Annotated in this window: 48 protein-coding genes (1 of these 48 cut by a window edge); 10 read left to right on the top strand and 38 right to left on the bottom strand. The window is 43.9% G+C overall.

Annotation, left to right across the window (positions count from 1 at the left end):
- Positions 1-84: 84 nt before the first annotated feature.
- The 6 genes from folA to rplU all read right to left on the bottom strand — a co-directional run bounded on the left by folA (position 85) and on the right by rplU (position 4,037).
- Positions 85-564: a type 3 dihydrofolate reductase gene (folA, locus tag AB4407_RS15980; RefSeq protein WP_076645650.1), complete on the bottom strand. Its 480-nt coding sequence runs from the start codon at positions 562-564 to the stop codon at positions 85-87.
- Between the two features lie 40 nt (positions 565-604).
- Positions 605-1,078, bottom strand: a complete 474-nt coding sequence (locus AB4407_RS15985; protein WP_372121255.1) for a threonine/serine exporter family protein — start codon at positions 1,076-1,078, stop codon at positions 605-607.
- Positions 1,078-1,845 (bottom strand): threonine/serine exporter family protein, encoded by a 768-nt coding sequence (locus AB4407_RS15990; RefSeq protein ID WP_372121256.1) that lies wholly within the window; start codon positions 1,843-1,845, stop codon positions 1,078-1,080. Before AB4407_RS15990 ends, AB4407_RS15985 begins: the two co-directional genes overlap by 1 nt.
- Before the next feature lie 169 nt (positions 1,846-2,014).
- Positions 2,015-3,184, bottom strand: a complete 1,170-nt coding sequence (cgtA, locus tag AB4407_RS15995) for an Obg family GTPase CgtA (RefSeq protein WP_372121257.1) — start codon at positions 3,182-3,184, stop codon at positions 2,015-2,017.
- A 264-nt stretch (positions 3,185-3,448) separates the two neighbouring features.
- The gene (rpmA, locus tag AB4407_RS16000; RefSeq protein WP_004735905.1) at positions 3,449-3,706 is read right to left on the bottom strand and encodes a 50S ribosomal protein L27; all 258 of its coding nucleotides are present in this window, start codon (positions 3,704-3,706) and stop codon (positions 3,449-3,451) included.
- Positions 3,707-3,725: 19 nt separating this feature from the next.
- Positions 3,726-4,037, bottom strand: a complete 312-nt coding sequence (gene rplU / locus AB4407_RS16005; RefSeq protein WP_004740823.1) for a 50S ribosomal protein L21 — start codon at positions 4,035-4,037, stop codon at positions 3,726-3,728.
- A 268-nt stretch (positions 4,038-4,305) separates the two neighbouring features.
- Here rplU and ispB point away from each other — a divergent pair, with 268 nt between their 5' ends.
- Positions 4,306-5,277 (top strand): octaprenyl diphosphate synthase, encoded by a 972-nt coding sequence (ispB, locus tag AB4407_RS16010; RefSeq protein ID WP_304567910.1) that lies wholly within the window; start codon positions 4,306-4,308, stop codon positions 5,275-5,277.
- 88 nt (positions 5,278-5,365) lie between these two features.
- Here the strand turns inward: ispB and AB4407_RS16015 are convergent, their stop codons facing one another.
- Positions 5,366-5,557: a hypothetical protein gene (locus AB4407_RS16015; RefSeq protein ID WP_009847833.1), complete on the bottom strand. Its 192-nt coding sequence runs from the start codon at positions 5,555-5,557 to the stop codon at positions 5,366-5,368.
- A 127-nt stretch (positions 5,558-5,684) separates the two neighbouring features.
- A complete protein-coding gene (gene mdh, locus AB4407_RS16020; RefSeq protein ID WP_010434414.1) occupies positions 5,685-6,620 on the bottom strand; it encodes a malate dehydrogenase in 936 nt (311 codons plus the stop codon).
- A 351-nt stretch (positions 6,621-6,971) separates the two neighbouring features.
- On the opposite strand from mdh, the gene argR reads away from it, so the two are divergent.
- The 4 genes from argR to AB4407_RS16040 all read left to right on the top strand — a co-directional run bounded on the left by argR (position 6,972) and on the right by AB4407_RS16040 (position 12,132).
- On the top strand, positions 6,972-7,442 hold the full coding sequence (gene argR / locus AB4407_RS16025; RefSeq protein ID WP_004735909.1) for a transcriptional regulator ArgR: 471 nt from the start codon (positions 6,972-6,974) through the stop codon (positions 7,440-7,442).
- A 343-nt stretch (positions 7,443-7,785) separates the two neighbouring features.
- Positions 7,786-8,754, top strand: a complete 969-nt coding sequence (locus AB4407_RS16030) for a TAXI family TRAP transporter solute-binding subunit (protein ID WP_372121258.1) — start codon at positions 7,786-7,788, stop codon at positions 8,752-8,754.
- Positions 8,755-9,010: 256 nt separating this feature from the next.
- Positions 9,011-11,590, top strand: coding sequence for a TRAP transporter permease (locus AB4407_RS16035; protein ID WP_372121259.1), 2,580 nt, complete (start codon positions 9,011-9,013; stop codon positions 11,588-11,590).
- Positions 11,591-11,694: 104 nt separating this feature from the next.
- Positions 11,695-12,132 carry a universal stress protein gene (locus AB4407_RS16040; RefSeq protein ID WP_029222921.1) on the top strand — a complete coding sequence of 146 codons (438 nt, stop codon included), beginning with the start codon at positions 11,695-11,697 and terminating at the stop codon, positions 12,130-12,132.
- 85 nt (positions 12,133-12,217) lie between these two features.
- Here AB4407_RS16040 and AB4407_RS16045 read toward each other — a convergent pair whose 3' ends face one another.
- The 3 genes from AB4407_RS16045 to rapA all read right to left on the bottom strand — a co-directional run bounded on the left by AB4407_RS16045 (position 12,218) and on the right by rapA (position 17,037).
- Positions 12,218-13,180, bottom strand: coding sequence for a D-2-hydroxyacid dehydrogenase (locus AB4407_RS16045; protein WP_372121260.1), 963 nt, complete (start codon positions 13,178-13,180; stop codon positions 12,218-12,220).
- A 34-nt stretch (positions 13,181-13,214) separates the two neighbouring features.
- Complete coding sequence (locus AB4407_RS16050) at positions 13,215-13,949, bottom strand: pseudouridine synthase (RefSeq protein WP_372121261.1); 735 nt, start codon at positions 13,947-13,949, stop codon at positions 13,215-13,217.
- 178 nt (positions 13,950-14,127) lie between these two features.
- Positions 14,128-17,037 (bottom strand): RNA polymerase-associated protein RapA, encoded by a 2,910-nt coding sequence (gene rapA / locus AB4407_RS16055; protein ID WP_372121262.1) that lies wholly within the window; start codon positions 17,035-17,037, stop codon positions 14,128-14,130.
- Positions 17,038-17,456: 419 nt separating this feature from the next.
- Here rapA and AB4407_RS16060 point away from each other — a divergent pair, with 419 nt between their 5' ends.
- Entirely contained in the window at positions 17,457-18,836 is a 1,380-nt protein-coding gene (locus tag AB4407_RS16060) for a PhoH family protein (RefSeq protein WP_372121263.1), read from the top strand.
- Positions 18,837-18,943: 107 nt separating this feature from the next.
- Here the strand turns inward: AB4407_RS16060 and tldD are convergent, their stop codons facing one another.
- The 26 genes from tldD to AB4407_RS16190 form a co-directional block, all read right to left on the bottom strand.
- Positions 18,944-20,389, bottom strand: coding sequence for a metalloprotease TldD (gene tldD / locus AB4407_RS16065; protein ID WP_008220563.1), 1,446 nt, complete (start codon positions 20,387-20,389; stop codon positions 18,944-18,946).
- Between the two features lie 19 nt (positions 20,390-20,408).
- Entirely contained in the window at positions 20,409-21,221 is an 813-nt protein-coding gene (locus AB4407_RS16070) for a carbon-nitrogen hydrolase family protein (protein ID WP_123295137.1), read from the bottom strand.
- Between the two features lie 74 nt (positions 21,222-21,295).
- Positions 21,296-25,168, bottom strand: coding sequence for a YhdP family protein (locus tag AB4407_RS16075; RefSeq protein ID WP_372121264.1), 3,873 nt, complete (start codon positions 25,166-25,168; stop codon positions 21,296-21,298).
- 10 nt (positions 25,169-25,178) lie between these two features.
- Entirely contained in the window at positions 25,179-26,648 is a 1,470-nt protein-coding gene (gene rng, locus AB4407_RS16080) for a ribonuclease G (RefSeq protein ID WP_372121265.1), read from the bottom strand.
- A 20-nt stretch (positions 26,649-26,668) separates the two neighbouring features.
- Positions 26,669-27,334, bottom strand: a complete 666-nt coding sequence (locus tag AB4407_RS16085) for a nucleoside triphosphate pyrophosphatase (RefSeq protein WP_372121266.1) — start codon at positions 27,332-27,334, stop codon at positions 26,669-26,671.
- Between the two features lie 7 nt (positions 27,335-27,341).
- Entirely contained in the window at positions 27,342-27,830 is a 489-nt protein-coding gene (gene mreD, locus AB4407_RS16090) for a rod shape-determining protein MreD (RefSeq protein WP_372121267.1), read from the bottom strand.
- Positions 27,820-28,707: a rod shape-determining protein MreC gene (mreC, locus tag AB4407_RS16095; RefSeq protein ID WP_372121268.1), complete on the bottom strand. Its 888-nt coding sequence runs from the start codon at positions 28,705-28,707 to the stop codon at positions 27,820-27,822. Before mreC ends, mreD begins: the two co-directional genes overlap by 11 nt.
- Positions 28,708-28,801: 94 nt before the next feature.
- Positions 28,802-29,845, bottom strand: a complete 1,044-nt coding sequence (locus AB4407_RS16100) for a rod shape-determining protein (protein WP_004735928.1) — start codon at positions 29,843-29,845, stop codon at positions 28,802-28,804.
- Positions 29,846-29,996: 151 nt separating this feature from the next.
- Positions 29,997-34,361 carry a DUF6701 domain-containing protein gene (locus AB4407_RS16105; RefSeq protein ID WP_372121269.1) on the bottom strand — a complete coding sequence of 1,455 codons (4,365 nt, stop codon included), beginning with the start codon at positions 34,359-34,361 and terminating at the stop codon, positions 29,997-29,999.
- A gap of 5 nt (positions 34,362-34,366) precedes the next feature.
- Positions 34,367-34,798, bottom strand: a complete 432-nt coding sequence (locus AB4407_RS16110) for an MSHA biogenesis protein MshP (protein WP_372121270.1) — start codon at positions 34,796-34,798, stop codon at positions 34,367-34,369.
- Entirely contained in the window at positions 34,788-35,510 is a 723-nt protein-coding gene (locus tag AB4407_RS16115) for a PilW family protein (protein WP_372121271.1), read from the bottom strand. Before AB4407_RS16115 ends, AB4407_RS16110 begins: the two co-directional genes overlap by 11 nt.
- Entirely contained in the window at positions 35,510-36,055 is a 546-nt protein-coding gene (locus AB4407_RS16120; RefSeq protein WP_372121272.1) for a prepilin-type N-terminal cleavage/methylation domain-containing protein, read from the bottom strand. The genes AB4407_RS16115 and AB4407_RS16120 overlap by 1 nt, the downstream gene beginning before the upstream one ends.
- Entirely contained in the window at positions 36,052-36,603 is a 552-nt protein-coding gene (locus AB4407_RS16125) for a prepilin-type N-terminal cleavage/methylation domain-containing protein (RefSeq protein WP_372121273.1), read from the bottom strand. The genes AB4407_RS16120 and AB4407_RS16125 overlap by 4 nt, the downstream gene beginning before the upstream one ends.
- A gap of 134 nt (positions 36,604-36,737) precedes the next feature.
- Entirely contained in the window at positions 36,738-37,289 is a 552-nt protein-coding gene (locus AB4407_RS16130) for a type II secretion system protein (RefSeq protein WP_372121274.1), read from the bottom strand.
- Positions 37,290-37,323: 34 nt separating this feature from the next.
- Positions 37,324-37,899, bottom strand: coding sequence for a prepilin-type N-terminal cleavage/methylation domain-containing protein (locus AB4407_RS16135; RefSeq protein ID WP_065680127.1), 576 nt, complete (start codon positions 37,897-37,899; stop codon positions 37,324-37,326).
- A gap of 79 nt (positions 37,900-37,978) precedes the next feature.
- Entirely contained in the window at positions 37,979-38,434 is a 456-nt protein-coding gene (locus AB4407_RS16140) for an MSHA biogenesis protein MshF (RefSeq protein WP_372121275.1), read from the bottom strand.
- Positions 38,435-38,437: 3 nt separating this feature from the next.
- Positions 38,438-39,661: a type II secretion system F family protein gene (locus tag AB4407_RS16145; protein ID WP_139685678.1), complete on the bottom strand. Its 1,224-nt coding sequence runs from the start codon at positions 39,659-39,661 to the stop codon at positions 38,438-38,440.
- A 12-nt stretch (positions 39,662-39,673) separates the two neighbouring features.
- Positions 39,674-41,398, bottom strand: a complete 1,725-nt coding sequence (locus AB4407_RS16150; protein ID WP_372121276.1) for a GspE/PulE family protein — start codon at positions 41,396-41,398, stop codon at positions 39,674-39,676.
- On the bottom strand, positions 41,388-42,566 hold the full coding sequence (locus tag AB4407_RS16155) for a tetratricopeptide repeat protein (RefSeq protein ID WP_372121277.1): 1,179 nt from the start codon (positions 42,564-42,566) through the stop codon (positions 41,388-41,390). The genes AB4407_RS16150 and AB4407_RS16155 overlap by 11 nt, the downstream gene beginning before the upstream one ends.
- Before the next feature lie 2 nt (positions 42,567-42,568).
- Positions 42,569-43,408, bottom strand: coding sequence for an ExeA family protein (locus tag AB4407_RS16160; protein ID WP_372121278.1), 840 nt, complete (start codon positions 43,406-43,408; stop codon positions 42,569-42,571).
- A 53-nt stretch (positions 43,409-43,461) separates the two neighbouring features.
- Positions 43,462-45,126 carry a pilus (MSHA type) biogenesis protein MshL gene (mshL, locus tag AB4407_RS16165; protein ID WP_372121279.1) on the bottom strand — a complete coding sequence of 555 codons (1,665 nt, stop codon included), beginning with the start codon at positions 45,124-45,126 and terminating at the stop codon, positions 43,462-43,464.
- 15 nt (positions 45,127-45,141) lie between these two features.
- Positions 45,142-45,474: an MSHA biogenesis protein MshK gene (locus tag AB4407_RS16170; protein ID WP_372121280.1), complete on the bottom strand. Its 333-nt coding sequence runs from the start codon at positions 45,472-45,474 to the stop codon at positions 45,142-45,144.
- The gene (pilO, locus tag AB4407_RS16175; RefSeq protein WP_372121281.1) at positions 45,467-46,114 is read right to left on the bottom strand and encodes a type 4a pilus biogenesis protein PilO; all 648 of its coding nucleotides are present in this window, start codon (positions 46,112-46,114) and stop codon (positions 45,467-45,469) included. Before pilO ends, AB4407_RS16170 begins: the two co-directional genes overlap by 8 nt.
- Positions 46,114-47,556 (bottom strand): MSHA biogenesis protein MshI, encoded by a 1,443-nt coding sequence (locus AB4407_RS16180; protein WP_372121282.1) that lies wholly within the window; start codon positions 47,554-47,556, stop codon positions 46,114-46,116. Before AB4407_RS16180 ends, pilO begins: the two co-directional genes overlap by 1 nt.
- A 2-nt stretch (positions 47,557-47,558) precedes the next feature.
- Entirely contained in the window at positions 47,559-49,574 is a 2,016-nt protein-coding gene (gene csrD, locus AB4407_RS16185; RefSeq protein ID WP_372121283.1) for an RNase E specificity factor CsrD, read from the bottom strand.
- A gap of 161 nt (positions 49,575-49,735) precedes the next feature.
- Positions 49,736-50,293: a single-stranded DNA-binding protein gene (locus AB4407_RS16190; RefSeq protein WP_372121284.1), complete on the bottom strand. Its 558-nt coding sequence runs from the start codon at positions 50,291-50,293 to the stop codon at positions 49,736-49,738.
- Positions 50,294-50,571: 278 nt separating this feature from the next.
- On the opposite strand from AB4407_RS16190, the gene AB4407_RS16195 reads away from it, so the two are divergent.
- From AB4407_RS16195 to AB4407_RS16210, 4 genes are all read left to right on the top strand, one after another.
- A complete protein-coding gene (locus tag AB4407_RS16195; protein WP_139685670.1) occupies positions 50,572-51,219 on the top strand; it encodes a LuxR C-terminal-related transcriptional regulator in 648 nt (215 codons plus the stop codon).
- Between the two features lie 154 nt (positions 51,220-51,373).
- Entirely contained in the window at positions 51,374-52,246 is an 873-nt protein-coding gene (galU, locus tag AB4407_RS16200) for a UTP--glucose-1-phosphate uridylyltransferase GalU (RefSeq protein ID WP_372121285.1), read from the top strand.
- A gap of 238 nt (positions 52,247-52,484) precedes the next feature.
- Entirely contained in the window at positions 52,485-55,316 is a 2,832-nt protein-coding gene (gene uvrA, locus AB4407_RS16205) for an excinuclease ABC subunit UvrA (protein ID WP_372121286.1), read from the top strand.
- Between the two features lie 96 nt (positions 55,317-55,412).
- Entirely contained in the window at positions 55,413-57,176 is a 1,764-nt protein-coding gene (locus AB4407_RS16210) for a PglL family O-oligosaccharyltransferase (RefSeq protein WP_372121287.1), read from the top strand.
- 111 nt (positions 57,177-57,287) lie between these two features.
- Here AB4407_RS16210 and AB4407_RS16215 read toward each other — a convergent pair whose 3' ends face one another.
- Positions 57,288-57,671 carry the final stretch of an alanine--glyoxylate aminotransferase family protein gene (locus AB4407_RS16215; RefSeq protein ID WP_372121288.1) on the bottom strand. Its footprint extends 756 nt past the window's final position, so the window shows 384 of its 1,140 coding nt (coding positions 757-1,140); its start codon lies off the right edge, out of view — the gene reads right to left on this strand; it ends in the stop codon at positions 57,288-57,290.

The raw sequence follows: 57,671 nt of genomic DNA on the forward strand, positions 1-57,671 counted from the left end.
ACGAGATACGAGATACGAGAAGCTTGCGCTAGCTGGGCACAGCAACGCAAGCATTTTTCAGAGCCTAACTCTTAATAACCACCGTTAACGCTCGAGAACCACAAACTCCATATCGTGCTTGTTTTTCTCATCTGCTTGATAAGTATCATTAAAGCTCTGCTTCCAACCTTCTCCCCAGTCTGGGAATTGAGTATCACCATCCACATCAAAATCGATATAAGTCAGGTAGAGCTTGTTCGCTTTAGGTAAGCAGCTTTCATAGATCGAACCGCCACCGATGATCATCACTTCATCAACATCGCTTACTAGCTCTAATGCTTTTTCAATCGAAGTTACCGTCGTTACACCTTCGATTTCTAAACTCTCGTCGCGGCTGATTACAACGTTCAGCCTCCCCGGTAAAGGACGTCCAATTGAATCATAAGTCTTACGCCCCATCACGACAGGTTTGCCCATAGTTGAACGTTTAAACCATGCGAAATCTGCAGGTAAATGCCAAGGCATCTGATTGTCTTTACCAATTACACGGTTGTTCGCCATTGCCGCTATCATGCTGATGATCATAAATCGAAAGTCCTGTCCTTACTTGAAAATGAAGTTGAAGCTAGACGATAGGTCTACGACGGTAGAATAACAGCCCAGGCACTGCTAAGCCAACCGCAAGCCCTGCGATAATGAACATCGATTTCAAAAAGTTCTCCATCAACAATGCCAATAGTTCTGGGTTGTATCCGGCTCGGTTAATCTCAACCATGGCAATCATCGCCTTAAAGGCAAACACGCCAGGGACCATCGGAATCAAGGCTGCAACCGTAAATACTTTCGGGTGTGCTAACAATTTATGCGACCAATGAACCCCAATCATCCCGACAATGGTCGCCGCGAAGAACGTCGCCCATTCTATGGGAATGCCGAAATGCATCATTAAGTAACGGCTACCGTGGCCAATTGAGCCTCCAAGCGCACAATAGATCAACGCACGTTGTGGTACGTTAAAAACCAATGCAAAGCCGACGGCAGGTATGGCAGCAAAAAACATATCGTTCAGAAGGCCTACCAATAATTCAAAGATAGTCATTAGTTTGCCCACCCCCACACGTCTGAAAGGCTCATCGCTGCAACAATGCCTAAGCTTGTTGCCAACGTTAATAAACTGGCCATGGTGAAGCGTGCTAGCCCCATATTAATATGGCCTTTAAGCATATCTGCAACAGAGTTAATTAAAGGAAAACCAGGCACTAGCATCAATACTGAAGAAGCCATCACGATGGTGGGTTGACCTCCAATATTGTAGAGCACCGCCTGAGCCGAAATGGTAGTGGTGACAAAAGCGGTAATAGCAAAATTTAATAACGGATTGAAATGACGATGACCGATCTCTTGTCTCACAATCATACCGCAAGCCGAAGCTATAAACGTCATCATGAAGACATGCCAATCTCCGCCAGCAAGACGGCTAAAAGAAGCACATGATAGCCCTATCATTACGACAACTAACCAACGGTTGTAGCGTTCAGGACTGATCCCTTGGATCTTATTATAAGCTAAATCATAATCAAGAATCCCTTTCTCCATCATGATACACACGCGTTGAATCTCGGTTATCACCTGCATATTAATGCCACGATCAGCGCAACTTCGAGTCGTCGTTATGCAATGATCATCCATTACTGTTGTCACAACCAACGCATTGGCTGACAGTGCAACTTCAACCTCATTCACCCCACAAGCAATACCGATGCGGCGCATAATGTCACCGACCAGTGTGCTCTCGGCGCCGTGTGCCAATAACATTTGTCCTGATTGAGCGACTAACCTTGAGATCGCTCTTTGTTTTGATGCCATGATTTCCTTCCCATAGGCGTTAATTATCTAAAGATAAATTTTGCATAAAAAACAGCAAGACGTCATGATTTAGATACAAAAAAACCGCAATTTTCATTGCGGTTTAATAAAACTATCAGCGTATCTTAGAAAAAGCGACCAAAGTGCTTATAAGAAACTACGAGGATTATTAATCACGAACATAGATAACATGACCGTCATCTTCTTCGTCATCCCAATCATCCCAGTCGTCATCTTCAGTAACGACATTCTTACCGGCCATCGCATCTTTATGGTAGTCATCCCACATAAAGTTAACTTTTTCTTCTTCTTCAATTGCTTCAACTTCGCGAGGTAGGTTCTCCATGAACTCACCCAGTTTAAAGCAAAGATCTTTCGTGCCGATCTTGTTTACAGCAGAGATCTTGAAGTACTCGCCTTCCCAACCTAAAGCTTCGACGATTTCTTGAATCTTTTCGTCCGCTTCTTCTTCAGGCATTAGGTCAACTTTGTTGAATACTAACCAGCGAGGTTTCTGTGCTACTTTTTCGCTGTATTGCTCAAGCTCGTCAATGATCGTCAGTGCATTCTGAATAGGATCAGAACCATCAATCGGCAAAATATCGATCATGTGCAGAAGAACACGACAACGCTCAAGGTGCTTCAAGAAACGAATACCAAGACCAGCGCCATCAGCTGCACCTTCGATTAGTCCTGGGATGTCAGCAACAACGAAGCTCTTTTCAGGGACAACACTAACAACACCTAAGCTAGGGATTAGCGTGGTAAACGGGTAATCAGCCACTTTTGGTTTCGCAGCAGATACTGAACGAATAAAAGTAGATTTACCTGCGTTTGGTAAGCCAAGCATACCAACGTCAGCTAATAGAAGAAGCTCTAAACGCAGTTCGCGAACTTCGCCTTTAGTACCCATTGTCTTTTGACGAGGAGCGCGGTTAACAGACGATTTAAAACGCGTGTTACCAAGACCGTGCCAACCACCTTTACCAACCATCACTTTCTTGCCGTGTTCAGCAACTTCAGCAACGATTTCGTTGGTGTGGATATCAACTGCACGAGTACCTACAGGCACTTTCAGTGTAATGTCTTTACCACGTTTACCAGTACAGTTACCACCGCGACCGTTCTCACCACGCTCTGCGTTGTAAAAACGTTGGAAACGATAATCGATCAGTGTGTTTAAGTTCTCATCCGCTTGGATGTAAACATCACCACCATCACCGCCGTCGCCGCCATCAGGGCCACCTTTAGCGACGAATTTTTCGCGCCAAAAGCTAACTGTACCATTACCGCCATCACCGGCTTCTATTTTTACTACCGCTTCATCAACGAATTTCATTTTTTAACTCCGCACTTACGTTGCGTTACCACTCATCAAGGAGTGATATAAATTCTAGCAGATCCGTGTTTAGATCGATCACCTAAGATCTAGGCCGACCTGCAACCAAGGAACAAAGAAGGAGAGGTTCTTTGCTAAGCTTATTAAAGCTAAGGCAAGAGCGTCTGCTTTTTTATTCTCGCTATAAATAAAAAACCCTGCCGAATCGGCAGGGCTTTTGAATTCAGCTTGAAAGCTAATAAGATAATCTAATTAAAGATTAAATTACTCAGCTTCGATGCTTACAAACTTACGGTTTTTAGGACCTTTAACAGCAAATTTCACTTTACCTTCAGTAAGAGCGAAAAGAGTGTGGTCTTTACCGATGCCAACGTTTGTGCCAGCGTGGAACTTAGTACCACGTTGACGAACGATGATGTTACCTGCAAGAACAGATTCACCACCAAAACGCTTAACACCAAGACGTTTGCTTTCTGAATCGCGGCCGTTATTAGTAGAACCGCCAGCTTTTTTATGTGCCATTGTTAAACTCTCCTAATACTTAAGCGTTAATGCCAGTGATTTTCACTTCTGTGAACCACTGACGGTGACCAGCTTGCTTACGCGAGTGCTTACGACGACGGAACTTAACGATTTTTACTTTATCGCCACGACCGTGTTGTACTACTTCTGCAGTAACCTTGCCACCTTCAACAAGAGGTGCACCAACAGCGATTTCTTCGCCGTTAGCAACAAGAAGAACTTTATCAAATTCTACAGTTGCACCAGTTTCAACGTCTAATTTCTCTAAACGAAGAGTTTGACCTTCGCTTACTCGGTGTTGTTTGCCACCAGATTGGAAAACAGCGTACATATTTTACTCCGCTTTTTCCGCACAGCCTATGGTTGTTAATTCTACAACTCGGGTGTGCGCTAAACTAATCAATAGGGCGCAGATTCTACGGGAATCATGCCGCTATGACAAGCCATATTTTTAAAATATTGGCGAAAACATGTTCGCCAAAGAAAAGTGCGGCAATGATGCCTTTAAGTGATGTATTAATCAACGTTTTTTAGTGTATTATTCAACAATTAAATACAACGTATAAGCCTTACAGGGTCTAACTTCAGCCGGATGAACAATGGATTTTAAAGCTATCCAAACGCTTACTGCCAATGATATGGCAAAAGTGAATGAAACAATTCAAGCCCAACTTAATTCTGACGTAAGTTTAATCAACCAGCTTGGTTTTTATATCGTTAGCGGTGGTGGCAAACGCCTACGCCCTTTGCTTGCTCTTTTATCAGCTCGTGCACTTGGTTACCAAGGTGAAGCTCACATCACCTCAGCCGCTTTTATCGAATTTATTCATACAGCGACCCTTCTCCATGATGATGTCGTCGATGAGTCGGACATGAGACGCGGCAAAGCGACAGCCAATGCTGCTTTTGGTAATGCCGCTAGCGTTTTGGTTGGTGATTTTATTTACACCCGCTCATTTCAGATGATGACGACGCTTGGATCTTTAAGGATCCTTGAGCTAATGAGCGAATCAGTAAATGTGATTGCCGAGGGTGAAGTTCAACAATTGATGAACTGTAATAACCCAGACACCACAGAAGAAAGCTACATGCAGGTGATCTATTCAAAGACCGCTCGTTTGTTTGAAGCCGCAACCCAAATCGGCGCAATTCTTACAGAGTCTTCACCTGAGATCGAAACTGCGATGCAAAACTACGGTAAGTACCTAGGAACAGCATTCCAGCTTATTGATGATGTGATGGACTACACCGCTGATGGTAAAGAGATGGGTAAAAATGTTGGTGATGACCTAGCAGAAGGCAAACCGACGTTACCGTTGCTTTACGCAATGCGCAATGGTTCCCCAGACCAAGCAAGCATGATTCGTGAAGCGATTGAAAAAGCTAATGGTATGGAACGTCTCGACGACATTATGTCTGTCATGAAAGAGACTGGCTCGTTAGAGTACACGACCAATAAAGCCTATGAAGAAGCCGATAAAGCCATTGCTGAGCTTTCTATTCTTCCTGAGTCAGAATACAAGCAGGCTTTAACTACGCTAGCTCATCTTGCAGTAAAACGTAGCAAGTAAATAGAAGCTAAGTAGTAAATAGACAGCTATATAATAAAAAAGAGCCTGTTGGCTCTTTTTTTGATCCTGCTAGATAATACACTGGATCTCAATAGCGACTCGATTCCAACGATAGAGGTAGTTGCGCTTCGATCTCTTCAAGTTCTTCCAACGGAACTGCATATTGCTTATGACTATTGTAAGACTCAAATAACGCGAACTGCTCTTGCTCATCGATAACCAATATCTTGCCCAAGCGACCTAGATAGTTAACATTCATCCCTTTTTGTACTCTAGTCATCGTTCAATACCCTAATTCTTCGTGGTTAGAAAAAGATTACGAGTGGGTTGAATACAAGGATCAAAAAAGCCGATCGCAATGATCGACTTTTATTAGCAATTTTAACCTGAGTTAAATGCTGTATCGCTTATTTAGCGAATTCAACACCAATCTCAATATCGCCATTTAGCGTTTCTAGCATGCTGTCTAGTGCATTGCGTTCGAAGTCGCTCAGTTCACCGTAGCTAAGAATCGCTTCAGCGCCTTCTTTGCCAAGTTTAACGGGTTGCGCGAAGAATGGTGCGTGCTCGCCTTCACCTTCAACGTAGGCACATTCAATCACGTTCTCTTCGCCTTGCAGTGCTTTCACTAGTGCAAGACCGAAACGACAAGCCGCTTGACCCATAGATAAAGTCGCACTGCCGCCACCCGCTTTAGCTTCTACTACTTCAGTACCTGCATTTTGGATACGAGTTGTTAGCGCTGCAATTTCTTCGTCAGTAAACTCAACACCTTCAACTTGAGAAAGAAGAGGGAGAATAGTTACACCTGAGTGACCGCCGATAACAGGAACACGAACATCGCCAGGATCTTTATCTTTCAGCTCAGCAACGAACGTTTCAGAACGAATGACATCAAGAGTCGTAATACCGAATAAACGACGCTTGTCGTAAACGCCCGCTTTTTTAAGTACTTCAGCAGCGATTGGCACAGTTGTGTTTACTGGGTTAGTGATGATACCAACACAAGCAGTAGGACAAGTAACGGCAATTTTCTCAGCTAGAGACTTAACAATGCCAGCGTTCACATTGAAAAGGTCCGCACGATCCATACCAGGTTTACGAGCAACACCCGCAGAAATAAGCACAACATCCGCACCTTCAAGTGCTGGAGTTGGATCTTCACCCGCGTAACCTTTGATCGAAACAGGCGTTGGGATATGGCTAAGATCGGCAGCAACCCCCGGGGTTACCGGAGCGATGTCGTAAAGTGCAAGATCTGAACCAGCAGGCAGGCGGTTCTTTAGTAGTAGGGCTAGGGCTTGACCGATGCCACCAGCGGCACCAATAACAGCTACTTTCATTGTTATTCTCCTTGAGAGCTTTCTCTTATAGATTCTTTGTAGGGTAATTCTTGAGCTAAATTAAGGCTAAAAAGCTAAATTATCGTTAAAAAACTATATTAATCACAAAGTGATTACAATCAATTAACGCTAGCTTTGCGACTTCGCGCAAGTCAATAAAACCGTGCTACATAGCAAGTTCGCATTATGGCGGTAATCATTTGAAATGACAAAACAACTCGTCTTAAATAACACATTATCCTATTAAATTTTTACAGTGACATGACTAACAAATTACCGTGATATTTTGGATAAAATTGAATATGTATGCGAGAATATGCAAATATTTTTGTTAATGAATAAGAATGACATATGCGCAATACAGAAAAACAAGACAACTTAGTTCGTGCTTTTAAATCATTACTAAAAGAAGAACGTTTTGGTTCGCAAGGCGAGATTGTCGATGCCCTCAAGCATGAAGGCTTTGAAAGCATCAACCAATCTAAAGTTTCGCGTATGTTAACTAAGTTTGGCGCTGTTCGAACACGCAATGCAAAAATGGAGATGGTTTACTGTCTTCCGGCTGAACTGGGTGTTCCGACAGTTTCTAGCTCTCTAAGAGAGTTAGTGTTAGATATTGACCACAACAATGCGTTGGTTGTTATACATACAGGCCCTGGTGCCGCGCAACTGATTGCCCGCTTATTAGATTCATTAGGTAAGTCAGAAGGCATACTGGGGGTAGTTGCTGGAGATGATACTATCTTCATTACTCCAACCTTATCAGTTACCACTAAGCAACTGTTCGATTCTGTATGCGAACTGTTTGAATACGCAGGATAATTGCTCACAGTTTCATAACTATCAGCCATTACTATTGGATCACAAACACCTATTTAGTTCGTGATCCAAATCACATCCTAAGATATCTATCCCGCCTCTCCCAAAAATCACTAACTCATTGATTTTAAAAAACTCAATAGCAAATCAAACACGAGATCCAGCCGTCATTTGTTAGATTTTTTCGCTATATCTTTTAACATTTGAGTAATTTTCTGCCAATTTTTGATATTATTCAGCCACTTTTTCATCACATGGATTGAAAAAGGTGCCGTTTCCAAATAGGAAACTCCAGAAACGACTACACTTGTTTCAGGGTTAATAATGAATAAAGGAAGGGAAATTCATGGCATTTACCAAACTGATTAAAGTTGGGGCTATTGCAGCTGCTGTAATGGGCGCTGGCGCAGTTAACGCTCAAGAGTTCATCACAATTGGTACTGGTTCAGTAACGGGTGTTTATTACCCGACTGGTGGTGCAATTTGTAAGCTAGTGAACAAAGGCCGTAAAGACCACAACATTCGTTGTTCTGTCGAGTCTACTGGCGGTTCAATCTACAACGTTAATACCATCCGTGCTGGTGAACTAGATTTCGGTGTTGTTCAATCTGACTGGCAATACCACGGCTACAACGGTACAAGCAAGTTCAAAGACCAAGGCGAATACAAGAAACTTCGTGCTATGTTCTCTCTACATACAGAACCGTTCAACATCATCGCTCGCACCGATGCAGGTATTAACAATGTTTCAGACCTAGCTGGTAAGCGTGTCAACATTGGTAACCCGGGTTCTGGCGACCGTGCAACGATGGGTGTTGTAATGGATTCTATGGGCTGGACTAACGATAGCTTCAAGCTTGCTTCTGAACTGAAAGGTTCTGAGCGTTCACAAGCACTTTGTGATAACAAGATTGATGCATTCATCTACATGGTTGGTCACCCGAACGGATCAATTAAAGAAGCGACAACGTCTTGTGATGCAAAACTGGTTTCTGCAACAGGTCCACAGATCGACAAGATCGTAGCTGAAAACCCATACTACGCATACAGCACAGTACCTGCTGGCATGTACCGTGGTACTGACGCTGACGTAAACAGCTTCGGTGTTGCTGCAACTATGGTAACAACTTCAGATGTTTCTGAAGAAGTTGCATACAACGTTGCTAAGGCAGTATTTGAAAACTTTGACACTTTCAAACGCCTACACCCAGCATTTGCTAACCTGAAAAAAGAAGACATGGTTAAAGCGGGTATCTCTATCCCTCTTCACCCAGGCGCAGCAAAATACTACAAAGAAGTGGGCCTTCTAAAGTAATTCTACTTTAAGCCTACTACACCAATAAGGAGGCTAGCCCTCCTTATTGGCTTTTCACGTTTTATAAAAATAACTTAAGTGAAAAGAGCAACCCTTTAAGTTTCTCCAATTTGGCGAACTTACCTTCGTATCAAGCCTAAGACAAAGACGAACAAAGAACGCATTTCCCTATCCATTCACTACACTAGATAGGTAAAGAAATAACGTTTGGTTGTTCGTAAGCAAAGGCAGACCATCAATAATAAGGATAAAGTACATGACGCAGACAACATCACCGTCTCCAGATGTGCAAGAAATGGTGGCACAATCAGACACTGGTGCGCGTAGCCCTCGCGGTATCCAAGGCCGTATTTTATGGTTTGTGCCTCTATGTTGGTCACTGTTCCAACTTTGGTATGCATCTCCGCTGCCGTTCATTTTTAACTTCGCAATTTTAAACGACACTGAAGCTCGAGCAATTCACCTTACATTTGCTATTTTCCTAGCCTTTACCGCTTATCCGGCAATGAAGAATTCGCCTAGGGATCGCATCCCAGCCGTAGACTGGATATTAGCGCTTGTAGGTAGCTTTTCAGCTTCTTATATCTATATTTTCTATACTCAACTCGCTGAGCGCTCGGGCGCACCAACAACATTCGATATTGTTGCGGCCGTATTTGGTATGATTTTACTGCTTGAAGCAACACGACGCGCTTTAGGTCCACCTCTTATGGTTGTGGCAGCAGTATTTCTACTTTACACATTTGGCGGTCCCCACATGCCAGACGTTATTGCACACAAAGGGGCGAGCCTGAATAAGGCAATGTCGCATCTGTGGCTAACAACAGAAGGTGTATTCGGTGTGGCACTTGGCGTATCAACGTCATTCGTATTCTTGTTCGTACTGTTTGGTGCAATGCTAGAGCGTGCCGGTGCCGGTGCTTACTTTATTAAAGTCGCATTCTCACTGCTTGGTCACATGAAAGGCGGCCCAGCAAAAGCAGCCGTTGTAGCATCAGGCTTGTCTGGTTTGGTATCAGGTTCATCTATCGCTAACGTAGTCACCACAGGTACCTTTACGATTCCGCTAATGAAGCGTGTTGGTTTCCCGGGCACAAAAGCTGGTGCAGTAGAAGTAGCAGCTTCAACCAATGGTCAATTAACGCCACCTATCATGGGTGCAGCGGCATTCTTGATGGTTGAGTATGTGGGCATCTCTTACGTAGAAGTAATCAAAGCAGCACTACTGCCCGCTCTGATCTCTTACATCGCCCTGATTTACATTGTTCACTTAGAGGCATGTAAAGCAGGTATGACGGGCTTACCTCGTCGTCACACACCAACTATCGTGCAAAGCCTACTCTCTTTCACTGGTACTATCTTAGGCCTATGTGTCATCAGTGCAGCGGTTTACTACGGTGTCGGCTGGACAAAAGATGTCTTTGGCGCTGCAGCAACACCCATTGTGACGGTTGCTCTATTAGTCTCTTATGTCGCTCTGGTTCGTGTTTCTGCAAAATACGCCGCTGAAGGCGGCATGGAGATCGATGCGGATCTAAAAGAAGTTCCAGATCCAGGCCCAACAATTAAATCTGGTTTGCACTTTCTACTGCCTATCGTAGTACTAGTTTGGTGTTTAACGGTTGAACGTTTCTCTCCAGGCCTATCTGCATTCTGGGCAACCGTATTCATGATCTTCATTTTAATCACTCAGCGTCCTTTGATGACTCTGATTAACAAATCTGACGATCTTGCAGAGCAAACTAAAGCCGGTTTCGTTGACCTAGCAGAGAGCTTGGTTTCAGGCGCACGTAACATGATCGGTATCGGTGTAGCGACAGCGGCTGCAGGTACGGTTGTTGGCGTTGTGACGCTAACGGGTATCGGCCTTGTAATGACTGATTTCGTTGAGTTCATCTCAGGCGGTAGCATCATTCTTATGTTGCTATTCACTGCGGTAATCAGCTTGATCTTAGGTATGGGCTTGCCAACAACGGCGAACTACATCGTTGTTTCAACACTGATGGCGCCGGTAATTGTTACCTTAGGTGCAGCGCACGGCTTGATCATCCCACTGATTGCGGTTCACTTATTCGTGTTCTACTTCGGTATTCTTGCGGATGACACACCTCCGGTAGGTCTTGCAGCATTTGCTGCAGCAGCGATTGCGAAATCCGACCCGATTCGTACGGGTATTCAAGGTTTTACCTACGATATCCGGACCGCAATCTTACCGTTCATGTTTATATTCAATACCCAACTACTATTGATGGGCATTGATTCTTGGTGGCACTTAGCTCTAACGATTTTCTCTTCGGTTACTGCGGTACTTATCTTTGCAGCTGCAACGCAAGGTTGGTGGTTTACTAAGAACAAGTGGTGGGAAACCATACTGCTTATCGTTCTGACTTTCTCTTTCTTCCGCCCAGGTTTCTGGTGGGACATGATTTATCCAGAGAAAGTTCTTTCACCTGGAGTTGAGATCGCTCAAATCACAGAAAATCTATCTGTGGGACAATCACTTGAATTGAGAGTCGGTGGCGAAAACTTAGAAGGTAACTATTCTGAGAAAACAGTTCGCCTTCCGTTTGAAGATTCTGCGACAACAAGTGAAGACCGCATTGCTTCAATGGGCCTAATGCTGACCCAAGCTGACGACAAGATGATTGTTGATATGGTTGAATTTGGTAGCCCTGCTGAAGCAGCTGGCATTGACTTTGATTGGGAAATTAAATCCGTTATCCAAGATGCAGAACGACCAATGAAAGAGTGGGTATTCTTACCTGCCCTATTAATTTTGATTGGTTTAGCGATGAACCAAAGAAGGCGTGCTCGTAAGGATGAGATTAGCGCGTAATGGATAGAGCCAAATAGCGCTCTACTCTATTTGGCTTTACTACATGGAATAGATAATTACAGCGCTTGGTATGTACTCAGCGCTGCTCAAAAAGAGACGAATACATGTATAGACAAATCCTTGTTCCCGTTGATCTGAACGACAAAGGCTTTTCTGATAAAGCGGTCGAGCTAGCGGTATGGCACGCGAAGCACAGTAATGCTGAGATCCACATTCTAAACGTATTACCGGGCATCCACATGTCGATGGTAGCGTCTTACTTCCCGAAAGATGCAGCAAACCAAATGAAGCTTGATGTTAAAAATCAGCTGAAAGAATTTGCTGATAAGCATATCGACGATGATGTGATCTATAAAGTTCACGTTGCCGAAGGCAAGACCTACACAACGATTCTTGATTGCGCAGAGAAACTAGGGGCTGACCTTATCGTGATGCCTAGTCATAAGCGTTCAAAAATCGACAAGGTTGTACTTGGTTCTGTTGCAAGCAAAGTAGTACAGAACTCACCAATCAATGTACTGGTAGTTAAGCCGCAAGGCTAAATCACTTAATCGACACAACGATCTAAAAAGGTTGGCCTAAAAGCCAACCTTTTTTATTTTGTGCTTGCACCATTCAATTCTTCAATCAACTCACTAAGTTCTGCGGATTACCTGCAACAAACCCATCAATATTATCGATTACGATATCAGACAGTTTTTGAATTGAACTGTCGCTGCCCCACGCCACATGTGGTGTTAGCAGTAAATTAGGTAAGTGGCTGTTAGCCAATAGTGGATTCGAATTATCTGCAGGTTCTTGTGTAAACACATCCATGCCCGCACCTGCAATCTCATGATTGTTCAATGCTTCGACCAAGGCCTGCTCATCGACAAGTCCACCACGGCCAGCATTAATTAATACCGCACTTGATTTCATCATGGTTAGCTCTCGCTCTGAAATCAGATTTCGAGTCGCTTCAGTTAATGGACAATGTAAGCTGATCGCATCCGCTTGCTGTAACACCGTATCAAAAGGTAGATACCCTTCTCGACAAGAATCTGCCCCTTTACGCTCAGTAAAGATGACATTCATACCAATCGCTTTTGCTAATATCGCGGTCGCTTGCCCTAAGCTACCACTCCCTATTAAGCCCAATGTACTGCCTGCAACATCTTGAATCGGATGAGTAAAGAAACAGAATTGTTTGTCCTTTTGCCACTCGCCAGTCTCGATATCTTGATGATAGCCAACGAGGTTTCGCTTAAGCGTAAACAGCATCGCGATAACATGTTCAGGTACCGATTGAGTCGCATAGCCCTGTACATTAGCCACTGCGATATTGTTACCCTTGCAGTACTCTACATCGACATTGTTCACACCCGTTGCTGAAACAACTATTAGCTTAAGTTGTTGTGCTTGAGCTAAATTCGATTCGTTGAGCACAACCTTATTGGTAATAACCGCATCAGCGTCTTCAACTCGTTCAGACACTTGCTCCGGCGAAGTGAAGTCATACTCCACCCACTGATGCTCAAAGCTAAGGGGTTTTAAATGTATTTGAGATGGGATGGTCGCTCGGTCGAGAAAGACCACTTTCAACTTCGGCATTGTACGTCCTTGCATTGGTATTGATGGCACCATTCTAAGCTTTTAGCTTACTGTAGTCTGGAAGCTCTGGCGCAATTTCAAAGTGCTGCTCGATTTGTGGCGATGCTTGAGGGTAAAACTCGCATGGCACGAAGGCTTTGAAAAGCTGGTTATTAGCTGGATGATAAAAACTCAGCTCACATGCGTGCAAAGCTAACCTATCGCTATAATTAAACGCATCTGGTATTGCATAAAACTCGTCGCCCACAATTGGATTCCCTAGCTCCATGCAGTGAACACGCAACTGATGAGAGCGGCCAGTGATCGGCAGCAATTTCAATAATGTCGTTTGAGGCTCTTGTTGCTCCACAATATATCGAGTTTGTGATGGTTTACCCTCGTCAAAGCAGACTTTCTGCCTAGGGCGATTTGGCCAGTCGCAAATAAGAGGAAGGTCAATCAAACCTTCCTTGTCTTCCACTGAACCCCATACTCGTGCGTAATAAAGTTTGTGTGTCAGTCGATATTGAAATTGCTTCTTCAAATGCCGTTCAGCTTGTTTGTGTTTAGCGAGCAGCATCAAGCCCGATGTCGACATATCCAACCGATGCACCACCTGAATATCCGCAAATTCGACAACCAACCGACTCCACATACTGTCGTAATGCTCAGGCAGTCTCCCCGGCACCGAAAGTAGGCCAGCAGGCTTGTTCACCACAAGAATATCATCATCTTGATAGACAATATCAGTCCACGGTTCACGTGGTGGTGTGTACTGTTCTAACGCCATTGGAGCCTCTTAACTATTAAGGAAGTTTGATTTTTCACTTCATTTCTCGATGGATCACTAGATAGGAATATAATCGAGCGCTAAGCTTTAACCAAGATACTGTTTAACCAAGCTACAGATACAAATAAGGCCTTCATGGTGAAGGCCTTATTTCGTTGAAGCATTTCGCTAATTCAAACTAGTTGTGAGAAACCACAATCAAGCGTAATGAATCTAGCTGAACCTGAGCTTTGCTGATGTAACCTGTCAGTTCATTGATTTGAGCTTCGATAACCTCAAGCTCTTCATCACGAATATTCGGGTTCACAGCTTTAAGCGCTTGTAGACGCTCTAGTTCACCGTTCAAGTTAGTCTGCATATCTTTCTGAGCTTGCTGACGAACTTCTTCAACCTTCGGCAGTACATGCGTCTCACCCGCTTCGATTAGCTTGTGAATCTCGCCTTGTACCGAGTTCACTAGCTTGCTCGCTAAGTGACGGTTTACAGGGCTTAGCTGACGGTTAAAGCTATCAAATTCAACCTGAGCAGATAGATCGTTACCACGGCCATCCATCATCAAGCGAATCGGAGTCTTAGGTAAGAACTGGCTGATACCGCTGCGTTTCGGTGCTTGCGCATCCACAAGGTAAACCAACTCAAGCAGGATAGTACCTACTGGCAGTGCTTTGTTTTTCAGTAGCGATACCGCAGATGCACCCACACCTTCACTCAGTAGCAGATCAATACCGCCCTGAATCATTGGGTGTTCCCAGCTAATGAAGTTCATGTCTTCACGAGAAAGGGCTGTATCACGATCGAATGTGATGGTTGCGCCTTCGTATGGTAATCCTGGGTAGCTTGGCACCATCATGTGCTCAGATGGTGTCACGACTAGCGCATTTTCACCTTTGTCGTCTTGGTTCAAACCAATCGTATCGAATAGGCTTAATGCAAATGAAACTAGGTTAGTGTCGCCATCCGTTGAAGCAATTTTCTCTGCGATTTCATGCGCTTTATCACCGCCGTTTGAGTGCATTTCTAGTAGGCGGTCTCGGCCTTTTTCTAGATCCGCTTTTAGGCTTTGATTTAGCTTGGCAGACTCTTCAATCACTTCATCAAGTTGCTCAGTGTTACCAGAAGCCAGCATTTCGATTAAAACATCGGAATATTTATCGTAAACCGTGCGACCGGTTGGACAAGTTTCTGCAAATGCATTTAGACCCTCATCAAACCAACGCGCAAGAATCGCCTGTGATGTGCCTTTCAGATAAGGGACATGAATATCGATATCACGCAGTTGACCGATACGGTCCAAACGACCAATACGTTGCTCGAGCAAGTCTGGGTTGAATGGAAGGTCAAACATCACTAATTGGTTAGCAAACTGAAAGTTACGCCCCTCAGAGCCGATTTCACTACAGATAAGAACCTGAGCACCGCCCTCTTCTTGAGCAAAGTAAGCCGCCGCTTTATCACGTTCAAGGATCGACATGCCTTCATGGAATACGGTTGCACGCACACCTTCACGCTCACGCAGTGCTTGCTCTAATTGAAGCGCCGTACTTGCACGTGATGCGATCACTAGGATCTTTTCGCTGCGCTTGTCTTGGATCTTCTCAATCAACCAGTTAACACGTGAATCGAACTGCCACCAGCTTGAGTCTTCACCTTCAAATTCTTGGAAGATCTCTTCTGGATATAACATCTTCATCGCTCGAGCTTCTGGTGCCATCTTGCCACCGATCATGCCCGATACACGCATCGAAGTTGTGTACTGCGTTGGAATCTCCATCGGCAGTAGGTTTACGTTACGCTTAGGGAAGCCTTTGATTGCAGCTCGTGTGTTTCTGAATAGAACACGACCTGTACCGTGGCGATCCATAAGGTTGTCAATCAATTCTTGGCGAGCTAAGGCTTGCTCTTCTTCGTTGCTATCGCCCTCGATAACGCGGAATAGAGGCTCAACATCTTGCTCAGAAAGCAGCTCTGTTATCTGATTCTTCGCGCTGTTTTCAAGCTTCACGCCAGAGAACAATGCTGTTACTGCATCAGCAACAGGAGCGTATTGGTCTTCTTCTTCCACGAACGCTTCGTAATCGTAGAAGCGATCAGGATCAAGCAGACGCAGACGCGCAAAGTGGCTCTCACGACCAAGCTGTTCAGGGGTCGCTGTCAATAGTAGTACACCAGAGGTATTTTCAGCTAATCCTTCAACCACTTGGTATTCGCGGCTTGGCTTATCTTGGCTCCACTCAAGGTGGTGTGCTTCATCGACAACCAATAGATCCCACTCACCTTCAAGTGCTTGCTCGTAGCGCTTGCGGCTCTTACGTAGGAAATCCAGTGAACACAGAACGTATTGTTGAGTATCAAATGGATTATCTGATTCTGCAAAAGACTCAATACAACGCTCTTCATCAAAGATAGAAAAGTGCAGATTGAAACGGCGCATCATCTCTACTAACCATTGGTGTTGTAGAGTTTCAGGAACCACAATCAGAATACGCTCTGCACGGCCAGACAACACTTGTTGGTGGATGATCATGCCCGCTTCGATGGTTTTACCTAGGCCAACTTCATCAGCAAGTAAAACACGTGGAGCATGACGACGACCGACTTCATGAGCAATGTACAATTGATGAGGAATCAAGCCAGCACGCATACCACACAGGCCGCGCATTGGGCTCTTGTGTTGTTGGTACTGGTTACTCAACGCGCGGTAACGCAACACGAAGTTATCCATACGGTCGATTTGACCTGCGTACAGTTTATCTTGTGGCTTGTTAAAGCGGATCTGGTTACTTAAGAAGATTTCACGCAGAGTGACATCTGTTTCTTGGGTATCTTCGCGAGTACCTAAGTAGGTTAGCAGTCCTTTGTCTTCGATAACTTCTTCGACAGACAGAGACCAACCTTCTTGGCATTCGATGACATCGCCTACATTAAACGTTACTCGGGTTACGGGAGCATCAGTACGTGCATAAACACGGTTTTCTTCTGACGCTGCAAACATTAGTGTCACTGTGCGAGCATCCATTGCTACAACGGTACCTAAACCTAAATCGCTCTCCGTATCGCTTATCCAGCGTTGCCCCAAAGCAAATGTCATGAATCGACTACCTCAATCTTATAGTTGGAATTTGGTCTTTTTAACTGCAGTTTCAAACAAGAACGTTCTCGCTCCTGAACTAAAAATATAGCCAAAAATGCCTAGTTTGCAGCCACTTTTTAAGTGCGCTCTAGATAATAAATATCTCAAGAAAATGGTGCAGAAAAAGGTCGCTAATCTTACTCGATGCTGTGATTTAGGTCACGCCTAAAGGAGATGATTTCGTGCTTTTTTTCTGTTTTCGCCAGTGCAATCAAACTGTCAAAAAATCATGGTTATTCTATGGGGAGCAGAATGTAGCTCTCAAATGAAGTTTAGGTGAGTTGTTGACTATCACTAGAATCAGATACTAACCTTTATATGAGCTTAATCTACGTTCAATGAATGCAAGGCAAGCCGCACGTCGGCAAGGAGATGCTATGGGCGAGACCAACCGGAAGCTATTTGTTTTAGACACCAATATTCTACTTCACGAACCCTTCGCTATATTTTCTTTCCAAGAGCACGATGTCGTTATCCCAATGACAGTGCTAGAAGAACTCGACAGAATCAAAGACAGTAAAAGAGACGTTGCTCGAGATGCGAGAATTGCGATTCGAACGCTCGAAGACTTATTCAGGGAAGCCACACCAGACCAAATATCGGAAGGCATCCCTTTTTCTAAAGACATAAACGCATCTGGCAGTATTTCAATACTCGCTGACTACGAACTTCAAGAAAGTATCAAAGCCTTCGCCGATGACAAAGCTGGCGATAACCGAATCCTTAATGCTGTCCTCTATCTTCAAAATAAACGCGCACCACGCGAAGTGGTTCTCATCACCAAAGACATCAACATGCGTTTGCGAGCCAAAGGCGCCGGTGTCCGTTTTGTTGAAGATTATCAAACCGACCAATTGATCGATGATATCCAATACCTCACCAAAGGCTTCCAACAACTAGAAGGCTCATTTTGGGATGGTATCGACGATGTCGAAAGCAGAAGTTTAGGTGGAAAGACACTGCACACCTTAGCTAGAGCGCCTTTTGAGCCGACCTTCCTTAACCAATATGTCATTGATGAAGAGAGTGACTTTGCCGCTCGAGTCGAAGAGATTGAGCCAGAAAGCATTACCCTGAGAGACCTCAGTCGCGAACGACTGATGAATCGCAGAGCATGGGACATCACACCCAAAAACGTCTATCAAGGTATGGCGATCGATGCCCTGCTCGACCCTGATATTGATCTGGTGATCCTAACTGGTGCGGCAGGGAGTGGTAAAACGCTGCTCGCCATGGCTGCTGCACTTGAGCAAACCATTGAGCGTAAACAGTTCGATAAGATCATCGTAACCCGAAACACGCCCGACATTGGTGAGTCGATTGGTTTCCTCCCTGGTACCGAAGAAGAGAAGATGCTGCCTTGGTTGGCTGCTGTGACCGATACACTGGAAGCGCTACACAAAAACGACCACTGCACCGAAGGGTCGATGAAATACATCTGTGACAAAGCTAATATCCAGTTCAAATCGATCAACTTCATGCGCGGCCGTTCCATCCAAAATGCGTTTGTGCTTCTCGATGAGTGTCAGAACCTGACTGCATCACAAATCAAAACCATCATCACCCGTTGTGGCGAAGGTACTAAGATTATCTGTTCTGGAAACCTAGCGCAGATAGATTCTTCTTACCTAACCCCTGTGACCTCTGGCTTAACCTACATGGTCGAGCGTTTTAAAAACTTCGAAGGCAGTGCCAACATCCACCTCAATGGTGTAGTGCGAAGCCGACTGGCTGAGTTTGCAGAAGAGAACATGTAGTGACTCTATACGCTCACTGAATCAGTAATATAAAAACAAAAAGCGCCTCACATTGGAGGCGCTTTTCAATTTATTTTTTTAAACAGACTTGTTGAGGCTAACCTGAGTTACTCAGTACCACCAACAGTTAGCGAGTCTAGCTTCAATGTTGGTTGACCAACACCCACTGGTACACTTTGACCAGCCTTACCACACACACCAACACCACGGTCGATACTTAGGTCGTTACCGACCATAGACACCTGCTGCATTGCTTCAATACCAGAACCGATTAGCGTCGCGCCTTTCACTGGGTGAGTGATCTTGCCGTTTTCAATCATGTACGCTTCAGAAGCTGAGAATACAAACTTACCTGATGTAATATCCACCTGACCGCCACCGAAGTTCGGTGCATAGATACCCTTCTCAACCGTTGCGATGATCTCTTCCGGCGTGTGTTCGCCCGGTAGCATGTATGTATTCGTCATACGTGGCATTGGAAGATGGGCGTAAGACTCACGACGACCATTACCTGTCGGTGCTACACCCATTAGGCGAGCGTTCAGCTTATCTTGCATGTAACCTTTTAAGATGCCGTTTTCGATTAAAGTATTGTACTGACCGTTAACACCTTCATCATCGACGTTCAATGAACCACGAAGATCAGTCAATGTACCGTCATCGACAATCGTACATAGGCTTGAAGTGACTTGCTCGCCAACTTTACCCGAGAATACTGATGACTCTTTACGGTTGAAGTCGCCTTCTAAACCGTGGCCTACCGCTTCATGCAGTAGAACACCCGGCCAACCAGAACCAAGAACCACAGGCATTGCCCCAGCAGGCGCAGCAACCGCTTCAAGGTTAACAAGAGCTTGGCGAATCGCTTCATCAGCAAATTGGTAAGCAACTTGAGTGCCTTTGTCATCGCTTAGGAAGAAGTCGTAACCAAAACGACCACCACCACCAGCGCTACCACGCTCACGGCGATCGCCTTTCTGAGCAAGAACACTGATTGATAGACGAACCAGCGGGCGAATATCGCCAGCGTAAGTGCCATCAGTAGCAGCAACCAGCATCTGCTCATGTACACCGCTTAGGCTTACCGATACTTCAGTCACCATAGGCTCTTTAGTACGAATGTAAGCATCCAATGATTTCAGTAGTTCCGTTTTCTGCTGTTTTTCCCAGCTCGCTAGCGGGTTAACTGCATCATAGTAAGTTTGGTTAGAGTTGCGTTTAAACGCTTGAACCTTGCCGTTTTGACCTTGCTTCGCAATACCACGAGCCGCAATTGCGCTCTGTTTAAGACCATCCAATTGGATTTGGTCAGAGTAAGCAAAACCGGTCTTTTCGCCAGATACCGCACGAACACCCACACCGCAATCGATATTGAAAGAGCCGTCTTTAATAATGCTATCTTCTAGCACCAAAGATTCGTGCCAGCTAGACTGAAAGTAGATATCAGCATAATCAATTTGGCGGGTAGCAATGCTCGCCAATGTATCTGCGATATTTTGCTCCGTAAGCCCTGTTGGGTTCAGTAGCGCTTCTTCAATTTGATTAATGCTCATAGATGGCTCTTGTTTGTAATTAAAATTGATTGGTAAATCGAGAGTGTTGCGCGATGGGCATATTTTGCCTGATTGATTCGCAACTGGACGTATCTATCTCAACCACCATACTTTTAGGATCTTGGTCTAACTGTGCGACCACTCTTCCCCAGGGATCAACCACCATAGAGTGTCCCCATGTTTCTCTTTGACAAGGATGTTTTCCGCCTTGTCCTACCGCAACGATCCAAGATTGTGTTTCGATCGCACGGCATCTTAATAGTGCTTCCCAATGCGCCTGTCCGGTTACTGCAGTAAATGCTGCCGGTACAACCATAATTTGCGCACCTTGTTTCCGTAACTCGGAATATAAATGTGGAAAGCGCACATCATAACAAATACTCAAACCTAAGCGACCAAAAGGCGTTTCCGCTGTCACAACTTGGTCACCCGGTGTGAAAATATCCGACTCTCGATAGCACTTATGGGCATCGGCGACATCTACGTCAAACATGTGTAGCTTGTCGTAATGAGCCACTAAACTGCCAAAATCGTCAATCACCAAGGTTGTGGTAGTCACGCCTTTAGCTGTGCTTATCGGCATACTACCAATAACGATCCAAATTCGGTGAAGCTTTGCTAGCTCAGAGATTTTCTTTTGCAGTGGGCCATCATTTAGAGGCTCTGCATACTGGTGATAGTCGGCTTTACTGCCAAAGACTAACGCATTTTCAGGACACACAACCCACTTAGCCCCCGACTCTTTGCACTTTGCTACCTCTTGAACAAGGTACTCAAAGTTCAGTTCAGGGCTAGGGCCAGATGTCATTTGAATCAACCCAACACAATCCATGTGTATCGCTCCTCCATTCATTATGATTCAGAAATCAGCATTTCACCGTATATTCGCTGACTAGGATATAAGGCCTATTCGGCTAACTTCCTGAGTTTCTCTGGTAGCTGGAACTCACCGGAGCTACGAGAAAGCTCACTCACCGTAGGTGAATCAAGCGGCCCTTTCACTGAGTAGTTAACCTGAGTAAAGACTTCCACAACGGGTGAAATCACTGTAGTCACCGCCAATACGTACAATGCAGTTTGAGGGGTTACCGCAAACGCCGTTAATACTGGAATACCCGAGGTAATATCTGGGGTGAAGTTCACTTCAGCATCGACCTCGCGTGTATTGAGGTTGGCGATACCTTTGATTTTCATCTCACCGGCAACCGCATCCATGTTTAAGTCATTAGTCAGAAAGATACCATTTTGGATCTCGCCTGTTCCTGTGATGCTGTTGAATGCCATGCCATTATCAAATACGTCCGAGAAGTCGAGCTGCATCTTACGGATAATCGAATCTAGGCTAAACAGCCCCAGTAATCGAGCTGCGCCACTCACATCCGAGATAACACCTTTACCAAACTGGGTTTTAACGTTGCCATCAAGGGTATCCATTTTGATCCCCCAAGGCGAACCATCCCAATTCAATTGACCTTCTAACTCAAAGGGCGCTTTTTGAATCCCGGAAGTAATACCGAAGCGTTCCATTAACTCGCTGTTATTTTCACCTTCAACATCAACCGTTAGCGCGGAATGACTCTTGTCACCGTCCAGTTCCCACCAACCGCTTACATCCGCTTTGTTGCCACCGCTTCGAACCTGAATCTTATTCCACTCAATGCGATCTTCCTGCCTAGTCATCTCAACATCGACCTTGCCAACCTTGTACCCTTGCAACCAAAAGTCGTTCAGGGTCAGCGTCAAATTCGGCATCGCATCATGGATCTTTCTATCTAACTCAGAGATCAATGGCGCTTCTTGTGGTATGCGTTGCAGTAATTGCTCTTGCTTGTCTTTGTCGCTCCATTCAGGAACAAACAAGTGCAGGCGATCCAGTGAAACCGTTAAGTCATAAGGAGGCAAGTAATTGATATCCCCTTCTAGCTCTTGACTAGAGACTTCCATTTGCCACGCTTTTTTGTTCTTTCGAGCGCTAAAGTCGACATCATTCCAAGCAATACCACCTAAAATCAGTTCCTTACTTTCGAAGGTGATGCGACTTGGGGCTGGGATAGTTGGGGTGTTCATCTGACTAAGAACAGCATCCGATGCCTGCACTGGCTCCATGACTACTGACAGCCAGTCATCGGCATTGAACTTATCGGTACGAATCAAGGCATGGTGCCCTACCACTGGGCTAATTTTATAGCCACCACGACCAAGGACTAAATTGGTCGCCGTTAATTCAGGAACATCGCCGGAAATATCAATCTCAGCTTGGTATTTAGTGCTCGGCAATTGCAGACGCGCGGTAATCGATTCTTGATTGCCCGAGGCTTGTAGCCTTGCCGAACCACTTTCTAATGACTTTTTGGCTAATGGGTATGGGTAATCACTCGCTAAGTATTTGAGGTCTGACTGTAAGTCGAGTTGGTAAGTAAAACCAATATCATTAAGTTGAATATCGATCTGGCTTTGCCATTGCGCATGACCCGACAAACGGCTTAACCACTGCTCTCCGACATAAGGCTTTAGAGGATTGACGTCCCAATCACCTAACACATCAAGATCCACTGCATAGCCAGGTCCATCATTAAGACCTTTAAAGTCAACCGAGATACCTTGATTAAGCAAATCAGCAGCAAGACCACTTGCTGTCACGACATCATTATCAAATTCAATACGACCAGTGGTGTTCTCTAGTACCATTGGTGGAGCTTCAATCTCAACATGGTTACCACTCAGATCGGCATATCCCCACGCTCTAGGTTCTTGTTCAGAATCAAACGGAATATTAAGCTGGAACTCAGAAGAGACATCACCACTCACTTTAAGCGCGGTTAACGCAGCACCCACAGAATCTACGAGTGGCGAAGCCGTCATGTAATCTCGAACTGCATTACCGGACGCCGTTGCTTTAGCTTCAATTTCGATATGACCGCCTTCCCCTAAATAAGGAATACGACCAGTGATTCGATCTGCCGCCACATCCATCAATTGAGCGGAGCGAGAGTCTAAATACATCGCATCATTTTCAAATAACAGGTCAAGTTGAAGGTCAGTTATCAATGGCCACGCGGTATCGAAGCTGAACTTAGCGTCTTCTAAGCCAACCCAAACTTGGAAAATACCATCATGATTGGTGTACGGATATTGGGCTAATTCACCATGCCAGAGTAATTTAACGGTGTCGGCTTTACCCGCTTGAATTGCCGTTGAAAGGTAATCGGTTAAGTCTTGGCCAAGTGCTAACGTAGGTAAATAGCGCCATGTCTCACCGACATTATAAGCATCGGCTTCGCCGTAGAATGATAGAAATGGACTGGCATCCTTTGGGAAGTCCAAGCGAAATGCGCCTAGTACTTGTAAATCAGGCGTGGCTGCGGTGATTTTGTCCGACCACAGTTTCCAGCCGTTTTCATCTTGCTGCCAAACAATATCAACCTGACCTTGTTTGATATTCAGAGGCGCTTGGAAAACATCGCCATAGGGAAACACATCATCTATAACATGTAGGCTGGCTTTCGCTTCTGATGCAGAGCCAAACACACTACCGGACACTTGGCTAAAGCCTGGGACGAGTTCCCATTGTTCGATCGCCAAATCGGAAAAGTTCGCAGAGTAACGCAAGCTTTCAATTCCAGAGTCCATCGCAACGCGAATGTCTGAAACGATACCGCCCGGTGCCAATGCATTGATCATTTGGGTAGATTGCGAAGAATCTGGCATCAACTTAATCAACGGAGTAATGGTTTCAACATCAAGTTCAGAGACATTCAGCTCCCAAGGACCTTTGTTCCACTTAAATGCCACATCCAGTTCTGGCCAAGGCGTATCGTCAGTTCTCAAATTAAGTGAGTGACCATTTACTTGCCAACCATCATCAATGGGAGACAACTTAAAGACGCCAGATTCAAGCATCAAGTCATGCTTGCCATCTTCGTTCCAAGTCAGTTCTGAAGGTAATACCTCAACATAAGCGCTAACTGGCTTGCTATTTCGTAGCGTTAGCCAGCTATTCAAGCTCACCGTGCCCGTCTCAATTCCGGATTCTGCCTGCATATAACGAGTTAACCAAGGCATTACTGAGATACTATCCGCGCTGACATAAAACTCGCCCGTCATATCAGTTAAAGAACCACCATCAACAAAGTTAGCACTTACTGACAAAGAGTTGAGATTCGCGTCTTTAATACTTACTACACCCTCCGCAAGGTGATGTTTACCTGAGTTTTGCCATTTTAAAGTTTCGATATCAAGCTGACGTTCTTCACCAGAGATAGTGCGATATAAAAGAGAGGAATCTTTAGCGGTCACATCCACCAAAGTTTTTAGAAGTAAATTGTCCAGCTCCTGTATCACTCGCTTGGAAGAGCCGGGGTCTTTAGGTTCATCTTTACCGTTTTGCCCGGCAAATAGATCAATTGAGCGGATATCAAGAGACATTTGATTCATGACTAAGTCGGCCACAACCGGACGCATTTGCACGACCGATTGAATCAAGTCAAACTCAACTTCAACACGCTCAGCAGAGAAAGCCACATTCTCTGCGTTGGGAAGGCTAGCCTTAACACCTTGCAGAGCAATAGAGGGGTGAGTGTTACGCCAAAAACCACCCACATCTTGAATAGAAAACTCAAAATCGGAATGTTGGTTTACCCAAAGCTCAATTTCAGATTGATACTTATTTAAATTGGGTAAGGCTACACGCAGTGTAGTGACAGCAATGGCTAGTGTTACTAAGAGAGTAACCACTAACCATAGACATGTACGAAAAATCAGAGTAACGCTTGAACTCACAAAATATCCATTACATCATAACAACATCAAACTGCTCTTGTATGTACAGAGGCTCAGCCTGGATTTTAACTTGCTTACCAATAAACACTTCAAGCTCAGCAAGCGCATGAGATTCCTCGCCTTCTAACGCCTCGGCAACAGCAGCCGCCGCATAAACAACAAACTTATCGGCGTCATACGCGCGATTCACTCGTGTGATCTCTCGAAGAATTTCATAACAAACGGTTTCAACTGTCTTCACGCTACCGCGACCTTCACAAGCAGGGCAGCTAGAGCACAGAATATGCTCAATACTTTCACGAGTACGTTTACGAGTCATCTCGACCAGACCAAGTTGTGTGAAGCCATTAATGTTGGTTTTCACACGGTCTTTATCGAGCGCCGCTTCTAAAGAAGTTAGTACTCGCTTACGGTGTTCTTCAGACAGCATATCAATAAAATCGATAATGATGATGCCGCCTAAATTACGAAGGCGAAGCTGACGAGCAATAGCTTGTGTCGCTTCGACGTTAGTATTGAAAATCGTCTCTTCTAGATTACGACGACCAACAAAGGCACCAGTATTGATGTCGACGGTTGTCATCGCTTCTGTTTGGTCGATAATCAGATACCCACCAGACTTCAATTCGACTTTACGATCCAATGAACGTTGAATTTCGTTCTCGGTATCGTACATATCAAAGATAGGCTTATCACCTTCATACAACTCAAGCTTGTCTGTTAGCTCTGGCACGTATTCAGAAGTAAACTCTTTTAGGTTTTCATATTCAAGGCGAGAATCGACCTGAATCTTGCTTAGTTCTGTACCGACAAAATCACGTAAGATACGTTGGCTTAAGCACAACTCACCATACAAGCGAGTACGAGCTTTGTGCTTACCACGACGCTCTAACACCTTTAGCCATAATCGCTTCAAAAATGCGGCATCTTGAGCTAACTCATTTGAATCTGCGCCTTCTGCTGCCGTGCGGATAATAAAACCACCGTGCTCATCACAGTAACGAGACACGACTTTTTTAAGGCGGTTACGTTCTGACTCGCTTTCAATACGCTGGGAAACACCTACATGACTTGCTCCCGGCATAAACACCAAGTAACGAGATGGCAAGGTGATATCAGTCGTTAAACGAGCGCCTTTTGTTCCAAGAGGATCTTTAACAACCTGAACCACAATATCCTGACCTTGACGAACAAGCTCAGAAATATCACGTACCTGAAATTGCTTCTTTTCATTCTCAGCAACACATTCAGTGTGGGGGACAATATCAGAGGCGTGCAAAAAAGCTGCTTTATCAAGGCCAATATCCACAAATGCCGCCTGCATTCCAGGCAAAACACGGCTTACACGTCCTTTGTAGATATTTCCTACGATCCCGCGTCGAGCATCTCGTTCGACATGGATCTCTTGAAGAGCTCCCCCTTCAATCATGGCCACACGAGTCTCACTCGGGGTCACGTTCAGCAACAATTCAGCACTCATGGTGCACCTCAGATTAGTAATTATAAGAATTCTTGCAGTAGCTGGTCCGTTTCAAATAAAGGTAAGCCGACAACGGCGTAATAACTACCTTCGATTCGGGTAACAAAGCGTCCGCCCAAACCTTGGATCCCATAGCTACCGGCTTTATCGCATGGCTCCCCTGTTTGCCAGTATTGTTCTATTTCTTTTTCACTGAGGGGTTTAAACCATACGTCGGTAATAATGATTTCTGTCTTTTGTTTTTCTTCCGATACCACAGACACTGCCGTCATCACTTGGTGACGCTCATTCGCTAACTGAGTAAGCATGCGCTTAGAGTCAGCAAGGTCTATTGGCTTCTCGAGCACTTGCCCTTGGCTTACGACGACGGTGTCAGAGCCCAGAACCACTGTTTCAGATTCAAGAGAAATAGCATCAGAGCTAAGAGCTGCAATATCAGAACCAAGATCTACATTATCAGAACTAGGAACGACATGCTGTTTTTCATAAGGGTTATCTTTTAATAAAGACAACGCCGCTAAGGCTTTATCTAAAGATAATCGCTTAACGTACTCTTCGGCGGTTTCTTGGGCGTGTTTACACTCTTCGACATCAGTTACAAGGACAGAAAACTCATAACCGAGTTGAGATAGTAATTCTTTGCGGCGTGGCGAGCCGGATGCCAAAACTAAATTTTTCTTTTCCATCGTCACTCTACCTTACATGCCAATGGCGACGCACGCGTCTCATTAATAAAAACATCCAAGGCCAAAGTATACAGTTTATCAATGCGCTCCATAGCGATAATGGGTTGAAAACGACATCTTGGATCAAATATTCACCACAGAATATCAGCACCTCAAACAACACTGTTAAGGCTGCAATAATTATCGCTTGCTGCCATAGCGCCATATTTCGAATCACGAGGAAGTTCATTGCAATAATGTACATCACTATTGCCATCATCATGCCTCTAATACCGAGAGTCGAACCGATCAACAGGTCCCACAATAAGCCCAGCACTAGAGCACTACCAACGTTAACTCTGTAAGGTAACGCTAAAACCCAATAGCAAGTAACCAGTAGTAACCAAGATGGCCTGAATAGGTCTAAACTTCCCGGCCAAGGGATCGTTTGCAGAATAAGAGCTATCAAAAATGAGCAGCCAATTACGACTTTGCTTCTTAAAACGCTATTGGCCATCTTCGCCCTCTAATAATACTTGTTCGATACTAGATTGTTCTGCTTGCATCTGTTTATTTTCATCAGGCCACACGAGCAGCAAGTATCTGAGCTTATCAAATTCAACTACAGGTTCAGCTTTGATAACAGCGAACTCACGCTTCGGGTCATAATCAACGGCAGTAACATAAGCGACTGGATAACCTTCTGGGTATACACCACCGAGTCCAGATGTCACCAACAGATCTTCTTCTTGAATATCAGTACTGGTTGGAATGTGCTCTAACTGGATCTCATCAATCATGCCATTACCAGAAGCAATCACACGTATATCGTTACGAATAACCTGAACAGGAATTGCGTTGTTTGCATCAGTCAGTAGCAAAACACGACTATTATGAGCAGCAACGAAAGTGACTTGACCAACAATGCCTTTTTCGTTGATCACTGGCTGACCTTCATACACTCCATCAATCTGACCTTTGTCGATCACCACTTGATGTCGGTATGGTGAAGTATCCACCGCCATAACCTCTGTGACGACCTTCTTTTCATCACGGATAAACGGAGAGCCTAACAGCTTACGAAGGCGCTTATTTTCTTCTTGATATTGCTCAAGCAGAATCAACTCGCTCTTCAGTCGCAAGACTTCTCGTTTAATATTATGGTTGGATTCAATGAGCCCTTTGCGAGTACTAAAACGGTCGTATACGCCATCAAACATGGTGCGAGGCAAATTAGCGGCATACTGAATTGGTGCAACCATGCTGTTTAATAGATAGCGGACATTTGAGAATGCATCTAAACGACTATCAGCCAGCATAAGGCTGGCTGATAATGTTACAGCAAAAAACAGGCGCAATTGTAGAGAGGGACCTCTACCAAAAATTGGCTTCATTCTATATTTGGTCCTAGAGCTACATTTGATCCTATAGACAAGGTCCTAGGCTCTTTAGATAAAACGAGATAAGAAAAGAGCCTAACACTAGATACTATTCTTCGCTGAAAAGATCACCACCGTGCATGTCGATCATCTCTAGAGCTTTACCACCGCCTAGAGCAACACACGTTAATGGCTCTTCCGCCACAACAACAGGGATACCCGTTTCTTCAGTTAGTAGACGATCAAGGTCTTTAAGCAGTGCACCACCACCTGTCAGTACCATACCGTTTTCTGAGATATCAGAAGCTAGCTCTGGCGGACACTGTTCAAGTGCAACCATGACTGCAGATACGATGCCAGAGAGAGGCTCTTGAAGCGCTTCAAGGATTTCATTTGAGTTCAGGCTAAAGCTACGAGGAACACCTTCAGCAAGGTTACGACCACGTACTTCAATCTCATCGACTTCATCGCCTGGGTAAGCCGAACCGATTTCGTGTTTGATCTTTTCGGCAGTTGCTTCACCGATCAAGCTGCCGTAGTTACGACGAACGTAGTTGATGATCGCTTCATCAAAACGGTCACCACCGATACGTACAGAAGACGAGTAAACCACACCGTTTAGTGAGATAACGGCAACTTCAGTCGTACCACCACCGATATCAACCACCATTGAACCTGTTGGCTCAGATACACGTAGGCCTGCACCAATCGCAGCAGCCATAGGCTCATCGATTAGGTAAACCTCACGAGCACCAGCACCCAGTGCTGATTCACGGATTGCACGGCGCTCAACTTGCGTTGAACCACAAGGAACACAAACCAATACGCGAGGGCTTGGTTTAAGAACACTGTTGTCATGCACTTGCTTAATGAAGTGCTGAAGCATTTTTTCCGTTACGTAAAAGTCAGCAATTACGCCGTCTTTCATTGGGCGGATTGCTGAGATATTACCAGGCGTACGGCCAAGCATTTGCTTAGCAGCGTGACCAACCGCAGCGACACTCTTTGCAGAACCCGTACGATCTTGGCGGATTGCTACAACTGAAGGCTCATCAAGAACAATGCCTTGGCCTTTTACATATATAAGGGTATTGGCAGTACCTAAATCAATCGATAGGTCGTTTGAAAACATGCCACGAAGTTTTTTAAACATATTCTTCGCTCATCCTGCAAGAATTAGAAGACAAAAATTGCACTAAATGTACCAATGCCTTGCTGTCACGGCAAGGCATTGAAGTATAAACATGGACTGAAACCCACAATTTCTTACAGATTCCTAACTTAACAGCTAAAAAATCATATTATTACTGGCCTATTAAGCCATTTTCACCTCGGTAGATCACACGATCGTTACCGCGATGGATACCAAAGGTAACTACCGTTGAAGGATCTTCTTCACCGGCAACTTCCACCCGGTTCGGGTCTTGCCAGCGATAACGGAGCCAAGGGGCTGCATTTCCACCGCTGCTTAACTCCAACCAAACCTGTGTTTGCTGCCTAACCTCTGAATCTTCTGGAGCTGTTGGCACTTTAGCAACCCGCATAGAGTTAGACACGCCATTAACAACACCACCGCCCCCACTGAGCGCCACGTTAACGGCCGTTGAACCCGGTTCAACCCAGATGTCACGATTAGCACTTTCAATGTTTACACCTCGAATATTCGTTGTGTTATCACCGTCATGAGTGGCAAAATTCGCTCCGGACCAATGTTCAATACGGAATGGTATATTCATACCATCACCAACAACCCCACCAAGACTATCCATAACAGCACGACCAAACCGAACAATAGGTTGAACTGTTAACAATCTAGCATTCCGATTCGGCTGATAATCTATAGGGTCGCTATTACTACCCGCAGCATCAATAGAAATCTTCGAGTCTGTCCCTCCCACGGTATTGAATGGCCCATCCTCATAACCGTCAGCTGATGCTGCTTTTGCCCAACATAACTCGCTAGCACAGTTAGTAGAAGGAGAATCTTCATCTAAATTAAAGGTACCTATACTCTTGCCCGAGATGGAAGCCCAAGACTTACTCGGTGTTCCCGAGTGAAAACGACTGACAAAAGCAGGATTTGCTTCATACAAAGCAAAACTAGCGGTCATTTGGGGGGCAAAATATCCATAGTTCTTCACAGCAGAGGCTTGTGCGTTTAATGCTTCGACATTAAAGGTAACACCATCAAAAGGCTGATTCATGTATGCATAAGATTGATTGCCCGGATAATCCCACACCGCACTGTTCACTACTTGGAAATATTTAGGGTAGAAACGACCAACGGTTGTTTTATAACCCGGTACTGTCATTCCATTCAAATAATTCGGTTTTTCCGCCCAAAGTTTTATACTGCCCACTTCAGACCAAGATAAACTCTTATAGGCTGAGCCACTAAACCACATATCAACAGGGATAGGTTGTGGCGAGGACTCATCCCCACTACTTTTACCACCAACGCTTAATACACCATTATGACCATTACTTGGGCTGTCAAGTGCATAATTCACATATACAGTTTCATCATCAAAGCCTGAAACTGGAAGGTTCCGACATAAATCCCCCGAGAACGAACTGTCAATAAGACCATCATTATTACGATCAGCATTTGCATCCCAAGCAATCGCACTAACGGCTAAATAAGCGATGTCACCTGCGGCGATAAATGAAGCTCCTCCTGTTGAGCTACCGGAAGGGAATGGGGCATTTGGTACACCGGAGTTATCTTGGCAACTCACCAAAGCAAATGGTCTAACATACATATCAGTAGAACTCTGTAAGCCTTTCCAATTGGGAATAGGATTACTCGCGGGTTGCCAATTAGCATCTGCCAGATGGAGCTTTATATGACCAGCAGACCAGTATTGAGAAGTTAGTTTTGCAACACCATTTTGAAAGGCAATATTGTTAACTTTGGTTCCATTTAAAGGTGAACTGCCAACTTTGATGTTATACGAATTAAGAAATAGCTCGTTATTCCAACCACTATTGCCTTGAGTTATCTGCTCATAAGAAGCATGAAGCGATTTAGTTCCATCATAATCCGATATTTTCTGACAGGCCCTTGGGTTAGCCGCTCCTGATGCTACTGCAGTAACCTCGGTCTCAAAGTTTCGGTAAGCAACCTGCCCCTTTCCTCCATCAACTCTTTGTTTGTCTTCAATTTTAAATCCATAAGGTACAAATTGATAAGGTCCACCTGTTGCACTTATGTTACTTTTTCCTCGAATCGAAGCAGAAATTGAAACCGGAGACAGACCAATACTTGACAGTGATTTAGTGTAAGTTGCCGTCTGCCCAGCAACGAAATCATGAGTCAATGAAGTAGAGCAGGAGTTATCAGAATTTAACCAACATGCATCACCCGAACTATTATTTGGAATAGTCACATCAAGAGTACCTGTATAATTATTAACAGGTTGCTTGGTTATTTTATCGACCAACTTAAAGTTTATAGGGATACCAGCGCAAGCTAGCCCCGAGCTAGAGCCAGGAGTAATAACCAGCTCTGGCTCAGAAAAACATTGGCTTTCCCCAGTAATTTGAGATGTTCCACTCATATGAAGCTTACGAGCAGTGACGGATCCATACACATGAGAACTATTCGATAAAAGGACTTCCCCTTCGCTGTAAATCAGAGCTTTTACCTGTGATTGACTCGACAAATCCATTTTGCAGCCGTAAGCAGGGCAGACTTCTCCAGATGAACCTTTAGTAGGGTCATAGCCTACAATGACAAGGTTATCAGCATTACCTGAATTATTAATTCTTGAATTATTGGATAAACTAAAATATCGAGTATGAATAATCACCTTACCTTGAATATTCAAAGAAGAACTGTTGTTGATATCTAAAGAATTAAAATAATAACTCCCTGCAGTCAGCGTCACAGTTGACTGACCAATTGATAAACTCTTTTGCGAGAATGGGGTTAACGTTTTTGTGGTGTTCCAGATATCACTCCCTGAATTTGTTATCAGAAAGTCATCGAGTTTAGATTGCACGATTTGCTTCGCAGGATCGTTAGTACACGATATACCATCACATTTCGCAGCATTACTAAACAGAGCAGAGCCAAAGCCAACTTTTCTTTGCCCCCCTTCAAGTAGAGCATTGGTAATTTTAGAGTTGTTCGACATCTCAATCCTGCTACCTGACGGGTTTTTCCAACCTTGAACTGCAGAAGGAAAAGCCGAACAGTAGTCTTTCCTAAACTTTGGGAGCTTATTCACTTGAAAAGCAAAGTATCCGATCTTTTCGTCAGTATGAGACCGCCATCCCTTTGAACCACTCAAAGACAGGTCTTCATCAACAACAAGCCCTACTTGATAGTCATCATCCCCATCACGTTTCACGCTACAAAGCCTTAACCACCCCCCATGTCCTCCTTTACGTGTAATTTTACTCGCTACAATTCCGGGTAATGACTGATATTCATTTTCAAGATCATGCATATCATTACAAGATTTAAGAAGCGGCGTAGATGAGCCACTATCATCATCGAGAGAGATTCGACCAAATTCGTATTTAATTCCATTTGATGTTCCATCGTGCTCATCTGAAACCAAAAATGCTATTTTTTCAGTTTGGAAAGGTGGGTTGTTTGTATCCACACGAGTTAACTCTAAATAGAATTTAGCATTCGTTTCATTTACCTCATCAACACCGGCTGTTAGCCAGCGGCTTGTCGGGCTATTAACCTGAGCAAATACAACAGGGTCATCACCATCTATTCTATGAGAGCTAAACCTTGAATAAGGGACCAACTCCCATTTCGGGCTACTTCTTTTATCATGTGCTTGATACGCCTTAGTGTCGAGATAACCCGCTATTGCCTTATGTCCATCACTAAATGTTATGGTACCCGGTTCAACAACAAGGTAACTAATCGAGGACATTGGTTTAGAAGCAAGGTTGTAACTCGAGTCTTGAGGGGCTACTTCTTGATGGAATGTCGCTTGTGTTGAACTGATGTTTTTTATAGAAAGCGTCGCAGGCGCATCACTATCGGGATTGACAGGATCAATCGTTGGCATCAGAAACACCAACGGAGTGGTTCTGTAGGTTTTATTAAATGTGATAGTACAATCGGCAGATTTACAGTCGGCAGAATTTAAGCGACCAAACTCAAAGCGAGCGTCATCAAATTTTGTTACGGGTGGAGCAGGTAATGCTCCACAGTTACCACTACTAATACAGTACTTATTACGATCATTAAATTGCCTGCCGATTACATTTAATCTCAGTTTAGGATTCCATTTATTAACACCTGTTTTCTGAGTTAAGCTAATCGCGATAGGCGAGCCTTTAGTTACACCATCGACAGAGTAAGTAATCATACCTTTGATATGATAAGCATTAAGGTTAGAAGTTCGTGTAAATTTAACTTGGAAAGTTCTTTGCTTTCTTTCTGCTACGTAGTCTCTTTCATAAATATTAGAGCCATAGCCTCGGTAAGAAGTATCATCGGTCCAAATAGGGAAATAGTAACTCCCCTCCAAACGAACACGGTTGCTTCCATCTGAATCCATTTGAAAAGTAAAGCAAAACCCATTTCGAGCATCTACTTCTGTTCCTTTCGTTAAACATTGATTCGCCAATGCCTTGGTTTGAAAAAGTACACTGAAAAGAATAAAAAGTACGACGCTAATTCTACTAAGTAGGCGCATTTATATTACTCCCTCACCCACACATCTTGACTACGTTGCATTAAATCCACACCCGTTCCGCATGTTGCGACCGCTCTTACTGTATATAACTGAGAATTATCGACCAGTTGACCGCCTGTTTGTGAGCACGTTATTTGAACATCTGCACATGTAATTGTAGTTGCGAAGTTCATAGTGGATGCGTCCAAGTTTGTACACTCTGCAGCCACATCAAATGGAACCGTTGTGTTGGCTCTAGGTGGATATATCTGCACTAAAGCTTGCTCTATTGCGGAATGAGCTAGAAGGTGGGCTTGAGTACCAATCACATCTTTTGTATGCGCGTCATTATTAGACCACTCTATGCGGCTTAAGGTGGTTGCAAGAAAACCCATCACCACCAAGACAAAGATGACGACAATATACAGACTCCCGACTTGTTTTTTTTTAAGGAACATTGATCACCTGTATGTCTTGTTGGAAATTAGTAAGCTCATCCCCGACTTGGTTTCTAAATTCAAATTCTAGATGGACGACACCATTGCGCTGAACACTTGCAGGCTGGTAGCCTAAAGTCCCAGTCACTCCCGTATCCGAAATTGGGATTAGCGCGCCATTACCTTCACTTCTCCATACTCGGCCATTCACAATGCAATAGGTGACGCGGCCATTAGGATTGTAAATATAGTGTCGATTTGAAACCGAATTACCCACAAGATTTAAAGACTCATTAGCAAGCAAGAACGTATTATTCGTTGCAGTTACAGCGGTCAAGGGGAAATCATTATTGGTCGGTGTCGCTTCTGTAGGATTTATCACTAGAGATAACGGGGCTAGAACAGCAGCCGTTAGTGCATTATTACCTGTGACAAATTGAATATCATCGCCCGATATAGCGTAAATTCCGGAAGTCACTATAGGGAAAAAAGAGATACAGCTCGCTCCCGTAACAACAGCATTCTGACTGAACATATTCGGTACAGCATGACGTACTTCACGGGTGATTTTTTCTATCACAAACTTTGCTTGAGTTTGTAAACGCTGCCTATCTACGGTGTCCGCATAGCCACGCGCACCCAATTCAACAAAACCAGCAATACCTACTACTAAAATACTACCAACAATCATGGTGATAATCATTTCAATAAGAGTGAAACCTTGCCTTCTCATTAGTAATTACCTCGATAGGCATCGAGCACAATAGGAGGCTGATTTAAGGCTGTAATCCTAAGGTTTATTCTTTTGAGTCGATCAACAGTTTGGTACGTCACATCAATATCTAGTCGGTAGTTGCTGTAAGTTGTAGCACCATTCTCGCCCAATAATAAGTTAAGGTCTTGACACCCGTTAGCTGCACCAGGCTCCCAACACCCATCATAGTCATCGACATCATTGTATAGAGCTATATCAGTCTCTTCTGGGCCAAATATCGCTTCAGCAGTACAATTAGTGCCAGACGCCCCCTCACCGCACCTAAGTTCCCCGCCGTCAAAATCGCTATTCTGATCGAACCCTCGAGCAAGAATTATCGACATAACACTTTGCCCTAACGCGGCTGAACGAGTTTGATAGTGAGGGTCGCCAGAGCGGCTAATCTGAGGCGCTAAAAAGTTTATGATGGTCATCATGGCGAGCCCCATAACCACAATTACAATCACACTCTCAATTAATGTGAAACCGCGCTGTTTTGCAGGCAACTGATAAGCAGCGTTCATGAGCACACTCCAGCATCGACGTAACCTTGTGCATTAATCTCCACACGGCAGGTATTCACGTTTGAAGAAATTGTTATTGCCACACCAGCCGCGATGTTCACTTCCACCCCGGCAGGTGTTTCACCTGTCGTCGGGTTACCCAGTAAATCAAAGTTAACCTCAGATAGAGGAATGGCTGGAGTGGTATTGGATGCCGCCGTTAAGGTGACCCCATTGAGCATGACCCAATCACTGCGGGCTTGGCTTCGCGCAGTACAGCTCACTTCGGAGCCGATACAATTGCCAACGATAGCGAGAATGAAATTGCTATCTCCAACGACCGCCCCTAGATCAACATTGGATTGCATGCGATTGACTTGAACCTGACGAACAACAGAAATCACTTGCTCTTGAGCAGCAAAGGCAGAAAAGCTATCCCTTCCGGATAGACGGCTAGCAGCGTAGGCAGAGACAATCGCAATCAACAAGATCACAATGATTAACTCGACTAAAGTGAAGCCTAGTTGCTGAAGCCCATTTTTCCTATATGTTCTATTGAATTGATTCACCGAAATCCAATCCGCTAAATATTTGATAATTTGAAGATTAAGTGTAACTCAGGGAAGGGAGGTTGTCTTTGTTGCTTAGCTGAATTTCAGATAGAAAAAAGGCCAGCAATGCTGGCCTTTAAGATAACTATTAATTAACAACCGTTGGTAACTGCAACAGTGAACGCAGGAGTCGTTGCATCATTCGCCTCAGCGTACAAAACAAAGCAACCCGTACCAGCTTCTGTTGTGAAGTTGTAAGCGAAACCATTCGTCGCAGCATTAGCATCAGTACCTACAAAAGAGTACGCAACAACATCAAATGTAGGGTCTGTTGGTGTTGTTGTTATATTAACCGCAACCCAATCTCCGCCAGGTAACCCCTCAACAGCATCTTCAATACCACTATTGCGAACACCAATATCAGCAGAGGTCGGGTAACCAAAGTTAGTTGCAATATTATCTGTTGTTCGAGGTGTCGTTGCCGCATCGGCTGTTTTTGCACGCAATTCAATACCATCAATTGCAGCTCGGCCGTAAACGATTCCGGTCGCTCCTGCCATTGCGCCACGCAGGCCTTGCAGTGCAGATTGACGCGCATCACCTTGTAAGTTTAAGAAACGAGGTGCTGCAGTAACTGCAAGAATACCTAGAATAACAATTACCACCACTAGTTCTATTAGGGTGAAACCGCTTTGTTTTTTCATAGTTTTTTCTCTCTATGTGTATTTAGACGCAGGTTTACTGCAGTGTTACGGTCACACGACCAGTTCTAATCTCGTAAACGAATTGATGCTGAGTACCACCTTCCAATTGAATGTAAGTGCAGTAGTCATTGCTATTATCCGCTTGCGCTGAATATTTGTAATTCGAACCATTAGCCACATTGGTTAATGTTCCAACTTTAGGTGGGTTCTGAAGTAGATTTTCCATTAAATCGACACACGAAGCATCAGTCACATCATTAGACGGAGCTGAAGCTGAATTTGTGTTGATAGACCATGGGTAGCCGTCTCTAAAATTAGTCCGTCCATTGCTACTTGTTGATCTGGTTAGCCAAAAATCAACACCATCGTAATTTACAGTATTGTATGTTTCAACACCAATTCTTTCTGATGGACGAGCTTCTGCTTCCCATTGCGCTCTTGCTGAAAGTACACCTGTCGCAAAACCACCCGCGACACCTTCAATACTGGCTTTCTTGGCTTCGTCTGTCACATCCAAGAAACGGGGTAAAGCTGCAACAGCTAATAAACCCACAACAACAATTACTATGACTAACTCGACTAGGGAGAAACCCTTTTGATTTTTAAGCACTTTCTACCTACTCATCTAATTGCTAATGCGCATTATACATTTGACCATGCATAAAACCATAAAAACAGCGTCAATACGTTCACAAGGCCAATATATTGACTTTGACACTAAATCTTTCTTTTTTAAGTAATATATCTATCTGATACTTATCACTATAATGATAACGGCAATGAAAGTGCATGTTATCACTTTTGTCTTCAATATTTGGAGATCTGAGACCTAAAATACGCCCCTTAGGATATAATTGCTCCAACCAATAACCGCAATTTCGAGCCGAGTCTTGAATTGGCATAACCCATCCCGTTCTGCTGTAAATCTTTGCAGGTTTCGCATCATTTATTTGCTCTACACCAAATAATAAATACTGCTGCTTGAATAAATTCGCTTGCTCAAGAATTCGCTTACTCGCCACGATTAATGCCGTGTTCGTTGCTTCTTCTTCTACTGTTTTCCATACAGAAAGCAGTCCCATAACGAGAAAAAGAATAACCGCAACCCAAATAACAAAACGAGATCGCTGTAGGTTATTCAGCATCCTCTAACCTTTGATTGCATCCAGCATTCCCCACATTGGCAAGAAAATACCCAGAGCTAAAACCAGCACCATTCCCGCAACGATGGTCAACAGAATAGGTTCAATTCTAGCGGTTAACGTTTTTAGATCGTAATCCACCTCTCGGTCGTAAAAATCCGCGACTTCGAGCAACAATTCATCAATACGACCCGTTTCTTCACCCACAGAAATCATTTGTATCACGAGTGGTGTGAAAATTTCGCTGTTAATCGCGGTAGAAGAAACGGTACTTCCCGCTTCTATTGCCGATTTCATACCTTGAACACGAAGTTCTAAAAAACGATTGTCCAAAGCTTCAGCCGATAGCGATAACGATTGGTTAAGCGGTACACCTGCTTTTAGCATCAAAGCAAAAGTACGTGAGAAGCGCGACAATAGAGCTCGATTGACCACCCCACCAATCACTGGCATTTTTAAACGCAGCTGATCCCACTTCTCCCACCCCTTATCAGTCTTAACCCATGCTTTAAAAGCAAAAACAAGACCAAAGATTACTCCGAGCATTAACCCCCAGTAATTAACAAAGAACTCAGACATCCCCATTAAGATACGGGTTGGTAGCGGCAAGTCGACGCCAAAACGCGCGAACATACTCGAAAACTGAGGAATCACGAATATATTCAAGACAAACATAGCGATGGTAATAAAAGTAATTACGAACGTTGGGTAACGCATTGCCGTTTTGATTCGCTTTCGAGTTTCAACCTCTTGTTCGTAGTATCCAGCCAGTTGTAACAATGCCTGGTCTAAACGACCGGTATTTTCACCAACACTGATCATCGATACAAACAATGAACTAAATACCTTAGGGTGCATTTGCATCGATGCCGCTAACCCACGACCATTTGTAAGTTCAGCGACCACTTCTTCAAGTGCTACTTTCAGTTGCTTATTTTCACAATGTTGAGTTAACCCTTTCATCGATCTTAATAGCGGAACGCCCGCCTTAGTTAAACTATATAGCTGTCGACAAAACAGAACCAATACCTCTAAAGGCACATTCGGAGAGAACAGGCTAGATACATCCATATCCAGGATTGAACCGCCACTTTTTCCAAGTTTAATCGAAGTTGGAATGATCCCTTTACTCATCAAGCTGTCAGCAGCAAGATCTTCGTTATTCGCATCCAACTGACCTGTCACTTGACTGCCATCAGAACTGCGACCTACATAACGATAAGTTGGCATATCACTCTACCCCTACAGATAAATTGGATCAGTGGCACCAGAAGCATCGCCTTCGCCAAGATTCATTACCTCATCAAAACTCACAACACCCTGCATGGCCAATTCCATCGCAGAAGCTAACAGCGGTTTGTAGTTTTCAGACTGCCTTGCCGTTTGAGCAAAACCAACGGCATCATTGGCTCTAAGCGCATCCATCATAGGTTGATCGAGCTCCAACATTTCAAACACACCAATACGCCCACTGTAGCCAGTCAAATTACAATTTTGACAACCACGTCCTTTCATAAATGGCGTACCTAGCTGGTTTGGGAAACGGACACTCAACCATTGCTTACGCGCTTCATCCAGCTCATCATCAACCTTGCAATCAGTACATACCTTACGAACTAACCGCTGCGCGACCACGGCTCGAACAGCACTTGCTACCAGATAACCCGGAGCCCCCATGTCCATCATACGCAATGCGCTATCTACTGCATCGTTGGTATGCAGAGTACTTAACACTAAGTGACCGGTAAGTGCCGCTCTCAAACCAATTTCAACGGTTTCGTGATCTCGCATCTCACCAATAAGAATGATATCCGGGTCCTGACGTAGGAAGGTTCTCAAAATCGTTGAGAAGTTGAGATTAATCTTAGGGTTTACCTGAACCTGATTCACACGAGGAAGACGGTATTCTACAGGGTCTTCAGCGGTAATGATCTTTTTACCCGGTTCGTTTAATTCACTTAACGCACCGTATAGAGTGGTTGTTTTACCTGAGCCCGTAGGCCCGGTGACGAGGATCATGCCATGTGGGCGGCGTAATTGATGACGAAGACGAACGAGCAAATCACTCGGAATGCCTGACAACTCCAATTTACGTAGACCAGCCGATTGATTAAGCAAACGCATAACCACTGACTCACCGTGCTGTACTGGCATAGTCGACATACGAATATCGACCGATTGACCTTTAACGCGAATATTAAAGCGACCATCTTGAGGCAGTCGTTTCTCTGAAATGTCGAGGTTAGCCATCAGCTTCAAACGCAAAACCAATGCAGAAGCAATATTCACTTCATTCAACAACGTTTCATGCAGAACACCATCAATACGCTGACGCAAACGTAATACGTTTGAATCTGGTTCAATATGAATATCAGACGCACCAACTTGAATAGCATCTTCAAACAGCGAGTTTACTAGCTTAACGACCGTAACTTCGTCGCTGTCTTCTTCAGCGATATCAAAATCAAAGGCTTCATTAACTTTATGCTCAGCATGAAGCTGCTCAGCAAATGAGGCAATCTCTTTGGTTCTTCGATAATAGCGATCAAAGCCATCAACTAATTGCCTCTCTTGGGCGACGACAAATTCGAGTGCGTAGTCGCCTAATTGGCTAAGCAATGATTCTTGGGCAAACAGATCGGCTGGATCACTCATTGCAACACGTAATGTGTCACCTTGACGCCCAATGACCAAAGCACGAAGGCGGCGAGCATGAACCTCAGGTAAAAGCTGTACAGCTTCGACGTCAACATTAGCTCGGCTAATATCAATAAGAGGAATAGCAAGCTGTTGCGACAAGAAACTGAGCATTTGCTGCTCTGATAAAAAGCCAAGCTCGATCAGTGCATCACCAAGCTTACGGCCTGTCCTTTTTTGAGCGGCCAGAGCTTGTTCAACTTGATCTTCAGTAATGATACCCTCTTCTACGAGCAAATCACCGAGCCTTTTTCTTAATCTAATTTGCATCGCTACTCTCCTCTAAAGCATTGATTATCTTTAAACGGTCACGAACAAAGCCTTGCGACTGAGATGAGATCCCAACTCTAACCAATGCTCCTTGGTATGATTGCTTTGCAGCCATGAAATCAAGCTGACGTTCTTGCTGAATTGCTAAACCTAACCACCAGCGAGCATTCTCTGAATCGACCTCAGTCAATTTTTGGTAGCTCTCTAACGCAATACCTTCTTGTTGAGACTTTTGACTTAATGCAGCACGCATTGCTAAGTAATCTTGAGTTGGACTAGGCGGTAAGTGTATTAATGGACTCAAAGCAGCTTCCGCTTGATTGGCTTTCACAAGTAGCTTCGATAAACCTAGGCGCAGTTTTTCACCGTTGATATTGAGTTTGATACCCGACTGAAATAGCTCATACGCTTTGCGAGTATCACCTTTACCAAAATAGAGAATGGCTAGTTTCTGACGGACATCTTCATTTCTTGGATCATAACGGAGCGCTTCGTTATAACCTTTCAACGCACCAGAAAGGTCGTTGGCATCCAGTGCTTTTTGAGCTCGCCCTTGTGCATTCACTGATAACTGCTCAGGCGTCAATTCCACCTGCTCAATCAACATTCCACTGTTTTCTGAATCGCCAGACGTTTCAGGCTGATTAGATACTGGTGTGAGATCTTTTTTAGCCACGCTAGCAACAAGCATTGGCTTTGCTACTTTTTCTTTAGGTATACTTTGAGCTTTAGGTGCGCTTTGAGATTTAGGTATGGCTTGAGATTCAGGGTTTACTTTAGGCTTTGTAACTGATTCAGTTGATGCAATAACTGAATCAGATCTAGCTTGAGCACTTTTTAGTATTGTCGTGTTGTGGGCCGAAAGGTTCGCTGAATCTAGCGTCACTAACTTCTTAGTCGGCGAGGACACAGGTTGAGTCAAGGCAGCTTCAGACATACCTTCAGAACTATCAATAACAGAAACTTGTCTATCTCGAGTTGATATTGAGTTATCGACAGCAGGGCCTTGCGATATCGCCCAGCCCCCCATGGCTAAGCTCAGTGTAAAACCTGCGACTACCCAAACCAATGGAGAACGCGTTTTAACCTTAGGAACTACAGCAGCTTCAATTGAAGTCGCTGATTTTTTCTTTGCCAATTCAGACAAGGCGCTGTTAATGACGCTCATAATTAATTCCAACCCCACAGTATTGGCGTTTTAAATTTAGGCTTACATACATCGTATGTTTCATGCATAGCTGAAAACAGGTGCTGATTATCGACACTTCTCTTATCTTCACTAAACGAAAGCAAAAGAGCTTTATGACACAGTTGATTTATCAATCTTGGAATGCCTAACGACGAGCGACAAATGGCTTTTTTTTGATTCAAGCTAAACAACTCGGTGTTACCACCAGATTTAACGATCCGATTATCAATATAAGCCACAGTCTCATCGAGAGTCAGTGGCCTCAGTGTTGAGCTAAACGTGATTCTTTGGCGAAACTGCCGTAAGTGGTAAGCCTCTAATCGAGCATCCAATTCAGGCTGACCTAGTAAAACAATCTGCAGCAGTTTTTTATCTTCAGTTTCAAGGTTACCGAACAACCTTAATGTTTCGAGAGCTTCATCCGACAACGCTTGAGCCTCATCGAGAATCGCCACAACTCTTAAACCTGAGTTATGTAACTCAATAAGTTTATGTTGAATGTTATCAACTAAGGTGGCTTCGTTATCGATAGTCAAACCAAGCTCTTTAGCCACAGCTTGGCGTAAATCCGCGCCGGAGAGCACCGGGTTTGGCAAGTAAATAAGGGCGGCACTATCGTTGAGCTGATTGACTAACATCCGGCACACCATGGTTTTTCCGGTGCCTACCTCTCCGGTCACTTTTATCACGCCCTCACCCATTTCTAACGCCAACATTACCGTTTGAATTGCTTCAAAGTGAGGCACTAAACCATAAAAGAAATCGGTATTCGGCGTTAAGGTAAACGGTAACTGTTCAAAACCAAAATGAGCTTGATACATAAGATGATCCAGCTTAGTCAATGACGACCAATCTACATTGAGACGATGAGCAATTATTCTTCATCAGGGAACCATTGCTGAAGAAGGTCACGAGAACGCTCCAACTCAGTTTGCCAAGTGTTCACACCCACAATCGTTGGTTTCAGTAGAATCACCAACTCTGTTTTTTGAGTCAGCTGACTGGTATTGCGGAATAAATGGCCTAACGCTGGAATATCACCTAGAAATGGAACTTTTGAGGTCATGTCACTGGTATTTGATTTCATCAATCCACCAATAACAACAACATCACCATCCTGTGCTCGAATCACTGAGTCCGACTCACGAATCGAACTTTTTGCCAAAGGCAGCTTCACAATGCCTGTTGTTGAGCCTAGGTTGAGCTCTTTCACTTCCTCTTCCACCTCAATAACGGCAGGGTGAACATGTAAAAATACATTACCTTTATCATCGATCTGCGGCGTCACATCCAACGAAATACCAGAGAAGAATGGGGTTAACTCAACTTCAGGGGCCACATTCGCGTTATCCCCACTCCCCACTGAACTTGATAATTCAGTCACGTAGTATTGGTCAGTACCCACTTTAATAACCGCTTTCTGATTATTAGCGGCTGTCACTCTTGGGCTAGATAACACATTCAAATCACCCTGTGTGTCCATGAAACTCAAGACGGCTTCAAAACTACCTCCAGAAACAACAAGATTAGATTGACCACCTAAAGCCGCACCGATTGGATCCATGCCTGGTAATGTACCAGGGATGATCGTACCAGCCGCATTTTTAACAATTGAGCCCATACCGACCGTGTAGTTAGTTCCGTTCGACGAAAACATCTTGGTCCAGTTAATACCCTGCTGATAGCCATCACTGAGCGTCACTTCCATGATCTTGGCTTCCAAGATAACTTGGCGCTGCAGGCGTTTCTGAGAAATACCAAGGAACTCACGAACCTCACGAATTTCATCCGGGTAAGCTCGCACCGTAATCACACTAGCTTGCGGCGTAACGACTACACTTTGCCCATCACCAGAACCAATTAAGTGGGCGACAGCTACTTCAAGCTGCGGCCAAAAATCACTTTCAGATATCGTTTCAATCTCCGTACCGCCGTTCGATGTAGAGCTCGACGAATCAGATGAATTGGACGAATCAGACTTGGAGCTAGAATTAGAAGAACCCGATGGCTTAGAGTCTGAATTTGTAATTGTTCCTGTGGTAATCGTTGTCAAAGAGCGACCAGAGCGCTTTACTTGCAAGTAATCCACAGGAATCGTCACCGTACGCAAGCCAGCAGGGTAAATTTGAATCACTTTGCCGCGCTTTTCAATATCGTATCCATACATATCCTGAGCAACAGCCAACACTTCATCTAACGTCACGTCTGTTAGATTTAGAGTGAGTTTCCCAGCAACGCTTGGATGAATCGCGGCACTGTACTCTGTACCTTTCACTAGGCTTGCAAAAAAGGTTCTCGCTTCAACGTCTTTTGCCTGAATACGAAAGCGCTTAACCGTTTCCATGTTCGAAGACATAGAGTCCGAACTTAGCTGAGGCATAAGGTCATCTTGCACTGACGAAGGTAAGTTATGAAGTGCTTTGCTATTCGCTTCATTAATAGATTCGTTTAAAGACTCTTTTATCTCAACAGGGTCTCTATGCCCCATCGAACAGCCGACTAAAGATGACACTAGAATTGCTACTACAAGTTTACGCATGTCTTCACTCTAACCTTAATTATTCTTAACATCTAAAGAGAACATCTCTAATTTCCACTGCTTAGAGCTTCTCTGCAGAGTGACGTACTCTGGATCTATGTTCTTAACTCGGTACCCTCTGATCGTTTCTCCTTGTTCGAGAATCTGACCATTCATAATCGCATAGCAAGGTGTATCGCCCTTGCAAACAATGCTCTCTAGAGACGGTAAACGATATTGAACTGGCGCCTTTTTAGCTGATGCTGATTTCTGTTGGGGCGAAAGCCAACCTAATGGCGCAGTTGGGTCTTGTTTTGCCCATACCACTGAACTACCAAACAGTAAAGATAACACTAGAGTTCTAACCACCGATAAACTCCTGTCTGGTACCTAGGGTGTAAACCTCGAACACAAGTCGAGCTTTGGGATATTCTTCTACTGAATACTCAAACGTGCGCCAATAATAGCTCACAGGAAGTGACTCAAGTGCTTGAAGATAAATTGAAATATCGAAGTAGCTACCCGTCAACTCCATTCTAACAGGATGGAGAAAGTACTTTGAATTGTCACTGTTCTCTTGATTGTCCGAAATAGCTTCTGGTTGTAACGATTCTAAAGACTCAAGCTTAAGTCCATTACCTGCATTAAGAACGCTCTCTAATAACTGTGCCATTTGAGAAGGCGTAACCAACCTATCAACGATTTCAGCGAGCTCAAGTGATAGCTCTTGACTCTCAACCAATAGTTTTTTTAACTCAAGATCAATTTCTTTATCTGGGTCTTTGTTCAACTTGGCTTGTAGAACAAGTAATTCACCTTGTTGTTTCTGATTTGACTGCGTAAGGCTCATCGACTTCACATTCTTTTCTTGTACATCAAGATAGGCAGGTTCAATCAATAAGGTAAATACAAGCATGGATAAGCCCACTAGACCACACACGAAAAGTAGCCATTTCTCTCTCAGGCTTAACGCAAGAAACTTATCGCTAAGCTGATTCCACAGTTGCATTATTCACTCTCCCTATGAGTACTTAACTCAAACGTCACCACATCTTGCTCATTACGACCTATCTTTATCTTTTCAAAGGTGCGTCCGACTAAATTAAGTTCATTCTTAAATTGACCAACCCAGTTTGGAACTACACTTGCATCACGGGCAAAACCATTAAGCTCTAAGGTATCGTGAGTCATGTATATGTGCGAAAGCGAGATGTCATTTCGGCCTAATTGAGCGAAGGAGTTCATGATGCCAGAATACCCGACTTGCTGAGATTCATCGAATTGACTGACCGCCTTCAACGCCTCTTTATTAGCTTGTATCTCACTAGTGAGACGAGCAACCGCAGCTACCTTATTCGGAGATGGTTTATGTTGAATTAACTGACTGTTTAATTGGTTCACTTCTTGGTTAAGCTGGTTCAAGTCATATTGTAAAGCTGCTAGCTCTTCATCCAAACTCAATGCTTGATACTGCATGACACCATAACTGCCAAGCAACAAGGTACACACAAGCCCCCAAACCATGACCACATTTACTAGAGTGAAATACTCTTTTTTAGGCTTAAGGTGCTCAGGGTAGAGATTAACGTTAAAAATATTCTTTTCAGCCGCGAGCGTAACTAACCATTTCTCTGAATTTTCGCGTTCACCTTCAACAAGCAAAGAAACGGTCGAACTCAATGTGCTATTTAACACACTCTGCAATTCAGCTTCATCTTCCTCATCACAGCAGATTTTTAACTGATGAAGTTGGGTGCCTTTAATTTGAGAAGAAAGGTAATCAATCGATCGTTGGAGCTCTAAAGCCAAGCCGTCCAACTGTAATGCACTTGATGCGGCACCAGTTAAGGGGGGGACAACACTACGGATTGTTCTTTGGAAGCAAACAGTGTTTTCAACAAATGCACCAAGCTTAAAATGTGAGTTGGGGCTGCGTTGTAAAAGAATGAAATTAGAGAGCTCACCAGCACTGTAGCCCCAAACTTCATCTTCGGGAGCAATACCTTTAAGCTCAACTTGTGCTGAATTAGTAATGCTTACAAGTTTGTCCAATAGCTTTTTAGGAAAAACATACACTTGTAGCTTATTCGAGGTCGGTAGCGCTACCGCACTCGCTGTAATATCAGCCACCCTTTCAGAGATCAGATCTTTCAATAGAAAAGGCAGTGCAACCGACCATTCACTCTGTGGAATGTCCGGTTTATCAATTTGATAAGTTTGGTAGTAGTTCGCACAAACAATTAGTTGAAGGCTATCACTAGTAAGCGACTCACTGCTCAACAATTTTTTCAGCGCACTTTCCCAGTCACCGTTAACCACAGGAAAACTGGTGACTTGAGGTTCTGACTCAGCCGATGAAATATAAACGGTATCATTGCCCAAAAGGACAACTTGAGAACTACCGTTATTATTCGTTGGCTTTATTTTGTCTAAAATCGCTTTAAAATTCATGCTTAACTATTACTCTTACGCCATCGATTTCTTCGACCGACTTTTACAACGGATTCAGCTTTCACTGTCTTCTCCCCTAGAATAGGCAAGGGAATTATTTGTTGTTCTTCGTCGAAATATCTCCCTTGATAACCGTTAATACCTAACTCTATCAAGGTATTCTTTTCTTGTTTTGTCTCAACTCCGACCGCGATCACTTCAGTTGGAGAATCACCGCATGCTCCAATCAGACTTCGAACAAACAGTTGGTTTTCATGCCTTTGATCGATTTTCTTTACCAAACTTCGATGAAGCTTAATATAGTTAACCTTCAAATCCTTTATATAATGAGTGCTAACAATGGTTCGCCCAGCTTGGCCAACCACCACTTTACACCCTAACCCTCGTAACATCTTCGCCACTGGTCGCATATAATCAAGGTGAGTAATTAGATGGCCTTCTGAAAACTCAAAAGCAAGCTGAGAACGATGCTGAGCAGACAGCTGTAACAACTCACTTCTGAACCATTTAAAATGTGATTTATTTGCAAACGGAGTGACACTCAAGTTCACAGAATAATTGACAGGCTGTGTTGATACTTTCAGCGACTTAAACAAAACCTTCAAAACCGATTGATCCATTTGAGCTTGATAACCGACTTGTTCTACCGCAGACATAAAGCGAGATGATTTCAATAAACCTTTGTCTGGATCTTGAATTCTAATAAATATTTCTTTATGCAATTCATTGGCTTGACCTGAATCCGGCATAAGATAACACCGCTGAGCAAAGATTACTAAATTTTCAGGTAGCAGGGCTTTATCAAGTAATGTTCTCCAGCGAACACTGCCTCTGTCTATCTCACTTTTATTTTCTTTTGGGTAACGGCTCCAGTTATTAATACGCTCTAACTGAGCGCTCTTTAACGCGGTTTCCGTTTCATCCATAATTTGGCTATGACGTTCACCTTCGGTATACATGGTCACGCCAATATGGCACCAGTTATCTGATTCCAAAGGGTCCGGCGGAGTCAATTTATCTAATTGCCTTAAACATTGAGCTGCCAACGTCGCAATATCCTTTGTTCCTTGATGTGGAATAAACACGGCAAAGTCTGCTTCGTAATAGCGAGAAAAAATGACGTCGGGATAACGCTGAACAATATTCGACAATACTTCACCAACTTCAATAATAAATCCGTCGGTGATCTGCTTGTCATTGGCATCTCGAACTTGCTCCCACTCGTCGATACGTATCAGTAAAACGCCTCCACGAGCGCCACTTTCATGCAGTGCCGATTCAAGTTTGTTATCAAATAGTACTCGGTTGGCTGTACCAGTGAGCTTATCTAGAAAAGTATGGGTGCGAATAAAAGTATCAAAGCGACTTCGCTCTTGGCGTGCATCTTTCAACTCTTCAATCAGTACATCAAGCGCTTCACTTGCCGTATATGGCCATTCTCGCTCGTCCCCTTTTGAATGAGCCTCTACCTGCCCAGCAAGGATCATTCTCCCTCGCTCTTCCAAAATCTCTGATCCCATTAACTGTTCTTTTAACCAACGAACACCACGAGCCAAACAGAAAAGGATCAATGCCACCGCCAAAGTAATCGACCACATAGCTTCAATCGAATAGTTGTAACCAATATAAGGAGGGAGTGCTTTAAATTCGATTTGATAGCCTTCATTTCGGTCTAAAATGAAACTTCTTTCATAGAGGCGATTTGGATCAATTTGTGGGGAGGTATCTTTAAATCTGTAAACGATACCGGTCTTGTTTGAAAGCTTCATCTCAACGATATTGCTTGCCTGCAACATCTTAGGCATCCAACGTTGCATTGAATACGCAGCATCTGGATCTTCCATCTCTTTATCTACGACGTCGACAATACCAACCAAATAATGGTCTAAATATTCCTGTCCAATACGCTTAAAGGAGAGTGTGCCACCAATAAAAAGAATGAACATCGCACTGATCACTATCACGGTGACAAATGCGACCAATCGAGTGCTCAATTTTAGTGTCGGGGTATATCTCATGAATAACGAAATCCTTTTCAACTCACATTATACCGTATTGCTACTTATACTATAAATTGACGTTGTAAATAAAGCGTTAAGAATTGTAGGTAACAAAAAGCCGCGATGAACGCGGCTTCTTCCAATTTAATACTGTTTTTATAATATATTAAAAACAGTGCTTAAAATGGGATGTCATCATCAAAATCCATCGGCGGCTCATTATATTGAGGTTGAGCCTGCTGAGGAGCTTGTTGAGGTGCTTTCGGCTGCTGTTGAGCTGGCGCACTGTATTGTTGCTGCTGTTGTTGTGGCTGCTGTGGCTGACCCCAACTACCTTGCTGTTGGTTGTTACTCATACCACCTTGAGCAGGAGCACCGCCTTGAGCACGGCCGCCAAGCATTTGCATTACACCATTGAAGCCTTGAACAACAACTTCTGTAGTGTAGCGGTCTTGACCGCTTTGATCTTGCCATTTACGAGTTTGAAGTTGACCTTCAATGTAAACTTGAGAACCTTTACGTAGGTACTCACCAGCAACTTCCGCCAGCTTTCCAAACAGAGCAACACGGTGCCATTCTGTTTTTTCACGCTGTTCGCCAGTTGCTTTATCACGCCATGACTCTGACGTTGCAATGGTAATGTTCGCTACTGCGCCGCCATTTGGCATGTAACGAATTTCAGGGTCATTACCTAGGTTACCCACTAATATAACTTTGTTAACTCCACGGCTAGCCATGATTTGCTCCGTCTAAATTCATAGTCTCTGGAAATTTTAGCGCACAAGAATAGCATGCTTTTATTCAGTGATAAATCGCATTCCTATTCTCTCCTCACGACAAAGATTAAAAACGTAACAAATCATGATATTCAGAGCGATGTTGCTTTTTTCTCCACTTACAAACCACTCATTTACTTTTTGAATTGATATTCAACGCAATTCATAATGAGAGCGCTAGAGAAGTCAAAGTGTGCATGGCAACGTGAAATCTCATTAAATATAAACAGGACGTTTCTATGAGAAAATCTCGATACGCTCGCACTTTACACTTTCTGTGCATCGACCCGAACGACACCTACCTACATGTTAAAGAGATAGAAAAACACTTATCCATAATTCTCTACAAAATGACACCAGGTGAATTGATGCTAGTTGATAGGAAACAGAGCAATCGTATCCTGCTCGTTGATTACAAAGAGGTAAAACAGCTACTGGCTATTTGTCCTAACCTGACCGTGATGTGGAAGAATCATGAGATCATCTTATTCAATGTTCCTCTACAGCTTCCTACCTCTGAGCTGCTGACCTACGGGGTGTTAAAAGGACTGTTTTACAATACAGATCAAAAGGACAAGATTGCTCGTGGTCTTCAAGAAGTGATCGATGGTGATAATTGGTTACCAAGGAAGGTGACTAATCAGCTTCTATTTTATTATCGTAATATGGTCAATACCAATACGACCCCAACCAATGTTGATTTAACTATTCGTGAAATCCAAGTCATTCGCTGCCTTCAATCAGGATCATCAAATACTCAAATAGCCGATGACCTTTTCATTAGCGAATTCACGGTCAAATCCCACCTCTATCAAATATTCCGTAAGTTAGCGGTGAAAAATAGAGTCCAAGCTATTGCATGGGCAAACCAAAACTTGCTTGCATAACCGCTCCACCTCTAATCTGACAATAATTATGAGGGAAGCTCGAGTAATCATAGGTATTGTTGCTGAATTTTCGACACAACATATGCTAGAGTTGCCCTCAGAAATATCAACAAATCAGTTGAATCAATAATTATTATAGATAAAGGGTCTTATCATGATCAAAAAGTGCCTTTTCCCGGCAGCTGGCTACGGTACACGCTTCCTACCAGCAACGAAGTCAATGCCGAAAGAAATGATGCCTGTTGTGAACAAACCTCTGATTGAATACGGCGTTGAAGAAGCCATCGAAGCAGGTATGGATGGTATGTGTATTGTTACTGGCCGTGGTAAGCACTCATTGATGGATCACTTTGATAAGAACTACGAGCTTGAGCACCAAATTAGCGGTACCAATAAAGAAGACTTGCTAATCAATATTCGTGAGACGATTGAAGCAGCAAACTTCACCTACATTCGTCAACGCGAAATGAAAGGTCTAGGTCATGCTATCTTGACGGGGCGTGAGCTTGTGGGTGATGAACCGTTCGCGGTTGTGCTTGCTGATGACCTTTGTGTGAACGAACAGCAAGGTGTACTGGCTCAAATGGTTGCTTTATACAAGCAATTCCGCTGTTCAATTGTGGCTGTACAAGAAGTTCCTGAAGAAGAGACTCACAAATACGGTGTTATCTCTGGCGAGATGATCAAAGATGATCTGTTCCGTGTCGATGACATGGTAGAAAAACCAGAACCAGGTACTGCTCCAAGCAACCTAGCGATCATTGGCCGTTATATCCTGACTCCAGATATCTTTGAGCTTATCGAGCAGACTGAACCAGGCAAAGGCGGCGAAATCCAAATCACTGATGCATTGCTAAAACAAGCAAAAGCAGGCTGTGTGTTGGCTTACAAATTTAAAGGCCAACGTTTTGATTGCGGTAGTGTTGAAGGTTATATCGAAGCAACAAACTACTGTTTTGAAAATCTATACAAAAAAGACCAAAAGCAAATCGAACTAGGTAAGCACTCAACAACAAAAGAAGCTTAATCGCTAATTTTGGCTCACCCACTGTTTAGCTATTGATCGGTTTAACTATTTAGCTATTTAGCTATTTAGCTATTTAATTAATAGCCATTAGCGGTTGGTTAACAGCACATTAAATGATTCCAAGGGTGACTCAAAAGAGTCGCCCTTTTTTGTTTACTGTTTTTTTATCCAGTAAAACTTTGCACAAATCTCACTCTATGTAATACTTTAGCCACTTAAAATTACATGGTCTGTTGAGATGGATAAAATAGAAATTAGAGGCGCTCGTACGCATAACCTCAAAGACATTAACCTAACCATACCTCGTGATAAGCTGACGGTTATCACTGGATTATCAGGTTCAGGAAAGTCGTCACTTGCGTTTGATACCCTCTACGCAGAAGGTCAACGTCGTTATGTTGAGTCTTTGTCGGCCTATGCTCGTCAATTTCTATCTCTCATGGAAAAGCCTGATGTCGACCACATCGAAGGTTTATCTCCAGCCATCTCCATCGAACAGAAATCAACTTCTCACAACCCTCGTTCAACTGTTGGCACCATCACTGAGGTCTATGATTACCTAAGACTGCTTTATGCTCGTGTCGGTGAACCGCGCTGTCCTGATCACAATACCCCTCTTGCAGCACAAACCATCAGCCAAATGGTCGATAAAGTCTTAGAACTGCCTGCTGGTTCAAAGATGATGCTGTTGGCTCCGATAGTCAAAGAACGTAAAGGGGAGCACGTTAAAACGCTTGAGAACCTAGCGGCTCAAGGTTTTATACGAGCTCGTATTGATGGTGAAACCTGTGATCTATCCGATCCACCAGCACTTGAACTTCATAAGAAGCATACCATTGAAGTTGTGGTAGACAGATTCAAAGTTCGTCCTGATCTTCAACAGCGTTTAGCTGAGTCATTCGAGACCACATTAGAGCTATCTGGCGGCATCGCTGTCGTCGGTTGGATGGATGAAACAGACCAAGAAGAGATCGTATTCTCTGCTAACTTCGCTTGTCCAAAGTGTGGCTACAGCATGCAGGAACTAGAGCCTCGCCTATTCTCTTTCAATAACCCAGCTGGGGCATGCGGTACTTGTGATGGTCTTGGGGTTCAGCAGTATTTTGACCCAAGCCGAGTGATTTTGGATGAGAACCTAAGTATCGCAGAAGGTGCGATCAAAGGTTGGGATCAAAAGAACTATTACTATTTCCAGATGCTAACATCGCTGTCAGAACATTATGGTTTTGATTTGTATGCGCCACTTAATTCTCTGCCTAAAAAGACTCAAGAGATCATTCTTAAAGGATCAGGTCGTACTGAAGTGGAATTCAAGTACATCAATGACCGAGGAGATATTCGAGTTAAGCGTCATCCGTTTGAAGGCATCTTAAATACGCTAGAGCGCCGTTACCGTGATACGGAATCAAGCTCAGTTCGAGAGGATCTTGCTAAATACATCTCAACGAAGTCATGCTCAAGCTGCGATGGTACTCGTCTAAGATTAGAAGCTCGAAATGTATTTATCGGCGATACAACACTGCCTGAAATCGTTGAGCTCAGTATTGCTGACGCACTGCAATTTTTCCAAGAATTGAAGTTAGACGGTCAGCGTGGACAAATTGCTGATAAAGTGATGAAAGAGATCAATGACCGCCTACATTTCCTAGTCAACGTTGGTTTGAACTACCTTAATCTATCACGCAGTGCTGAAACTCTGTCTGGTGGTGAGGCACAACGGATTCGTCTAGCAAGTCAAATCGGTGCTGGTTTGGTTGGCGTTATGTACGTCTTGGATGAGCCATCGATTGGCCTCCACCAGCGCGATAATGAACGTTTACTGCAAACTTTGGTTCACCTCAGAGATCTAGGTAATACGGTGCTTGTTGTGGAACATGACGAAGACGCTATCCGTTGTGCTGACCATGTTATCGATATCGGTCCGGGCGCTGGCGTGCATGGTGGACACGTGGTTGCAGAAGGCACCATGCAAGACATCATCGAAAACCCGAACTCTTTGACAGGACAATACCTAAGCGGTGCAAAAGAAATTGCAGTACCAAAAGAGAGAACGCCGATCGATAAGAAAAAGGTTGTAGAGATCGTTGGTGCGACGGGGAACAACCTCAAGAATGTGACCGCGACGATTCCAGTTGGCTTATTCAGCTGTATAACTGGGGTATCTGGTTCAGGTAAATCAACACTAATCAATGACACCTTCTTCAAAGTCGCCCACACTCAATTAAACGGGGCCACGACTGCTGTTCCTGCACAGCACAAAAAGATTAAAGGATTAGAACATTTTGATAAGGTGATCGACATAGATCAAAGCCCTATCGGTCGTACACCAAGATCGAACCCTGCAACCTATACAGGAATCTTCACTCCTATCCGTGAACTATTCGCAGGCACACAAGAGTCACGAGCTCGTGGTTATAAACCAGGTCGATTCAGCTTTAACGTTCGTGGTGGTCGTTGTGAGGCTTGTCAGGGTGATGGCGTAATCAAAGTAGAGATGCACTTCTTGCCGGATGTGTATGTGCCGTGTGATGTGTGTAAAGGCAAGCGCTATAACCGTGAAACACTAGAAGTTCGCTACAAAGGAAAAACCATTGACGAAGTTCTAGAAATGACAGTGGAAGATGCAAGAGAGTACTTCAACCCTGTTCCAGTAATTGCTCGTAAGCTGCAAACCTTAATGGATGTTGGCCTTTCCTACATTCGCCTCGGACAAGCAGCGACAACCTTATCTGGTGGTGAAGCCCAACGTGTTAAATTGGCACGTGAGCTATCGAAACGAGATACAGGTAAAACCCTATACATTCTCGACGAGCCAACAACAGGGCTTCACTTCCACGATATCCAGCAGCTATTAACGGTATTACATAGATTACGTGATCACGGCAATACGGTTGTCGTGATTGAGCACAACCTAGACGTAGTTAAAACGGCTGACTGGATCTTAGATTTAGGCCCAGAAGGCGGCCAAGGTGGCGGTGAAATTGTTGCAGAAGGTACTCCTGAAGATGTGGCGTTAGTCGAAGGTTCGCACACTGCTCGCTTCCTTAAGCCTATGTTAAATTTGAAGTAGGTGTAAAATAGCTCCCTGCGTTCAGACAGAAAAATGTTAAAGTAACAGAGCTTGTTTCAGAAGGAACAAGCTCTGTTTTTATAAGGTTAGAGATTTATGGCAACAATACATACTAGCGGTACCCAGCTAGAAAATCAGAGAACTCAGCTTCCGCTTAACAAGACATTCCTTGCCTCTCTAGCTGTTGTATTCTTATTAGCCATGCATTTTTTCATGCCCAACCCTGGAGGCTCTGGCCTCACTTTATCCTTTAATCCAACCACTTGGTTAGCTCTTAGCTTTACGCTGGCGATTGGCTTCTACCAGCTTGCCACTAACCGAACACTCAAATATTCAAAGTTAACCGTTGGCTTGTTGATAAGCTGCATCATACTCACACTGCCGGTTTTATACAGCAACGCAGTTCCTCAAGCCGCATCAGGGCGCTTACTTGGATTGTGGGCGGGCTTTACATTATTCGTCGTGCTGCAACAATTTAAGTTCAGCAATAAGCACAAGCAGCGCATTTTGTGGTTCATTGTGCTTGCTGTTGTCATACAGGCACTATTTGGCTATGTGCAATATTTCCTATTAGAACCTGGCAACCTATTTGGCTACAACACTGCTGCAAACCGACCATATGGGATATTCCAACAACCGAATGTTATGGCAAGCTTTCTTGCTACAGGTTTTGTGCTGTCAGCTTATCTCTTGGTAAGGCAGCCTGCTAAATATAACCATAAGATCAGCGAGTCACTCCTACTGTATTTAACACCAGCCTTAACCGTACCTCTGCTGATCATCATCGTATCACGTACCGGATGGTTGGCTGCCGTCATTGGGTTTGTCTGCATTCTGCCTTATCTATACAAGTTCTCGACCAAGAAACGCTTCTACGGATGGTGTATATCAGTAGTGGCTGGTATCGCTGTTGCGTTTACGGTTATTAACCTCAGTGCTACAGACAGTATCGCTAGCAAGAAGGTGAATCTAGAAAGCCCACGAGCTTATACCTTCCCACAAGCTCTAGATATGATGATCGAAAAGCCATTTACCGGTTATGGTTACGGGAAATTTGAATCTGAGTACACCTTGTATACGGCTCGCCAACATCAACTCAACTCGAACTATCATCCCGGCCTTCCTTCAATGGATCACCCTCACAATGAGTTCCTGCTTTGGGGAGTTGAAGGGGGCATAGTACCAATCATCGGAATCTTGATTGCTGCAATATTGGTTATGTCACGCATAGCAAGTTCTGCAAAGGGAACGCGTCTAGCCCTGCTCGCGTTATTCATCCCAATCCTTTTGCACTCTCAACTTGAGTATCCTTTTTACCACTCGGCGATTCACTGGATAACATTCATTATATTGATTTACTGGGTCGATCAACGCTCTTCCCGACACTATCAACAGCCGTTCAGTATCATCAGTAAAACCTTGTTTCGAGTATCGAGCTTAGTAATACCTATCTTGGTCAGTTTTTATATGTTGAGCGCTCTGCATACCAACTATGTCCTGACTAAGTTTGAGCTGTCTAAGCCTAAAGACCCAGACATTCTTAAGCAAGTAACCAACCCCGTAGTCTGGAAAGATCGCTATGATTGGGATGTGTACAGTACCTATCTAAATATCGGCCTCTACAAAGCCGATCCTAGCCTGATCCAACCTTATATAGATTGGTCGCTAGAGATCATAAAGAGTAAGCCAAGGCCTACTTTCTACAGTAACCTGATTCTCGCGTATCAAGGATTAGGTGATCACAGCAAGGCGGAACAAATTCGCAGTGAAGCGAGCTTCTTGTTCCCAAATCGAGACTTTTCCAAGGTTCAGTATAAGAAGATATCGGAAGCAGAAAACAACATTTCTTCAGCTAAATGACGCCAAGGAATCTAGAGTCATTTTGCTGTAATGACGTTTAGCCTATAGCCTAGACACAAAAAAGCGCACATTCTCTCGTGCGCTTTTCTTTTAAACTTCAATTTATTAGCGTTATTTTAAAACGTCTTGTAACGCTTTTAAGCACAAAGCGACATTCTCTTTTCTAGCGCCATAACCCATTAAACCAATACGCCAAGCCTTACCAGCCAAAGAACCCAGCCCTGCACCAATTTCAAGATTATACTCTTCTAAAAGTTGCGTTCTGATCTTAGCTTCATCAATTCCTTCAGGGAAATAAAGTGCGTTAAGCTGCGGTAAGCGACTCTCTTCATCAACCACAAACTTTAACCCTAGTGCTTCTACGCCATCTTTAAGCTCTTGATGCATCGCATGATGACGAGACCAAGTATTATCTAGACCTTCATTTTTCAATAGCACGAGAGACTCGTGCAGTGCATAGAGGCTATTTACGGGTGCAGTATGGTGATAACTACG

This window comes from Vibrio sp. 10N.261.46.E11 (assembly GCF_041472735.1).
Lineage (GTDB): Bacteria > Pseudomonadota > Gammaproteobacteria > Enterobacterales > Vibrionaceae > Vibrio.

Bases quoted from the DNA above. Each gene is read 5' to 3' on its own strand.
- folA (WP_076645650.1), bottom strand. From the start codon at position 564: ATGATCATCAGCATGATAGCGGCAATGGCGAACAACCGTGTAATTGGT.
- AB4407_RS15985 (WP_372121255.1), bottom strand. From the start codon at position 1,078: ATGACTATCTTTGAATTATTGGTAGGCCTTCTGAACGATATGTTTTTT.
- AB4407_RS15990 (WP_372121256.1), bottom strand. From the start codon at position 1,845: ATGGCATCAAAACAAAGAGCGATCTCAAGGTTAGTCGCTCAATCAGGA.
- cgtA (WP_372121257.1), bottom strand. From the start codon at position 3,184: ATGAAATTCGTTGATGAAGCGGTAGTAAAAATAGAAGCCGGTGATGGC.
- rpmA (WP_004735905.1), bottom strand. From the start codon at position 3,706: ATGGCACATAAAAAAGCTGGCGGTTCTACTAATAACGGCCGCGATTCA.
- rplU (WP_004740823.1), bottom strand. From the start codon at position 4,037: ATGTACGCTGTTTTCCAATCTGGTGGCAAACAACACCGAGTAAGCGAA.
- ispB (WP_304567910.1), top strand. From the start codon at position 4,306: ATGGATTTTAAAGCTATCCAAACGCTTACTGCCAATGATATGGCAAAA.
- AB4407_RS16015 (WP_009847833.1), bottom strand. From the start codon at position 5,557: ATGACTAGAGTACAAAAAGGGATGAATGTTAACTATCTAGGTCGCTTG.
- mdh (WP_010434414.1), bottom strand. From the start codon at position 6,620: ATGAAAGTAGCTGTTATTGGTGCCGCTGGTGGCATCGGTCAAGCCCTA.
- argR (WP_004735909.1), top strand. From the start codon at position 6,972: ATGCGCAATACAGAAAAACAAGACAACTTAGTTCGTGCTTTTAAATCA.
- AB4407_RS16030 (WP_372121258.1), top strand. From the start codon at position 7,786: ATGGCATTTACCAAACTGATTAAAGTTGGGGCTATTGCAGCTGCTGTA.
- AB4407_RS16035 (WP_372121259.1), top strand. From the start codon at position 9,011: ATGACGCAGACAACATCACCGTCTCCAGATGTGCAAGAAATGGTGGCA.
- AB4407_RS16040 (WP_029222921.1), top strand. From the start codon at position 11,695: ATGTATAGACAAATCCTTGTTCCCGTTGATCTGAACGACAAAGGCTTT.
- AB4407_RS16045 (WP_372121260.1), bottom strand. From the start codon at position 13,180: ATGCCGAAGTTGAAAGTGGTCTTTCTCGACCGAGCGACCATCCCATCT.
- AB4407_RS16050 (WP_372121261.1), bottom strand. From the start codon at position 13,949: ATGGCGTTAGAACAGTACACACCACCACGTGAACCGTGGACTGATATT.
- rapA (WP_372121262.1), bottom strand. From the start codon at position 17,037: ATGACATTTGCTTTGGGGCAACGCTGGATAAGCGATACGGAGAGCGAT.
- AB4407_RS16060 (WP_372121263.1), top strand. From the start codon at position 17,457: ATGGGCGAGACCAACCGGAAGCTATTTGTTTTAGACACCAATATTCTA.
- tldD (WP_008220563.1), bottom strand. From the start codon at position 20,389: ATGAGCATTAATCAAATTGAAGAAGCGCTACTGAACCCAACAGGGCTT.
- AB4407_RS16070 (WP_123295137.1), bottom strand. From the start codon at position 21,221: ATGGATTGTGTTGGGTTGATTCAAATGACATCTGGCCCTAGCCCTGAA.
- rng (WP_372121265.1), bottom strand. From the start codon at position 26,648: ATGAGTGCTGAATTGTTGCTGAACGTGACCCCGAGTGAGACTCGTGTG.
- AB4407_RS16085 (WP_372121266.1), bottom strand. From the start codon at position 27,334: ATGGAAAAGAAAAATTTAGTTTTGGCATCCGGCTCGCCACGCCGCAAA.
- mreD (WP_372121267.1), bottom strand. From the start codon at position 27,830: ATGGCCAATAGCGTTTTAAGAAGCAAAGTCGTAATTGGCTGCTCATTT.
- mreC (WP_372121268.1), bottom strand. From the start codon at position 28,707: ATGAAGCCAATTTTTGGTAGAGGTCCCTCTCTACAATTGCGCCTGTTT.
- AB4407_RS16100 (WP_004735928.1), bottom strand. From the start codon at position 29,845: ATGTTTAAAAAACTTCGTGGCATGTTTTCAAACGACCTATCGATTGAT.
- AB4407_RS16105 (WP_372121269.1), bottom strand. From the start codon at position 34,361: ATGCGCCTACTTAGTAGAATTAGCGTCGTACTTTTTATTCTTTTCAGT.
- AB4407_RS16110 (WP_372121270.1), bottom strand. From the start codon at position 34,798: ATGTTCCTTAAAAAAAAACAAGTCGGGAGTCTGTATATTGTCGTCATC.
- AB4407_RS16115 (WP_372121271.1), bottom strand. From the start codon at position 35,510: ATGAGAAGGCAAGGTTTCACTCTTATTGAAATGATTATCACCATGATT.
- AB4407_RS16120 (WP_372121272.1), bottom strand. From the start codon at position 36,055: ATGAACGCTGCTTATCAGTTGCCTGCAAAACAGCGCGGTTTCACATTA.
- AB4407_RS16130 (WP_372121274.1), bottom strand. From the start codon at position 37,289: ATGAAAAAACAAAGCGGTTTCACCCTAATAGAACTAGTGGTGGTAATT.
- AB4407_RS16140 (WP_372121275.1), bottom strand. From the start codon at position 38,434: ATGCTGAATAACCTACAGCGATCTCGTTTTGTTATTTGGGTTGCGGTT.
- AB4407_RS16145 (WP_139685678.1), bottom strand. From the start codon at position 39,661: ATGCCAACTTATCGTTATGTAGGTCGCAGTTCTGATGGCAGTCAAGTG.
- AB4407_RS16150 (WP_372121276.1), bottom strand. From the start codon at position 41,398: ATGCAAATTAGATTAAGAAAAAGGCTCGGTGATTTGCTCGTAGAAGAG.
- AB4407_RS16155 (WP_372121277.1), bottom strand. From the start codon at position 42,566: ATGAGCGTCATTAACAGCGCCTTGTCTGAATTGGCAAAGAAAAAATCA.
- AB4407_RS16160 (WP_372121278.1), bottom strand. From the start codon at position 43,408: ATGTATCAAGCTCATTTTGGTTTTGAACAGTTACCGTTTACCTTAACG.
- mshL (WP_372121279.1), bottom strand. From the start codon at position 45,126: ATGCGTAAACTTGTAGTAGCAATTCTAGTGTCATCTTTAGTCGGCTGT.
- pilO (WP_372121281.1), bottom strand. From the start codon at position 46,114: ATGCAACTGTGGAATCAGCTTAGCGATAAGTTTCTTGCGTTAAGCCTG.
- AB4407_RS16180 (WP_372121282.1), bottom strand. From the start codon at position 47,556: ATGAATTTTAAAGCGATTTTAGACAAAATAAAGCCAACGAATAATAAC.
- csrD (WP_372121283.1), bottom strand. From the start codon at position 49,574: ATGAGATATACCCCGACACTAAAATTGAGCACTCGATTGGTCGCATTT.
- AB4407_RS16190 (WP_372121284.1), bottom strand. From the start codon at position 50,293: ATGGCTAGCCGTGGAGTTAACAAAGTTATATTAGTGGGTAACCTAGGT.
- AB4407_RS16195 (WP_139685670.1), top strand. From the start codon at position 50,572: ATGAGAAAATCTCGATACGCTCGCACTTTACACTTTCTGTGCATCGAC.
- galU (WP_372121285.1), top strand. From the start codon at position 51,374: ATGATCAAAAAGTGCCTTTTCCCGGCAGCTGGCTACGGTACACGCTTC.
- uvrA (WP_372121286.1), top strand. From the start codon at position 52,485: ATGGATAAAATAGAAATTAGAGGCGCTCGTACGCATAACCTCAAAGAC.
- AB4407_RS16210 (WP_372121287.1), top strand. From the start codon at position 55,413: ATGGCAACAATACATACTAGCGGTACCCAGCTAGAAAATCAGAGAACT.